Origin of the sequence: Bacillus sp. HNG, assembly GCF_003400205.1 — a bacterium.
GTDB lineage: Bacteria > Bacillota > Bacilli > Bacillales > Bacillaceae_L > Ferdinandcohnia.
Genome location: NZ_QUQV01000012.1, coordinates 57672 through 115342, shown reverse-complemented (window position 1 = coordinate 115342; position 57671 = coordinate 57672). Strand labels below are relative to the sequence as shown.

Below are 57671 nucleotides of genomic sequence, written 5' to 3'. Positions count from 1 at the left end.
AAAAAAGATGAAAGATAAGCGAAAAAGAGAAGAAAAGATTTACAAAAAAGAGTATAAAGAGCATGTCGCCGATGTGAAGGAAACGTATCAAACTCTTTCAAAGGTGCGAAGATTACTTGCCAATATTCCAACTTATATGATTTTCGATGACCATGATATTACAGACGATTGGAATATTAGCCAGCATTGGAAGAGCAGTGTACACCAATCCAACCTCGGAAGACATGTTATTGCCAACGGGCTTATGGCTTACTGGTTATTTCAAGCATGGGGTAATGACCCTGACCGATTTGATCAATCCTTTCTTCGTACGATGTGGAAATATAGCAAAAGCTATGATTCAAGTTCACGTTCCCATGAAGTGTGGGAGGAAGCACTTTGGAATTTTGATGAATGGCATTTTGTCGCACCGACAAATCCAACTTCAATCTTTCTCGATACGCGAACACAGAGAAAATACGATCCTTCCCCACTTCCTGTATCCCTTGGTCGAAACATCAAAGAAAAGGATCGTCCCCCACAACTCATCGGTGATCAAGGTTGGCATTCGATTACAGATTGTTTATACACAAGCGGATGGAAAAATGGAGAACCACTCCTAGTAGTTTCTCCAGCACCTGTCTATGGAATTGGTTTAATCGAGTCTTTTCTCAATCAATATATTTATCCATTAAAATCAATTGGGGTCCCTGTGACAACAGCTTTTGATTTCGAGTCTTGGAAATATAACGGAGAAGGTTTTAGCGAACTCCTTAACCAGATTAAAGAGTGGCATCCTAGTCATTGCTTTATTTTATCAGGCGATGTCCATTACGCATCTGCTGTTAAAACCAATGTCGAATTCAATAACGGCGAAAACCTTTGCCTCTACCAATTTACAAGTAGTCCAATGAACAATATGAGCTTTTCCGGCATACAAGGTGGATTAATGAAGGCAATTGTTACAATAAATGCAGCTAAACGAAGAAACAAGGAAATCAATCGATATTGTGATGAGACCTACGATATCGTAAAGCAAAAAAGAAAGGAAACTTGTCCAGCCAGTTTTACGTGGAAAGAAAAAATCAGATATTTATCAACAAACCAAGGTCCCATTATTGAAACCGAGAATAACCTCGGACATCTCATCCTCACTCAGGACACTGTTAAAAATGAATTACTACAAACAAACCATATCATCACCTATGACCCTATCCCACTCTCATAATCAAAAATAACCCCGTGCTCACCTTAGCACGGGGTACACATCTTTATTTAATCGGCTTTTTTAAGAATCCAACTAACAGTGCTGTAACAATTGTACCAATGATAATCGCAAGTACATATAACATCCAGCTACCTGTCACAAACGGAATGACAAAAATCCCTCCGTGTGGAGCAGGTAACCCAATTCCAAACAGCATTGTTAGCGCACCAGTTATTGCAGATCCAATTACAGCTGACGGGATAACACGTCCGGGGTCAGCTGCTGCAAATGGGATTGCACCTTCAGTAATGAACGACGCTCCCATGAAGTAAGCTGTTTTTCCAGCCTCGCGTTCTTGTTTTGTAAATTTATTTTTAAATAGTGTAGTCGCTAAAGCTAGTCCTAGGGGTGGGGTCATTCCACCAGCCATGATTGCTGCATGTGGTGCGTAATTTCCAGCGTCAATCATCGCAATACCAAAGGTAAATGCAGCCTTATTGATTGGTCCACCCATATCAATCGACATCATTCCGCCTAGTATTAAACCAAGTACAATTAAGTTTCCAGTTCCTAATCCTTCAAGCCAAGCAGTCAGCCCATCCATGATATATTTTAATGGACCTACTAGAACGTACATGACTGCACCTGTAATTAAAATTCCAAAGAATGGATAAATCAATACCGGCTTAAGTCCTTCAAATGATGAAGGTAAACCTGAAACAACTTTCTTTACTAAGAGTACAACATAACCAGCGAGGAACCCTGCAATAAGTCCGCCTAAAAATCCAGCTCCACCAGTTGTCGCCATTAAACCACCAATCATACCTGGTGCTAACCCTGGGCGGTCAGCAATACTCATTGCAATAAATCCAGCTAATACAGGAATCATTAATTGAAAAGCATTTGCACTTCCGATTGTCATCAAAGCACCAGCAATCGGGTTATAAGATGGATCATTCGGGTCAGATGCATTGATTCCAAAGATAAATGAAATGGCAATCAACAAACCTCCACCAACAACGAACGGAAGCATGTTGGAGACACCGTTCATTAAGTGTTTATAGAAACCACTTCTTTCTCCTCCTTCTGCTTTTTGCTTGGTTGTTTGTTCGGCATGGTAGGTTGGCGCATCCTGGTTTACGGCTTTTGTTAACAATTCTTCTGGAATGCGAATCCCTTGGGCAACAGGAACTTGAATGACCTTTTTACCATTAAAACGAGCCATTTCCACTTGCTTATCAGCAGCAACAATAATGGCTACTGCTTCATCGATCTCTTCCTGGGTAAGTGCATTTTTTACACCAGTTGAACCATTCGTTTCAACCTTAAAATCAATGTTCATCTCTTTTGCCTTCGCTTTTAATGCGTCTGCAGCCATATACGTATGGGCAATTCCGGTCGGGCAAGCTGTCACCGCAAGAACCTTTTTCTGTCCCTCTTTTTTCTCAATTGGGGCTTCTTCTTCTTCCGACTCACTTTCTTTTTCATTAATAACTTGGATGAGTTCATCTGGACTTTGTACCTTCATTAATTTTTCACGAAAACCAACGTCCATTAACAATGAAGACAAGCTTGATAATGTCTCAAGATGCGCATTATTCGCCCCTTCACTTGCGGCAATCATGAAAAATAAATGACTTGGCTGTCCATCTAATGATTCATAGTCAATTCCGTTAGTCGAACGTCCAAACGCAATCGCTGGTGTTTTCACCGCAGCAGTCTTCGCATGCGGAATGGCAATTCCTTCACCAATTCCAGTTGTGCTTTGGCTTTCTCTTGTTAAAATGGCTTGTTTGAATTGTTCCTTATCTTGCAATCGTCCAGCTTCATCAAGTTTTGAGACCAATTCGTCGATGACCTCGGCTTTTGATGAAGAAGAAAGTTCAATAATAATTGTATCTTTCTTCAACAGATCCGTAATTCTCATACTGCATGTTCCTTTCTATAACTTCTTCACTTGTACTTGTGAAATTAATTCGTTTATCTTCTCTTCTGTTGCTAATCCTTCTAAATAGGCTGTTGCACTACCTGCCGTTGCTCCAAAGCGAAAGGCTTCTGTTGCGTTTTGATTTTTTGAATAAGATGCAATAAAACCTGCCACGACAGAGTCTCCTGCACCAACCGAGTTAACAAGCTTTCCTTCTGGAACATTTGCAGAGTAGACTTCGTTTCCTACAAATAGCAGACTGCCCTTGTCCGCCATCGAAACAATGACGTGCTCCGCTCCCATTTCAATGAGCTTTCTCCCATAAGGTATAGCTTCTTCTGCACTCTTTATCTCAACACCAAATATTTCGCCTAGTTCGTGATGATTGGGTTTGATTAAAAAAGGCTTATAAGGAAGGACTTCGACTAATAAATCTTTTGTAGCATCCACGACAACTTTAACTTCCCTGTCCTGTAAGTTGTTTGCGACTTGCTGATACAATGTGGACGGCAACGAAGAAGGAATGCTTCCTGCTAGTACCAACACATCTCCTTTTTGTAGCTGATTAAACTTTTCAAAAAGTTGCTCAAGCTCGGCAGATGTTATTTTTGGACCAGCGCCGTTTATCTCTGTCTCGAAATTTGAATGTAGCTTCACATTGATTCTAGTGTCACCTTCAACAGCTACAAAGTCCGTCTGGATGTTCTTTTCCGTTAACGTATCAGCTAAAAATTTTCCTGTAAAACCGCCAACAAACCCTAAGGCAACACTACTTACTCCAACATTTTGCAATACGGTTGAAACATTTATCCCTTTTCCGCCAGGGCTTTTTCGATCGTTTTTAATGCGATTTAGTTCTCCTACCTTAAAGTCATCCAACTCGATAAAATAATCGATGGAGGGGTTTAATGTAACTGTGTAAATCATGTTGTCACTACCTTTATGTTGATATGTTCCTGATAGGATGTTAGTTCCTTTTTGGTTAATCCATCATCTGTTATTAAAACGGCATCCTTTAATGAAGAAATTCTTGAAAATGAAACCTCATTGAATTTTGTGTGATCAGCTAAAATAAAACTTTTCTTCGCCAAGCCCATAGCCGTTTGTTTAATCAGTGCTTCTTCAGGATCTGGGGTTGTAAAGCCATATTTCAAATCAATCCCATTCACTCCTAAGAAGCATTTATCAAACCGATATAGGTTCAAGCTCGATAACGCTCTACTCCCGATCATCGCTTTCGTTTGTGGTTTAATAATCCCACCAATGAGATAGGTTGCGATTCCTTTTTCAAGCAATGGCTCAATTAAATTTACTCCATTTGTTACGACTGTAAGTCCCTCTTGGTCAAGAAATGGGATGAGTTCCTGTGTAGTTGTCCCTGCATCTAGAAAAATAGAATCACCCTCTTGAATAAGCTGAGAAGCAAATTTAGCGATCGCTATTTTTTCTTTTATATTCTTTGCTGTTTTTTCTTTATAACTCGGCTCTGTTCGATTTCCATGTAAAAGAGCCGCTCCACCATGAACCCTTTTCAACTGATTTTCTTGTTCAAGCTGCACTAAATCACGACGAATTGTTGATTCCGAAGAGTTTGTTCTTTCGATCAACTCTTGAAGTTTCACAACACCGTGTTCCTTTAATAAGGATAAGATAAGCTGATGTCTTTCTGGAGTTAACATCATGTCACTTCCTTAATGGATTGTACTCTCATTATATTGAAGCCTTTTTTATAAATCAATCAAAAACGTTCACTTTCAACCAAAAACACTCAAGGGAAATTTTACCCATTCTCACACAAGGGGTTCCCACAGGACGTTGAGTTTGCTTCCTTGAAACTACACTGCACGAAGAAATTGCGTGCATTTCCAAGGTCGTGGAATACATCGTGTAGTCCTGAAGGGCTTGCGGATCGCCCGTAGAAAGCGAGTACCAGAAGCGGAAATCATCCTGCCTCGACTTATAAACTTTAAGTTAAGAACAACCATTTTGTTAGAAAGGAGGAAAAAGAAAAAAACTGAAAATTCCTTTACTTTGAGTGATCTTATGAGCGGACGAGTGGAGCCAAGCGAAGGCTGTATGAGGGGTTTGACAATAATCTTCAGGGAGCCTCTACTACTAGGCTCCCTACGAATCGACAAGTTCCTCCTATTTCCGAGGAAATACAACGAGGATCAGTATTGAAATTTGTCTAAAAATGAGAAATAGTCCTTTAAAAAGTCGTAAAAGAGTTGTTCCGTCGGAAGCAATTTTCGCTCTCTGGGAATAATAACTCCTACTGAACGGGTAACTTCTGGGTGTACAACCGGGAGCTTCACAGTTGAGTGTGGAATATTTTCAATCAAGGTTACTTCAGGTATAATTGTAATTCCAAGTCCTGCTGACACAAGTCCCTTGATTGCATCAATATCTTCTCCTTCAAACGAAACGGTCGGCTGAAAGCCAAGTTGGTTACATGCTTTTACGATAATATCTCGTAACACAAACCCATTTGGAAACAACACAAATTGCTCTTCCTTTAGCTGACTTAGACTCAACGACTTATTGGATGACAGTGGATGTGAGCGGTGCAAAAGTGCTACCATTCTATCTGTAAACAAAGTGGTTCCAATGAGTTTCTTTTCCTGATTTGGTACGGGTCCAAGCAATGCCATATCAATTTCACCCGTTTTGACACGCTCAACTAATGAATAGTAGTTCCCTTGTGACAATGAAAACTTCACTTTAGGATGCTTGTCTCGGAATGCCGATACAACTGTTGGTAATGTATGAGCAGCCAAGCTACTTGGAAATCCAATTCGAATCGTACCGCGTTCTGGGTCCAAATATTCTTCAATCTCACGTTTAGCATTATCTAAAACATTTAATGCTTGCTCAACATGATCTAAAAATACTCTTCCAATCGGCGTTAGTTTCACATTTCGTCCATCTCGTATAAATAAATCTACGCCTAATTCCGCTTCCAAATTGAATAACTGCCTACTTACCGCTGATTGTGCAATATGCATGGAATTCGCTGCTTCCGTAACATGTTCTCGCTTAGCTACTTCAATAAAATAGGTGAGTTGTCTGAGTTCCAATGGGCTTCCTCCTCGATTCATCTCATTTCGGCATCGTTTATATCTTTTATTAATATTGTTTAGATTAATTATTCATTATACAATGATTAATATCAAGAATTTACAGATAAAATTTTGTCCGTTGATTTTGACTGAAGTGTGTGTTCAAAAAGAAGCATGAAAAGTTCACTGTATTTTTTGAACATCCCTAAAAAATATATAGCAAAGAAAGGGTGAATGTACACGATGGCTATGATCGAACAGTCTATTCCTGTACCAGAGTTAAAACAAGCAACCGATTATATGAACAAAGTATATGAGGAGGTTAAGAAGAGAAATCCTCACGAACCTGAGTTTCACCAGGCAGTGAAAGAAATTTTCCTTTCGCTTGTACCTGTATTTGCTAAAAATCCAAAATATATGAAGCACGCCATTTTAGAAAGACTCGTAGAACCGGAAAGAATGATTACATTCCGAGTACCTTGGGTTGATGACCAAGGTCAAATTCACGTGAATCGTGGCTATCGTGTTCAGTTTAACAGCGCACTTGGCCCATACAAAGGCGGATTGCGTTTCCACCCTTCCGTAAATGCAAGCATTATTAAGTTCCTCGGCTTTGAGCAAATCTTGAAAAACTCCTTGACTGGTCTTCCAATTGGTGGTGGTAAAGGTGGATCTGATTTTGACCCGAAAGGAAAATCAGAAAACGAAATTATGCGTTTTACACAAAGCTTTATGACAGAACTAAGCAGACATATCGGGCCAGACGTCGATGTTCCAGCTGGAGATATCGGTGTTGGAGCAAGAGAAGTTGGCTACATGTTCGGTCAATACAAAAAACTTCGTGGGGGCTTCGAAGCAGGCGTGCTTACTGGAAAAGGTCTTGGGTACGGCGGAAGCTTAGTTCGTACTGAAGCAACAGGTTACGGTACTGTCTATTTTGTAGAAGAAATGCTGAAAGAACAAGGACTTTGTTTCGAAGGAAGTACAGTTGTCGTATCAGGTTCCGGTAATGTATCCATCTATGCCATTGAAAAAGCACAGCAGCTTGGTGCGACGGTTGTTGCATGTAGTGATTCAAACGGCTATATCTACGATGCGAATGGCTTAAATCTAGAAACAATCAAACGTATCAAAGAAGTAGAACGTAAACGTATTAAGGAATATGTGGTAGAGCATCCAGAAGCTGAATATGTTGAAGGCTGCTCAGGTATCTGGTCGATTCCTTGTGATATTGCATTACCATGTGCAACACAAAATGAAATTGATCGTGATTCTGCTCAAATGCTTATTTCAAATGGTGTTAAAGCCATTGGTGAAGGTGCTAACATGCCTTCTACATTAGAAGCAATTGATTTATTCATTGAAAGTGATGTTCTCTTTGGTCCTGCGAAAGCTGTTAATGCTGGTGGAGTTGCCGTTTCTGCTCTTGAAATGTCACAAAACAGTATGAGACTTTCTTGGTCATTCGAAGAAGTGGACAGCAAGCTACAAGATATCATGGCTTCCATCTATCGCAACAGCATGGACGCTGCTGAAGAATACGGTCATCCTGGAAACCTTGTTTATGGAGCTAACATCGCTGGCTTCTTAAAGGTTGCGGACGCAATGATTGCTCACGGTGTAATCTAATTCAAATATAAACATACAAACGCTGTTTCTCAATTAAGGGAAACAGCGTTTTTTGTCCCCATTAAAAAGGCACATGCCCCCCAATTGGAGCATGTGCCTTATTTTTATTGTCCAGCTCCAGCGCCTAGCCCCTCGAGGTCATAAGCCAATCCGTCAAGAAGGATAAAAGGCATCCTTCTCGCCGGCTTTTCTTATGCTTGTCGGGGCTGGACAAGGCGCTTGCGCTTTTCTTATGATCAACCTTCTAATAATAGATCTTCTGGATCTTCTAATAGTTCTTTTACTTTTACAAGGAATCCTACAGCATCCTTACCGTCGATAATTCTGTGGTCATAAGATAACGCCACATACATCATTGGACGAACTTCAACAGTGTCTTTATCGTCTACAACCACTGGGCGTCTTTGGATTTTGTGCATTCCTAAAATACCAACCTGTGGTGCATTAATAATCGGTGTTGAATTTAGAGAACCGAATGTACCACCGTTTGTAATGGTGAATGTACCACCTTGTAAGTCACTTAAACCTAATTGGTTATTTCTTGCTTTTTCTGCTAGGCGGGCAATTTCACTTTCAATACCTGCAAAGCTTAATGTGTCAGCATTACGTACAACCGGTACAACTAGCCCTTCTTCTGCAGAAACAGCAATACCAATGTCGTAGAACTTTTTAAGAAGAATTTCGTTTCCTTGAATTTCAGCATTAACAAATGGATATGCCTTTAATGCACCGATAACAGCTTTCGTAAAGAAGGACATGAAACCAAGTTTAACTCCATGCTTTTTAAAGAAAGCATCTTTACGACGAGCTCTTACATCCATCACAGCTGTCATATCTACTTCGTTAAATGTTGTTAGCATTGCAGCAGTGTGCTGTGCTTCAACAAGACGTTTTGCAATGGTTTGACGACGTCTAGACATTTTAATACGTTCTACACGTGGATCGTCATTTACCACTGGTGCTGCTGCAGGTTGTTTTGCTGCAGGTGCTGGAGCTGGTGCTGCCTGTGCTTGCTTATAAGCTTCTACTCCCTCAACACGAACGCGACCAAGTGGATCTTTGTATGGTACTTCATTTAAGTCAATGCCAAGCTCTCTTGCTCTTTTTCTAGCTGCAGGTGAAGCAATGGCTTGCTTGCCTTTTTCTTCTGTAGATTCAGGTGCAACTGGCTCTTGTTTTGCTTCTGGTGCAGCCGCTTTAGGCTCTTCAGATGGTGCTGCTTCTTGCGCTGGAGCACTTGATTCAGAACCATTTTCATCAAGCTTCGCAATCACTTGACCTACTTCCACATTATCACCTGGTTGGAATAAGAATTCCTTAATAACCCCTGTATATTCACTGTTAATTTCAACATTTACTTTGTCAGTTTCAAGTTCAGCGATTGACTCACCTTTGTTAACGAGTTCGCCTTCTTTTTTTAACCATTCAACAATTGTTCCTTCTGTAATGGACTCAGCTAATTCCGGTACTTTAATTTCGATCATTGCTGATTCCCTCCTTTGTCTGTATGCAATGCATCTTGCATGATCCAAGCTTGTTCTTGTTTATGAATATCTGGGTCGCCCGTAGCTGGACTTGAACGCTTCGGTCTACCAATATAATCTACTTTAATCTCTTCAGATAAAACGTCCATTAATACTGGTTGTAGAGCTGGCCATGCTCCCATATTCTTAGGCTCTTCTTGAACCCAAACAACCTCTTTAAGATTTGGATACTGACTAACTAATTCCTCTACCTCTTTCTTAGGGAATGGATACAGTTGTTCCACTCTCGCAATATGCAAGCTTTGTGCTTGTTCAGCAGGTAAGTTAGCCGCTTCTGTTGCTAGGTCAATTGCCACTTTTCCAGTACAAAGTATTACGCGTGTTACTTTTTCTTTCTCAGTTCCCATTCCTGGCTGCTCAAGTAATGGCTTGAAGCTTCCATTTGTTAAATCAGCTAGTGATGAAGCTGTTTGTGGATGACGAAGTAGACTCTTTGGTGTCATTACAATCAATGGCCTTGCTTCATCAGTTGAAGTAAGCAAGGATTGTCTTCTTAATAAATGGAAATATTGTGAAGCACTTGTTACGTTCGCAACTATCCAGTTATTTTCTCCAGCTGCATTTAAGAAACGCTCTACTCTACCACTTGAGTGCTCTGGACCTTGTCCTTCATATCCATGTGGTAAAAGCATTACAAGACCTGATTTTTGACCCCATTTCGCATGACCTGAAGAAATGAATTGGTCAATAATTGGCTGAGCTACGTTCACAAAGTCACCAAACTGTGCTTCCCAAAGGACAAGCGCATTCTCATCTTGAACACTATACCCATACTCAAATCCAAGAACAGCAGTTTCAGATAATGGGCTGTTATAGATGGAGAATGAAGCTTTTGCTTCTGGTATATTGTGTAATGGGATATATTTTTCATTAGTTTCATAGTCATTCAATGCCACATGACGATGAGCAAAGGTTCCTCTTTCACTATCCTGACCCGTTAAGCGAACTGTTTTTCCTTCTGCAAGAATGGATCCGAATGCTAGTGTTTCAGCCAATGCCCAGTCTACTTTGTTGTCTTCATCCAGAGCAGTTTCACGGCGCTTTAAAATACGCTCAAGCTTTGGATACACAGTTAAAGATTGTGGCCATTGCAATAATCCCTTATTCATGCTGCGTAATAGTTCGGCAGGTACTGTTGTATCGAATTCTGGAATAGCAGATAAAGCTTTTGGCTTCTTCGGCTTCACACGCTCTTCATTTTCTACAAAATCATCGTAAATTGATTGCAGACTTTGCATGAATTCCTCACGTTTTGCAGTGAGTTCCTCAGTTGTTATAACGTTCTCAGCAACAAGTTCATTACCGTATTTATCAGCTATAACAGGGTGATTTGTAATTTTCTTGTACAATAATGGCTGTGTTACACTTGGGTCATCCATTTCGTTGTGACCAAAACGTCTGTATCCAACTAAGTCAATTAAAATATCTTTTTCAAAACGCTTACGGTATTCATAAGCAAAGTGAATCGCTGAAAGACATGCTTCAGGGTCATCTGCATTGACACGTACGATCGGAATTTCATAACCCTTCGCAAGATCACTTGCAAAACGTGTTGAACGAGAATCTGTATTATTGGTTGTAAATCCAACCATATTATTGGCAATGATATGGACCGTTCCGCCAGTTTCATAGCCTTTCAATCTGCTTAAGTTTAATGTTTCGGCTACAACACCTTCTCCAGGGAATGCGGCGTCACCATGAATAAGAACACTAATTGCGCTTTGCTTATCTTGAACAGGGTATCCTGCTTTTCTAGTGTTGTCCTGTGCAGCTCGAGTAATCCCTAATACAACAGGGTTTACGAACTCCAAGTGACTTGGATTGTTCGCGAGATTAATATGTGTTACATGCTCCTTAGGACCTTTAAATCTACGATCAGCTCCTAAGTGATATTTCACGTCTCCAGACCAACCATAGTTAATTCCTCGTGAGCCTTCAGAAGGGATTAAATCTTTGTTTGGTGAATGATGGAACTCAGAGAAAATCAATTCATACGGCTTGTGAAGAACATGTGCTAACACATTTAATCGGCCGCGGTGAGCCATACCGATCATAATATTGTCGGTACCATCACTACTGCCTTCTTGAATTAAACGTTCCAGCATTGGTACCAGCATATCTAATCCTTCGATTGAGAAACGCTTTTGGCCAACGAATGTTTTGTGTAAGAACTTTTCAAAGCCATCCACATTCATTAGACGCTCTGCAAGTTGTTTCTTTTCATCGGCACTGAGTTTTAAGCCCACTCCATTGATTTCAACCTGCTGTCTTAACCAATGTCTTTCATCTTCAGCATCAACATGTCCAAATTCATAAGCAATGGTTTGCGTATAAACAGCTTTTAAATGCTCATAGGCATCCCATCCAGTCTGAACGGATGGAGGAGCTTCCTCCCATATATATGTCGCTGGAATATCCATTAAATCTTCTTTCGTGAGGTTGTAGTAGCTAGGCTCTAAAAAGCTTGTATCCGGTTTCGGTCTAGTGCGAAGCGGATAGATATCAGCTGCCAAATGCCCATACGCACGAATGTTTTTGATTAATTTACTTCCAGATGTGATCGTCTTGATTGTCTTCGGTGAGATACCCCCACTTACTAATTCTACTGTTGCTGCATTCTCATCTGCTGGTGGTGGACCAAGTTCTTCGAAAAGCGCTTTCACAGATGGGTCTACTGAACTTGGATCATTCTTGTACTTTTCATACATGTCAAAGACATAACCCATGTTTGGGCCATAGAATGACTCCCACACATTTTTCCTTTGTTGGTTATCCATTTTGTTGTTAGCCTCCATATTACATTCATACTTTGTAATACTTAATAGACAAATTTTTTGAACTATGACGTCTACCCATACTATACCCCATTTCCAATTAATTTCTAGTAAAATGCTTACATTGGAATTTTCCAGAAAAAAGCCAGAAAAATAGGCAAAATAAGAGTCATTATATAGTCATAATTCTGATTAAATATGTTATCCTTATCTTATAGTTGAAAGCAGAAAGTTTCCTTGATATAAATCAAGTTTTCGAAGGAATTTTGCAAAAGAAAAATACATGATTTGGAATAACATAAAGTGAAGTCTCTATTGTAGTACAACATTCCACTTGAAGTAAAGGAACCGTTAGAAAAGTTGTTGATCCACTTACACTTTTAGAACCAAAAGTCCGTTTAGACTTCGGCAGGGTAGGTAAACTAAAGTACAACAGGAGTCCGCATTTTATGGGCATTTTGAAAGGAGAAAAAGTGTTCTGTATGATTAGCAGTCCACATGATCCAAGCTATATTTGTCAGGTACCTATTTTTCAAGGATTAAATGAGGAGGAAATGATTCTTTTACAAAGGGTCGTTCAAATTCGAGATTATCAAAAAGGCGATGTGATTTTTAGAGAAGGTGATCCTTCTGACACTCTCTATATTATTGGAGAGGGCATTATCAAAATCACAAAGGTGGCAGAGGACGGCAAGGAACAAATTGTTCGTCTCTTATTCCCTGACGATTTTTTTGGTCAGTCTGCAATGCTTCAATCAGAAAATCATTATGCTAATGCGGTTGCGATTAATGACACCGTTATCTATACCATTCAGAAACAGGACTTTTTTAATACATTAGAGCGCAATCATAAAATGGCGCTACGCTTCATGCGGGCTTTAAACGAAAGAATTTATCAAGCTGACGAGTGGATGAGTTTACTAAGCTTAATGGAGGTCGAACAACGGTTAGCAAGTGTACTCCTCTTGTTTAATAACCGAGTTCGTTCTAAAGATGGTCGCTTTAAGCTTCCTATAACAAAAAAGGTTTTGGCTTCTCTTATCGGCACAACACCTGAAACCATCAGCCGAAAGTTTGTAAAGTTCATAGCAGAGAACCTAATTGAGGTAAATGGTCAAAGGAATATTCACATCCTTGATCTTGAGGGCTTAAAAAAGAAGGCAAAAACATTATAAAGGTATAACCCCACATTTGGAAATGTGGGGCGTTTTTGTATCAAAATCAAAAACGCCCGACCATCTATGGTCAGGCGCTTTTATCATCAAAATGACACATATTGAAGTGGATTGACTGCGTTTGAATGTCCTCCACTGTATTGGGAAGGGCTATATGGTCCGTCATAGATTTCAAAGTGAAGATGTGGACCAGTCGAGTCACCTGTATTCCCCATGTAGCCAATCAATTGACCTTGTTCGACTCGGTCATATTGAGAAACAAAACGCTGATCTAAATGGGCATACACGGTTGTCATTTGACGTCCATTGATATAATGGGTAATCATAATGACATTTCCATAACTGCTTTCTAAACGGGAACGTGTAACTGTACCACTTGCCGCTGCATAAATTGGAACATTTCCTACACGGCCACCTTTTCCGATATCAATTCCAAAATGCATTCTTCCCCAACGCATTCCAAAACCTGAAGTTAAGCGTCCTGTTGTCGGGTTCATAAATGCCCCGTTATTCACGACAGGAGGTGGTGATGGAGGCGGTGTAGTCCCTTCCGCTTCGGCTTTTTTCCGCTCTTCTTCAGCTTTTCTACGCTGCTCTTCAAGCTCTTTTTGCCTTTGGTTCCATGCGTTGATTTCCATCTGGATTGCCTTTTCCTGCGCGGCTAATAATTCTCCAACATCCTCCAGAGCATGGAGCTCCTCGTGCATCTTTTGCTCCTCAACCTCTAATTGGGCCATTACTTTGTTTTGTTCTTGAATTTGACCCTGTAGCTGAACTTCTAACCGGTCAAGTTCTTTTAGCTGGTCTTCTTGCTGTGCAAGTAAGGTTTTAACCTCTGCTTTGTTTTCTTCAAGTTGTTTAATGTCTGCTTCATGCTCATTCATAATTTCACGGTCAGCTTGTACAAATGTAGATACTGCACTAATCCGATTAATGAAATCATTAAAGCTTTTAGCGCCGAGCAACACATCCACATAGCTAACTACTCCACCACTTTGCTGAAGACTGCGCATGCGTTCTTTGATCAGCTCGTCCCGCTTTTGAATCCGTTCCTCAAGCACCTTCATTTCAGCCTCAAGACGTTCAATTTCTTCTTTTGTTTCTTGGATTTGTGCTTTTGTTCCATCAATTTTGCCGCGGGTTTCACTAACGGCAAGATCAAGTCGTTTAATTTCCTGCTCGACACCGACTTTTTGTTGTTTAATCTCACCAATTTTTTCTTCTTTTTGAGTAATTTCAGACTCTAACTCTGACTTTTTTTCCTGAACTTCCTTCTTTTCACTTTCTAGCTGTTCATTTTTTTGAATCGCTAATGCAGTATTAGGCATGGCCGTCAATAAACTTCCGAGTCCTATTGATATACCTACTCCAACCATTAGAAGTTTGCGCTTCAACGAAATAGCATCCCCCTTCTACCAACCTAGCAATCTATCATTTTAATTGGTGACAACATATTTGCCCATCACCACAAATATCATATTTTGCTATATATTCTCATGTTTTGTATTATAACATAAAAATTTGTCTCAAAACGTCAAAGTAATATTACAAATATATTTCATAATATGTTGATAACACTGGATTCAGTAAAGATTTTTCGACAAACAAAGGAGACACGTATAGCACTTCATAAATATAAAAAACTCGCCTTATTAGACGAGTTTTTCATCGAACATTTATTTAAGATGTTTGCCCGAGCGTACAATGGATCTCTCCACTAGTACGTTCATCGCATCAATACTATACTTTGCTGCTTCATCATTTAATTTTATACAGGATAGTTCCGTACATGCCAAAATGATCGTTTTACAATTCTCTTTTTCAACAAGGTGCATAATCAACTCTTCTAGCTGACTCGAATCAACATCTAGGTCACTTTTGACATTGTTATAAATAATGTCCATGACCTTTTCTTGTAAGCTATCATTCGGGGCGTGAAGATTTAGCTTATACTTCTCACAAACATCCGCGTAGATTCCACTCTGTATCGTTCCGTTTGTAGCAAGGATACCGATCCTCGCGCCCTCCCCATACATATCATGGATATCCTTTATTGTTTCTTCGACCATGTTGATAATCGGGATCTTCGTCATTTTTTGCAACTCATTGTAAAAATAATGAGAAGTGTTACAAGGAATGGCAATGTTCGCAACTCCTGCTGCTTCTAGCAGCTTGAAATCATTTTTAACGGCATTTAAAAACGTTTCACCTGTATTTGTAAGAATTGCACGGGTTCGGTCTGGAAGGGTTGCATGATTAAGAATGACCATATTGAGATGATCTTGGTCCTGATGAGCCTCTGTTCGATTAACAATTTTATCAAAGAAAACAGAGGTTGCCTTTGGACCCATGCCACCGATTACACCTAATGTTTTTTGTTCCATGTTTACACCCATTTCCTAATTACTTAACCGTCATTGCATGACTCCCTAAGTCCTCATAGCTTGCAAAAAACGCATCCGCATCATACGTAATTTGCCCCTGCAATGGATCCATGACGTGCACCTTGTTTCCTACATAGCCATTTAGGACAACAGCGTGTAAGTTCGTCGGAGCATTGAACGTTGCGTTTGTCTCGTGAATATTCCAAGAATAATTCACTTTCTTCTTACTTAGGTCTAAGGTTACCCAAACGACCACAGGGTTCCCTTCTTCAAGCTCCATCATGATTTCATCACGTGAACTCCCGCTTAAATCAATGGGTTCTAATTGAGCTCCTACCTTATCTATGTAGGTTTGTGCTGCTGTTACAATCGGAGGCGCATAGGAAAAGAAGCCACTCCATTGCCGTGGGTTTCCAGCATATGCTTTATTCGGATCTGGTCCATACAATACATTGTTGACTGTCTTAAAGGGCTGCTTCGGTAAATAATTGTCAGCCATGTCTAATTTAGAAACGTCATAACCATAAAAATTTAACACCGAAGTTAACGAGGTAATTTCACAGCCATTCGGCAACTCCGGTAACTGGAGTACTTTGTCAACTGGAATAAACACCTCAATTTTACCATTTACTACTTCACGATATGGATTAGCTTCCTGGGCATACACCGTTGTAAACCCAGAAAACACGCCATCTGTTCCAGAAATCACACTTCTAGCAATTCCCTTAACAGTTTCAACATTCAATAATAAATAAACGACACATATGAGATTCAAAAATAATAATCCCGTTACTATTTTTTTCACTTCTATCTGCCCCTTCCCCCACTCTTAACAGTAGGTTCCTTCTGCTGAATAAAGTTAGACAATCACTAGAAACCATGTATATGTGAAAAAACAGGTTTTATAACTCGATGAAAAATTTCTTATACCATACAAGGAATACATAAACCGTATAGATGTTTCTTGCATAGTTATGTCTTCCATGGTAGTGGTCATCAAGATATTTCATAAGCTCTTCTGTTTGGAAGAATTCTTTTGCAATATCGGATTCAAACATTTCTTTTACGATGTTGTAGTATTTCTCTTCACGGAGCCAGTGTCTCATTGGAACTGGAAATCCTACTTTTTCACGTTTTGCCCATTCTTCAGGTAGCACCTTTTCAGAGGCAGAACGAAGAGCATATTTGGTATCAATGTTGTTCACTCGTAAATCACTAGGGATGTGAGAAGCCATTGCCATGACTTCTTTATCTAAAAATGGTACCCGTAATTCAATGGAGTGAGCCATACTCATTTTGTCTGCTTTTAGGAGGATATCCCCCGGAAGCCAAAGTTTAAGGTCAAGATACTGCATTTTTGTAACATCATCTTTCCCTTTAACCTTATCATATACTTTTTTCGTTATACTTTGTACAGAAGGGCCTGTTTGATATTCATCTTTTAAGACTTTGCGAGCATCTTCTTCCTCAAATATTCTCGCTTGACCGATGAACTTTTCCTCAACCGGTTGACCACCCTTCACAAGGAAGTTTGTAATTTTATTTTGCGGCAGCGCAGCACTGATTCCGGAAATCATACGTCGAATTCCATAAGGAATCTTTTCGTATTTTTCTAGCTTTCCAGACTTTTGGTACCATGCATAGCCACCAAAAATTTCATCTGCTCCTTCACCAGAAAGAACAACCGTTACGTGCTCACTTGCTAATTTTGATAAAAAGTACAATGGAACAGATGATAGGTTTGATTGTGGCTCATCCATGTGATATTGGATGGTAGGTAGCATTTCAAACGCCTGATCTGCCGTCATTAGTTCTTTATAGTTCTCAATTTCAAGGATATCGGATAAATCCTTTGCTAAGTTCGTTTCGTTGAAGATTCCTTCGTGATCTTGGAACCCTACAGAAAATGTTTTATTTGGCATTAATAAAGCCGTGATATAACTCGAATCAACCCCACCTGAAAGGAAGGAACCAACCTTTACATCACTAATTTTATGGTAATTCACCGATTCCTTTAAGGTATTGTTAATTTCTTCAATATAATGGTCAAGCCCTTTATCATCGGCATCAAAATCAATATCCCAATACGGCTTGATTTCAATGTTCCCTTTTTTGTAAAGCATATAGTGACCAGGCTTTAATTTATAAACACCTTTAAAAAAGGTTTCATCAAGCACTGAATATTGGAAGGTTAAATAAGGCTTTATCGCATCTTTATTTAATTCTTTCTTAAAAGCTGGCTGTTTTAAAAATGACTTAATTTCAGAACCAAAGATAAGCGAGTTGTCTGTTGTATTTTGCGTATAATATAAAGGCTTTATCCCAAAGAAATCACGTGCTAAAAACATGGATTCATTGTTCTTATCCCAAATCGCAAATGCAAACATCCCGCGAACCTTTTGTAAAAGGTCAACCCCGTATTCCTCGTATGCATGGACGACAACTTCACTGTCAGAATCACATTTAAAAATATGTCCTTTTTCAATAAGGTCCTCGCGAAGCTCTTGATAGTTGTAGATTTCACCATTGAAAACTAAAACACAGCTACCATCTTCATTGAGCATGGGCTGGTTCCCTTCATCAGTTAAATCAATGATGCTTAAGCGGCGAAAACCTAAAGTTGCTCGATCATCTGAAAAATAGTTACCACTATCAGGACCTCTATGAATAATTGTGTCCATCATATCATTTATTACTTGTACTTTATCTATTTCAAGCTTTGAATCAGCAAAACCAACGAAGCCACACATAGTTTAATCACCTTTTTATTTTTATAAATTTCTTTGTTGACTGTAATTTGAGTCTATTTTTTCGTATATTAGCTAGTAGTTCGTTCACAATTTCTTTTTCATTAAACGGAATTTCCTTATTGCCAATTACTTGTGCAGTTTCATGACCTTTCCCTGCGAGAAGGATAACATCTCCTTCTTGACTGTTTTCAATGGCATATTTAATCGCTTCTCTACGATCAATTTCCACATGGTATTTACCATCAACCTCATTCATGGATTCTACGATTTCTTTCGCGATAATATTCGGATCCTGTTCCTTCGGATTATCAGAGGTTACAATCGATAAGTCGGCATATGTAGCTGCAACTTTTCCCATCGCTCTTCGCTTATCACTTCCATCTTTTCCAGGTGCCGCATACACGCCAAAGACAACAATTAGTCTTCCTTTCGTATATGGTCTTAAACTGGAAAGTGCTTTTTCTAAACCATCTTCCGTATGGGCAAAATCAACGACAACTTTTCTAGCTTTATCTTGGTAGATGACCTCAAGCCTTCCTCTTATTCCTTTTACAGCATCTATTCCTTCTTTAATGTCTTCCAAAGACATTTGATTCGTATAGGCAGCTGCGATAGCTGCTAAACTATTATAAACATAAATCACACCTGGTATGTTTACCTTTATGTCTACTGAACCAGTTGGAGTATTTAATTGATACGTACTGTAATCTGCATAAAAGTGAAGATCTGTTGGGTAAATATCTGCTTTCTGATTGATACCATACGTAAGAATCGATTTATTCGAGTCTTTTACCCTATCGATAAGTCTTCTTCCATATGTATCATCTATATTTATCACTAAATGTTCCTGAGCTAAATCAAAAAGCTTTGCCTTCGCGTTAAAATATTCTTCCATATTTTTATGAAGCTCTAAGTGATCAGGCGTTAAATTCGTAAAGATGGCCGTATTAAAATCACAATAAGCTACACGATTTAAGTCTAATGCGTGAGAGGAAACTTCCATGATGCAATCTTCAATACCTTCATCTACCATTTTTGAAAAAATACCCTGTAAATTTAATGATTCAGGAGTCGTATTTTTATTTTCAAAATGTCTATTGTTTATTATAGTACCCATAGTTCCTATCAGACCAATGGATTTTTTTGCCTGTTCAAAGATAGACTTAACAAAATAGGTTGTAGATGTTTTCCCGTTCGTCCCTGTAATCCCAATCAGATTTAATTTTTCAGTGGGATTATCATAAAAATTAGCAGACATTCTTGCTAACGCTAATCTTGTATCCGAAACCTTGATGATTGTCACATAGTCCTCAAGCCATATATCTCGTTCAACAATAATAACAGTTGCACCTTTTTTAATGGCATTTTCTATATAATCATGACCATCAACTGTAAAGCCAGATATGGCAACAAAAACGCCGTTCGTTGTTACTTCCCTTGAATCATAAGCGATAGAGGTCACTTCTACATCAAGACTTCCCTTTATTTCGGTATAATCCAGATTACGTAAAATTGATTGTAATTGCATTGTTATCCACTCCAATTAATGACCTTAACTTACAGCATTATTTCTTTATTTTCTTTAGTAGCTTTTTGGAAATGATACCAGCATATGAAAACGCAGGCTTCGGATCCTTCCAATCCCATATCGCATATGCTTTCGGTTTAAAGAAGGACTTTATGACCTGCGGCATCGTTAATTGACCCGTTTTTAAATAACCCTTTATTGCATAGAAGTCTTCATATGCATACCAAAAGACTAGGTTTGTGTCATGTTCAATCGCCTTAGGAGGTAACGGATTACCTGTTAGTTCTCGATATGTAATGTATGGAAAGTTAAGCCCTACCTTGTAAAGCATACTGTTCAAGTTAGTAATCCTTACATTTAATTCAATTAAGTAATACGTACCTGTTTCTGCATCCTTTTTAAATTCGATTTCTACAAAGCCTTTGAACCCAATGGCTTCTAAAAACGTAGAACCAATTTCATAAAGCTCTGGTACATATTTCTGTCCAGTGTACACAGATGCACCAAAATTTATAGGATATTGACGGTATTTCTGACAGGTCATCCAGTGCGTTACCTTAGCTTCTTGGTTTAAGTACGCATCAAATGTATACATATGGTCATCAAACCCAGGAATGATTCGTTGCACAATGACTTCTTGGTTCGCTTCTTTCGCTTTTTGTAATGCTTCATCTAATTCCTGACGGTTGTTAACCTTAAATAACTTCCTGCGGAAAATAGATACAAACGTAGGAGAATCAGTTGGTTTCACTAAACATGGAAATTTAATATTTTCTTCAATTTTCTCATAAAAGTTTTCTTCCCCAAGATGAACAGTTTCCGGTACCGCAACTCCGTGTTTCACGGCCAATTTATGTAATTCATCCTTATCCATCGTTTTTGTATAAAGTCCTTGCTCCGTTTGAGGGATGAGATAGAATTCTTTTAGTTCATCTAAATATTCGTCTATCACTTCTACATAAGAGTCATGACATGGAATTAACACCGGTTTTGCCGTTTGCTTTCTCGAATATTCCTTTAAAAAGGCTATAAATTGTTCCTTTTCTTTTCGATAATGTGGTGCAATTACGCGCTCCGAGCAATATTTCGACTCTGCTCCGTACGTATTTTCATAGGAATAATCTACGGCTACCGTATGTATCCCTTCACTACCCAAACATCTCATCGTACTTAAGCCTATATAATAATTGTTTCCTAAAACAACTGCTTTATTGTTCATACGTTACCAGACTCCTTGATTTACTTCCTAATTTGACTCTTTGTCAATAGAGGATGTTCAAAAAGTCGTCCGAAAATGACACATCGAATTTCTGCGTTAGCTTGCTTTTGGAGTTCCTCACGTATTAACTGCATACGCTCCGGTACTCAAAGCTGCGCCGCCTTGAAATTCTCGGTCCTTTTCACTCTCCCTTTTGAACTCGTACTAATAGTACAATATTGACACAGAATAAGGGGTGTTTCAAGATGAAATACACCTTTATCCCGCTTGTTATTAAGCTGTAACATTGAAAAATAAAAACAAAAAATAGAGTACAGTATAGATGTTTTCGTACTCTAATCCCCTTTTTCGACGTTTTTCCCAACTCTTTTTATAGTAGATTTATCATCTTTGTTCTATTATATACTATTCCACAGTCCCGCTCATTTAAGATTTAACCGGAAAACGGAATGTTTGATCGCTTGTTCCTGAGCTAGAAAAAGTTCGTTCCACATACTGAATTTCTGCCTCCGCCATTAATAATACGGTAGAGCTTCTCGTCCCATACCCATTTGTTTGAATAAATAAAGAAGAAAGAATTCGTTCCCATTCGAGTGACACGCCTGTTTTAGGTAGGAGATTGTCATTTGGCCGATCTGTATTTTGTAGTAATTCTAATAGGTTCTCCACTAAATTTTCTCCGTTTATAATAGTAGAAAGCCCGTCTTTTCCTCTTTTCACTTTCGGCCAGTTTGTATCAAGCAAATGGTTGCTAAGCCCATGGATACCTGGTTTTACTTTTTCAATGATCTTTCCAGCATTGGAATAATAATAGAGGTTATCCAGATCACCTACTAATAGATTGTAGCCTGGATACTGAGAGTTCGTCTTCTCTAGCTGCTTCATATATTCTGTAATGGCTCCATTATAGGTAAGCGCATCTTTTACTAGTTTTCCTCTCGATTGTTTGCCTTCTAATATCTCACTTGGGTCACGATAGTTTGTTAAAGCCGCAAAACGACCAAATGTAGTAACCCCCATCCACGTTCCCATTTTTTCAAGATCTCTTCCAGCCAATAGAGTAGGCTCATCCTCCCAGAAGTGAATCGGAGCTGTTGGTCGCTGCAGAAACTCATCCCGGTTTGCCGCAACAATTAATTTATAGACCGGATGTGCTTGGTAGGCAAACAAAATTAAACACATTCTAGCCACCGCCCTTTTTCACAAATTATATCATTTGCGCCCCACTTACGTAAAAAACCTTGGACTGGATAAAGTTCTTTTACACAAAAAAGCAAGGGTAAACACCCCTGCTTATATGACGAATCCACATCATTTAAGGTTACATTTTCCAGTTAAATATCCAGTCATACTTCTTAATGAGTTTTTTGAAGTTCACGAGCCTTTAGTTCTCTTCGTAAAATCTTCCCGCTTATCTTTGTTTTTGGAAGTTCATCTAACACTTCAATTTCCCTTGGTGCAGCATGAGCAGCAAGATGTTGTTTCACAAATACGCGAATATTCTCCAGTAAATCAGCTGTTGGATGATAGCCTTTCTTTAGTACAATAAAGGCCTTTACAATTTCCCCTCTTAATGTGTCAGGTTTTCCAATGACCCCAGCCTCAGCCACTGCTTCGTGTTCAATCAACTTGCTTTCAACTTCAAAAGGACCGATACGTTCACCTGATGAATTAATCATATCATCGCTGCGCCCTTGGAAAAACACATATCCATCCTTATCTAAAATAGCCAAATCACCAGATATATACCAGCCATTCAAAAAATAGGAATGATATTTCTCTTCATTTTTCCATACTTCTCTCATAATGGATGGCCAGGATGCCTTGATACCTAGATGACCGACCTGCCCATTAGGGAGCGAATTTCCATCATCATCTAATACCGCTACTTCAATTCCAGGTATAGGTCTACCCATCGATCCTGGTTTAATGACCTCTGAAGGCAAATTGACGATTAACTGCGCTCCTGTTTCCGTCATCCACCACGTATCATGGATTCTTTTCCCTAATGCTTCCAATCCCCAAACAATGACCTCAGGATTCAATGGTTCACCCACACTTAAAATATGACGTAGTGAACGAAGATTATATTTTTTAAGTACTTCATTTCCTTCCGCCTTCAACATTCTAAATGCTGTAGGAGCACTATACCAAACCGTGACACCAGTCTTTTCAATTGTTGAATACCAGGAATCGGCATTAAATCTCCCCCCATTGACTACAATTGTTGCACGATTTAGCCAAGGTGCAAAGATTCCATACACGGTTCCCGTCACCCAACCAGGGTGTGCTGTACACCAATAAACATCATCCTCTTTTAAATCAAGGACCCATTTTCCCGTTTGATACTGCTGAATCATGGCCCGATGTGCGTGGACAATCCCCTTAGGTTTTCCTGTAGACCCGCTTGTATAATGAATATTAAGCCTTGCCTCAAAATCCAACCATTCGATTATCTGATTATTACTGGGAGTATTTGCTAGCACCTCTACAAGTGAGATTTCATTTTCCTTACATTTTTCTGTTCCTTCCGTAATGAACACCGTTTCTAAGGATGGCAATTGTTGTTTAGGAACTCTTTTGACCAACACGGAATCCGTGATGAGAAAGCGTCCCTCGCAGTCGGAAATCCTGTCCTTAACCGCATCCTCCATGAACGCTTCAAACAGAGGTCCCGCAATAGCTCCTAGCTTAACCGCTGCAATCATCGCAATATACATGTCTGGATTTTTCGGTAAAAAGATAAACACGATATCTCCCTTTTTCACTCCGTATTTTTTCAATACGGTTGCTAGGTGGTCAGACTTCTCTTTTATCTCTTTAAATGTAAATATCTGTTCCTCTTCTTCATTAATATAGTGAAGGGCGGTTTTGTCCCCGTACCCTTCTACAACATGGCGGTCGATACATTCATAAGCCATATTCACTTGCCCTGTTTGGTACCAGCTAAATTCCTTTTTAACCTCTTCCCAGGAAAATTGCTCGCGAACCTTATCATAATTGTGAAGATTATAATCTCCGTCAAAAGGTTTTATGAAATCTAATTTTGTTGTTGTCAAATCTGCACTCCCCTTTCGCTAACTTAATAGTTCCAATATTTCCGCCTTCAGTTGTGCTAGCTTCACATCCCCACGAGACCTTGGCTTTGGTTCATCAATTTGAATCGATTGATAGACTTCGCCAGGTTGCCCTTTTAAAACGATAATCCGATCACATAAATAAAGGGCTTCATCGATATCATGGGTTACTAGAATCATCGTGGATTTGTATGTATCCCAAATAGTTAACAGTAAATCCTGGAGCTGCATTTTCGTAAGTGCATCAAGTGCGCTAAACGGCTCATCTAAGAGCAACACTTCAGGTGCTGTAATAAGCGCCCGAGCAATCGAGACTCGTTGTGCCATCCCGCCGGAAATATCCTTTGGATAGTGATTTTCAAAGCCATCTAGCCCAACTAGTTTTATATAGTCCTGTGCCTTTTCACGTTTCTGACTATCATTCTTTAAACCAAATGAAATGTTTTCGATTACTGTTAACCATGGCATTAAACGCGATTCCTGGAAAATAACGCCTACCTTTTCATGAACAGATTTCATTCTGTCTCCGCTGATTTCAACCGTTCCTGTGTAATCTGGATCTAATCCAGATAAGACTCGTAATAAGGTACTTTTCCCACAACCACTCGTACCTAAAACGCCAATAATTTCACCTTGTTTTGTTTCAAAGCTGATATTTCTAAACCCCGTCGTACCGTTCGAAAAGGTACGTGAAACATTTTGAACTGCTAGCATTCTTTTTCATCCTTTCACGCCTTTTTCACATAGCTATCTTGCCAATGAAGTGTTTTTTCCTCTGTTTTCTTCAGAATGGAGTCCGATATTTTTCCTAGGATTGCAAATAGCACAATGCTAGCAATGACCGTTTCAGGAGAATAAGAGTTTTGACCAACGACAAGCAAATACCCAATCCCCTGACTGGCTCCCATTAATTCAGCCGCAACAACAAACATCCATCCTAACCCTAGACCACTTCTGATCCCTACTAAAAAGGATGGAAGGGACGCAGGCAAGATGACCTTTCTAATTAACTCGAAGGTTGAAAAATTATAAATTTTACCTACTTCAATCAATTTTCGGTCAACACCTTGAATGCCAGACACGATGTTTAAATAAACCGGAAAAAACACTCCGACAGCAATTAGTGTGATTTTTGAAGGTTCGGCAATTCCCATCCAAAGGATAAAAAGGGGCACCCATGCAAGCGATGGAATTGAACGAAACGCTTGAAGCATTGGATCTAATAATGCTTCAGCTATTCGAAAATAGCCGACCAATGAACCAAATAGTACAGCAGCGACCACCCCGATAAGAAAACCAAAAAAGATTCGATATAAAGTAATCCCAATGTGACCCCAAAGGCTTCCATCTCCAGCAAATTCAATTATTTTTGCCAGAATGACCGTTGGTGCCGGCATAAGATGTGCTTCAAGGACACCGATATGGCTTAAATACTGCCAAACCACTAGTAAAATGGCAGGAATGATACTACCAAGTAAAATGATTTTCACATTGCCCGATAAAACAAACTGAGTTTTCGACTTCACCTTTATTTGTCTGGATACCGCTTCACCTTTAATGTTCATAGTGCCTCCTCTTATTGCTTTATTCCTTTTTGCGCAAATGTCGGATTAATCAATTCTTGAACCAATTTTTCTAATTCAACGTCTTTTTTGATAATATTCTGTGCTTGGAGAACCTTCCCCGCTTCCATTAAAGCCTCAATTTGTGCTTCACCAGGCACCGGATTTGAAAAATCATTGCGTTCATTTAATTGCTTATTCGCTACTTCAATATCAATGTTTGCTGATTTTGCTAGAATCTCTGCAGCTTCCTCTGGATTTTCTAACACCCATTTTCGAGCCTTTTCATAAACTTCTATGACCTTTTCAACATATTCAGGGTATTTTTCAGCAAATTCCGAACGGACATTTAAGGTCCCATACGTATTAAAATCAGCATTCCGATAGAAAAGAGTTGCATCTGTTTCTAATTCAACTCTTGCCATGTGAGGATCTAGTCCTGACCAAGCATCTACCTGACCAGACGATAAAGCCCCCGCTCCATCTCCATGCTGTAGATTAACTATCTCAACATCTGATGGACTTAGTCCTTCCTCATCTAGGGCACGTAATAGAAAAATATAGGGGTCAGTTCCGATTGTTGCGGCAACCTTTTTCCCTTTTAAGTCACTTACACTTTCGATCTTTGAATCTTTATTTGCCACCAATGCCGTCCATTCTGGCTTTGAATAAATATAAACAGCTTCAATCGGTGCACCATTTGCTTTAGCCATTAAGGCCGCTGCCCCTGCCGATGAACCAAAATCGACGCTACCACTGTTCAAGAATTCGAGGGCCTTATTACTTCCTTGGCTAAGTACAAACTCAACCTCAATTCCTTCTTCCTCAAATGCCTCTTCAGCCCAACCAAACTCCTTTAGCACAAGACTTGTTGGAGAATAAAAAGCATAATCCAATTTAATTTTCTCCGGTTTTTCGTTCCCTTGGCTAGCCTTACCTGAACTATTAGAACAACCTACAATTCCAACAAACAACAATAAAACAATAAACACAGCACTTATTTTCTTCATCTTTTTTCTCCTTTTCCATAAATTCCAGTAGGTAAACTGAGAATAATATTAATACAACTCCAAACCTTCATCTTCAAAGCGATAGAAAAAGCCCTCTTCAGTAAGAAGAGGGCTTTTTTCCTCCTCTTATCTTTCAGGTAATTGTACCTGATGGATTTAGCACCTTTTCAAGAATTACCTTGAAGGTTGCCGGGTTTCGTAGGGCCATGTCCCTCCACCGCTCTGGATAAGAGTTCTTTATTAAATTAATACGTCTCTGTTTTGCTTTATAAAAGGATTATAGTATGTGAAAAATCAAAAGTCAAACACTTTTGGAAATATTTTATTTTATTGAAATATTATTTAAGGTTACAATCGATCCCCATATTCCTATGTTTTAGCTATTAAAAGTAGACTAGAAATTCATTTGTGTCATATTTGTGAAGCCTATTGCTTTTATTGTAAATCCGCTGTATATTAAGAGTGTAGAAAGTTAGTGAAAAACTTCACAAACTACTACAAAAGCTGGCAGCTAACGCACTCATATTTTTTTACAACAACTTGTGAAGAGTTTCACAAATTAATTATAAGGGGAGATTAAGATGAGAGCATTCTTAAAAGGACCTAAAATGGCAGTTATTTGGACAGTATTACGTGTATGGTTAGGAATTCAATGGCTAGAAGCTGGTTTTCATAAAATAACAGCAGGCGGATTTGATGCAGGTGGTTTTATCCAAGGTGCCATCGCAAATGCAGGTGGAGATCACCCAGCAGTACAAGGCTGGTATGCAGCATTCCTTGAAGGATTTGCCGTACCAAACATTGAGTTATTCAACGTACTCATTCCTTGGGGTGAATTCCTAGTAGGACTTGGTTTAATTCTTGGTTTTGCAACTATCCCAGCATTACTTGCAGGTGCATTCATGAACCTTAACTTCTTACTTGCTGGTACAACAAGCACTAACCCAACGCTTTACACAGTAGCAATCATTCTCTTATTCGCAGGAGCTGCAACTTACTACTACGGTGTAGACAGATTCGCAGTACCTTACCTTACAAAACGCATTAACGACAAAAAAGCTACAAAAACAGCTACAAACGTAGCATAACGAAGAAAAGTGTTCCTCCTAAGCTAGGGGGAACACTTTTTTATGTTCTATTCATCATCAATTTCGCCGTCACCTATTTCATCCTCTTCTTCGATTTCCTCAATGTCTTCCCCTTTTTCTGGCATTTCATCATCATCTCCGCATCCCATTAAGAAAAACATTGGGAACGATAGTAGGAACAGCATTAGCAACCGTTTCATCACAAAACCTCCTTTTTTCTAGACTTTCCATTCACTCTCGAAATATGTAGACTAGAAAGAGGAAACAGTATTAACAGTTCTAAAATTGGAGGTAAGTCAGCTATGCGAAAAATCAAACTAGGAACTAGTTCATTAGAAGTACCTGTTGTTGGAGTAGGCTGTATGAGGATTAATACTTTGGAAAAGCCTGAAGCAGAAAAGTTTGTACAAACCGCATTAGAAATCGGTGCCAATTTCTTTGATCACGCCGATATTTACGGAAGTGGTGCTTGTGAAGAAATCTTTGCAGATGCGATACATATGAATGATGACGTGAGAGAAAAAATCATTCTTCAATCCAAATGCGGCATTCGAAAAGGTATGTTTGACTTTTCAAAAGAACATATCCTCAATTCTGTTGATGGAATCTTAAAACGACTCAAAACGGAATATCTTGATGTCTTACTTTTACATCGTCCTGATGCTCTTGTTGAGCCTGAAGAGGTAGCAGAAGCATTTGATCAACTTGAGTCTTCAGGTAAGGTTCGTCACTTTGGAGTTTCCAACCAAAAACCAATGCAAATTCAATTGTTAAAAAAATATGTGAAGCAACCAATCGTTGCCAATCAATTACAACTAAGTATCCCGAATGCCCATATGATTGCAAATGGCGTCTCTTCAAATATGCAAATTGATCAATCCATTAACCGTGATGGAGATGTACTTGATTTTTGTCGTTTGAATGATATTACGATTCAACCATGGTCACCATTCCAATATGGCTATTTCGAAGGGCCTTTTCTTGGCAATGAAAAATGCCCTGAATTAAATCAAAAAATTGATGAAATGGCCGAAAAATATGGTGTATCCAACACAACGATTGCGATTGCATGGCTATTACGTCATCCAGCCAATATGCAACCGATTGTCGGAACCATGAATATTGATCGCTTAAAGGATTCCGTAAAAGCAAGTGAAGTTCAGTTAAGCCGTGAAGATTGGTACAGCATTTTCCTAGCTGCTGGCTATCTTCTACCATAAACGCAAAAGAGGCACCTATAAAAAGGTGCCTCTTCTATTAATTTTCCGTAAAACCTGTAGCAATGACTGTTACAATTATTTCATCTTTTAAATTGTCATTAATGACTGATCCAAAGATCATGTTGAGATCCTCATGTGTTGCAGATGAAATCACATCTGCCGCTTCCTGAATTTCAAAGAGGCTTAAGTTTCGTCCGCCAGTGATATTCAAAATAACACCTCGAGCGCCACTTATCGATGTTTCAAGCAGTGGACTATTGATTGCTTTATGTGCTGCCTCAACTGCACGCCCGTCCCCTTTCGCCATTCCAATTCCCATTAGAGCTGTTCCCCTGTGAGACATAACTGTTTTTACATCGGCAAAATCAAGGTTGATTAACCCAGGTACAGCAATTAAATCGGAAATCCCTTGAACCCCACGAAGAAGAACATTATCGGCTTCTCGGAATGCTTCTATCATCGGCGTACGCTTATCAACAATTTCCAATAATTTCTCATTCGGAATAATGATTAATGTATCGACCGCTTCCTTCATTGCGTCAATTCCTGCATCTGCATTGACAGCTCGTTTACGTCCTTCAAATCGAAATGGTCTTGTTACCACACCAATTGTCAAAGAACCTAATTCCTTTGCGATTCTTGCAATTTCTGGTGCTGCTCCGGTTCCAGTGCCACCACCCATTCCAGCTGTCACAAAGACCATATCAGCCCCTCTTAAAGCATCCTCAATTTCTTTTTCACTTTCTTCAACAGCTTTCATCCCAATTTGCGGATTTGCACCCGCTCCAAGGCCGCGCGTTAGCGATGCCCCAATTTGAATGGTGACCTCTGCTTTTGATTGATTGAGGGCTTGTCCATCCGTATTCACCGCGATGAATTCAACACCTTCTACCCCCGCCTCTATCATTCGATTAACGGCATTATTCCCACCGCCGCCAACACCTACTACTTTTATTCTAGCAAATTGATCTATGTATGGTTCAAACTCGAGCATGATTTTTCCTCCTTACCGCCCATTGCCCTCTTCCTAAAAAAGATTCGAATTTATATTATATCTTTCGTAATACTACTTCGATTTTTGTCACACTTTTCCTTTAAAAAATCAAAATGCCCCCGCCATTAGTACCTATATCGCATAATATTACGTTTCTTTTACAAACTAATAAAGGTTGCTCAAAAAGTCCAGTGAGAAGGACGCGTTCTTTTTCATCCTCTTTTTTGAACTTGCATTTATATACTAACATGTTACGAAAGGAAACGAGCTATGAAAATTAGGATTGCCTTGATAATCGGAGTTTTTTTCATGTTTTCACCCATTCATACAAGTGCAAACAATCAAGAAAATACTTATGTCATTCAAGCTGGTGATACATTACCTGAAGTTGCAAAAAGATTTGATACCACAGTTGACGAATTAAAAGTCACCAACGGTCTTCAAACCGATCTATTAGTTGTCGGACAAAAGCTTTGGGTTCCTTTTTCCTATGAAGTAGCATCTGGAGATACCTTAAAGGAGATTGCAGCTAGGTTTCATTCATCCCCTGAGCAAATCAAGAGAACAAATGGGATTTCATCCGAGGAAGTTGTCCCTGGGCAAGTACTGAAAATTGTCCCGAAAAAGATGAACATGCATGGTGAACATATTTTAATGACAAAAGAAGAGTTTAAGGATTGGCTTATGAATCAGAAGATTAAACGAAAAATAACCCTCATTCAACAGCACCACACATGGGTGCCTGATTATAGTCGATTTAACGGCTCCAACCACTTTGTACTTCTAACGGGAATGGAAAATTACCATAAAAACACGATGGGATGGAAACATATCGCACAAAACATTACAACTTTTCCAGATGGGAAGGTTGCTGTCTCACGTCCACTCTATATTGCCCCAGAAGGCACCATTGGTAACAAAGCCAACTCTGTCGGAATTGCAATTGAACACCTTGGAAATTTTGATATCGGTCACGATGTCATGACGAAAGAACACAGTGACACAATCATCTATGTCAATGCTGTTTTAAGCCTTAAATTTGGATTAACTCCTTCGATTGACAGTATAACCTACCATCATTGGTGGGATTTACGAAATGGAGAAAGGGTGTTGGACAAAGGACCTGACTACAATGTAAAGACCTGTCCGGGAACAGGATTTTTTGGAGGAAATTCCACAACAAGCGCACAAAAGTATTTCTATCCTCTCATTACCCGTAAAATGGATGAACTTCGAAAGGGAATGGAATAAAAATTTTGCGGTAGCATTTTGCTACCGCTATCATTTTAGTCTCATTTTTCAAATTACCTGAGGACCAAACAGTCTCATGACTTTCAATGATTCCTCACCAGTATTCCGTAATGTTACAGAAGACACCTTTGCTGGAATAAAGAACTGATTCCCTTGAGTAAGTGATTGCTCATCTTCACCTGAAATAATACTACCAATACCTGATACAACTAATAGACCATAAAAGACATTATTTCCCTCTATTTTCATTTCATCATTTACTTCAAGTAGATTCATTTTAAAGTAAGGAATATTGTTATACCCAATCAATTCAAACTCTTTGTTTCCGTTCGTCTCTGTTATTTGTGTAGGGGTAATTTTCCACTTATTTAGTGTTTCTTCTCTTGTATAGTTTGCATATGTAAAGCACTCAAACATCTTCTCAAAACCTATTCCCTGGTGACACATAAAATCATCCAAAGTAAAACCTTGAGGTGTGGTTTTTTCGATACGAATTGTAAAATCTGTTGGCTCCTGAATTTCAACAAGAAGACATCCCGCTCCAATCGCATGCGGTGTACCTGCCTCAATTAAGAAGGTGTTACCTGGCTCTACATAATATTTATGCATACAATCCAACATACCCTGTATATCTTGTTTCTCAAATAGTTGTTTCCATTTCTCTTTTGTAACTCCTGGTTTAAAACCTAGGTACACATGTGGAGGCTCTCCCTCAATTTCCCTGCCCCCTAGTATATGCCAAGCTTCTGTTTTTCCATATTCTGAATTAAAAAGCTCACGTGCTTTAATACGATCGGGATGAACCTGCACAGTTAATCTTTCAGCAGCATCTATGATTTTTACTAGGACACCTGTTTTCACACTAAACTCTTTAACATGGGTTCCCCCTAAAAATCCTTCCGGGTCATTTTCAATTAGTGATTTCAATGTAAGTTGAACATCATGTATATCAACCTTACTTAATCCTTCATCGACAATATCTTCGCGGCCCTTATTCCTTGCCGAAACTACTGACATGATCCATTCCTCTGGAAAATGACTATCTGTGGGATTTTCTTCTCCCAATAATCCCTCTAATAATTTTCCGCCTATATATGTACGCCAAGCCCTCGTAGAAGATAATTTAATCGGTTTTGATCCATCTAACTTCTCATTCAAAATAATCACTTCCCCCACTGCTAAACGCCTGAATATGCCATGAATCCGCCATCAACTGGTATTGTTACACCCGTTACAAATCCTGAAGTTTCTTCATCAATAAGCCACAATAAAGTACCAAGCAAATCCTTTGGATCCCCAAAACGTCTCATCGGTGTATGACCAATAATTTTTTGCGACCTTGCTGTAAGAGTACTGTCATCATTTAATAAAAGATTGCGATTTTGTGTTGTGAGGAAAAATCCCGGTGCAATAGCATTTACACGCATTCCCATTTCAGCGAAGTGGACTGCCATCCACATTGTAAAGTTGTTGATGCCAGCCTTTGCTGCACTGTAGGCAGGAACTTTTGTCATAGGGGAGTACGCACTCATGGATGAAATATTGATAATAACAGGAGACTTCTGCTTAAGGAGTTCCTGACCAAATACCTGACTTGTCAAAAATGTGCCTGTAAAATTACTTGCAAAAACCTTCGAAAAACCATTTTCATCTAAGTCAAAAAATGATTTTTCTAGGGTTCCCTCTTCCTGATAAGTCTCGTCTGAAGTAATGGCGTCAGGGTGATTTCCACCTGCACCATTCACTAAAATATCAATTTGACCAAAAGCTTCTAGTACTGTTTCTTTTGCCTTTTCCAAAGACTTTCGGTCGAGTACATCTGCCGCAACAGCTATTGCCTGTCCACCATTATTGTTAATTTCAGAAGCTACGATTTCCCCTTTTTCAGCTGTACGATTGAGGATTGCCACATTGACACCCTGTCGTGAAAGTTCGCGTGCCATTTCTGAACAAAGTACACCACTTCCTCCAGTGATTACAGCCGTTCTTCCCTTTAAACTTTTATGATTAGGTAGTAACATTGTAATCCCTCCTTTTATTTCAAAGTTTGATAGGCATCCCAAAGCCCAAGTAAGTGCATGATGCCAAGCCCACGGTCATATAATCCATAGCCTGGTCGACACTTCTCGTTCCAGATATGTCTTCCATGATCAGGTCTGATGTACCCATCAAATTGTATATCCGATAACTCTCTCATAACACCCTTAATATCAATTGATCCATCAGATGTTAGATGTGACGTTTCAATAAAGTCCCCATTTGGAAATAGCTTCACATTTCGTATATGAGCAAATGGTGATTTACTAGCAAATTCACGCGCAAGAGCCACCATATCATTTTGTGGATTTACCCCTAATGAACCTGTGCAAAAAGTTATTCTATTTGATGGAGAGTCGGAAATAGATAAAAGCTTTTGTAGACTTTCCCGACCAGTCATGATTCTTGGCAACCCAAAAATAGACCACGGCGGATCATCGGGATGAATAGCCATTTTAATCCCTGACTCTTCGGCAACAGGCAGAACTTCATTTAGAAAATAAGCAAGATTCTCCCATAAATCCTCATTTGTCATTCCTTCATAAGCAATAAATAATTCCTTAATCCTCCCTATCTTCTCTGGCTCCCATCCCGGTAAAGTCATCTCTGAGTACGAGGAAAACATTTCAATCAACTCATTCGGATTATCTGTTTCTACCTTTGCTTTTTCATAAAATAAGGCAGTTGAGCCATCCGGAAGCGCTCGAAATAAATCGGAACGAGTCCAGTCAAAGATCGGCATAAAGTTATAACATATGACCTTCACACCGAATTCTCCAAGATTTCGAATGGTCTGTTTATAATTATCTATATAATAGTCTCTCTCGTTATTTCCAAGTTTAATAGATTCATGGATATTTACACTTTCCACGACTTCCGCATGAAAGCCAAACGATGCAATATAATCAATCTCTGATTTTATTTCATCCTTGTTCCAAATCTCACCTACAGGTTTTTCGTGTAGAGCCCACACGATACCTTTGACCCCAGGTATTTGTTTTATATGCTCGAGTGGCACTGTATCGTTTCCGCGTCCATACCAGCGAAAAGTCATATTCATATAGCCTGTTCCCCCTAGTTGGTGTTTAGTTTGTGTTTGTGACACTTTCCTTTTTAAAGTAATCGGGGTTTTGTATTTTAATATCATACATGTGAAAAATACCCTTAGTAATATGGTCATTTGTCACGGACACAGCTGTTTCTACTTCTTTACTCTTCAGTGCATTATAGATTGCTTTATGCTCATCCAGGACAGTCACCCATTCTGAAGGTTCTGTTGTGGTTAAACGTAGCATCCTAACCCTTTTATACTGACCATTCATTTGGTCGATCCCCTGCCAAATGCGGTCCATGTCTAACCCTTTAAAAATAAGTTCATGAAATTGATCATCAAACGCTAAAAAATCTTTACTATTTTCCTCTTTAAGTGCCAGTTCCTGCATAGTTATACACTTTTCCAACTTGTATAATGTTTCATGTGTAAGTTTCTCTGTCGCTTCACGAATAACAGCGATTTCTACAGCTTTTCTCATAAATCTTGATTCTTCGATGATTTTAGGATCAATTAGTGATACAAATGTTCCAATTTGTGGTTTTATATCGATTAAGTCTTCCTTGGAAAGCTGCATTAACGCTTCTCTGATAGGTGTTCTACTCACATTGAGCTGTGCACCAATCTCACTTTCCGAAATAGGTGTTCCTGGCTTTAAAGATAAATCGATAATCTTTTCATATAAATAGGAGTATACAAATTGTCGTCTTGTACCCCCGTTATTTCTTCCCATACTACTATATTTCATGATTACTCTCTCCTTGAAAAATCACATGTAAGCATTTCCCTGCATGTAGTTTCTAAAATATATTAATCTAGTATATTTAATTTTATACTAAAACGCTTACACAAAATAGACCCACTTTCAAAAAAGTGGGTTCTATCTCCTATTTATCAATCAGGAAGACACCACAAATTTAAACTCTGCCTCCTATATTTATTAAATCTACTACTTACCAAACACCATGTCAGGAATAAATAGGACGACGTCAGGGAAAAACACCATAATGAATACTACAGCCATAACAGCAAGATAGAAAGGAATTGCTTCTTTAACTGTATCCTCTGGAGATGCTCCCATTATTTGTGATGTTGCATATAAAGATACACCTAATGGAGGTGTCATGATACCAAATGTTGTAACCGTCATCATAATAAGCCCAAAGTGTACTGGATCAATCCCAGCATTCGTTATAATCGGTATAAAGATTGGCGTTAATAATAAGGTTACAACCGTTGTCTCAACGAACATTCCAGCAATAATTAATGTAAAAATAATGATTGCAAATAAGAAATAGTGATTTTCAGTTATACCTGAAACTAAGGAAGATAAGCTTTGCGTTACGCCATCGTAAACAATTCCATATCCAAAAATACCTGATAGGGAAACGATCAGCATGATTGCTCCGATATCCATTGCACTATCATGCACAGACTCCCAGAATTTCTTCCATGTTAAATCTTTATAAACGATTGCACCAATGAAAATTGCATACATAACAGCAAACGCACCTGATTCGGACGGTGTAAAAATTCCAAATCGAATACCCACAATAAGGATGATTGGGAATAAAAGAGCCCATAATCCATCTTTAAAAGCAATTAATACTTCTCTAATATTCGGGTAAGTTGTACGTTCTGGCAAATAATTGTTTCTTCTACTTGTATAAGAAACAGTAGCCATAAGAACAACCATCATCAGGATACCAGGAACAATACCACCGGCAAACAGCCTACCGATTGATACCTCACCTACGGAACCATAAATAATAAGTCCCATACTTGGAGGAATTGTAGCTGTAATAAGAGATGTGATTCCATTGACTGCTGCACCATAAGCAGGTTTATAGCCCCTTTTAATCATTTGTGGTCCTAATACCCTTGACTGCATCGCAGCATCGGCAACAGCAGACCCGGAAACCCCACCCATCAAGGTACTTAACACAACACTTACCTGAGCTAGATTTCCATACATATGCCCTGTTAAAACATTTGACAACGTAATAAGGCGTTTGGTAATTCCTGTACTATTCATTAAATGGCCAGCGAAAATAAACAACGGAATCGCTAGCATAGTAAATGATTGAGAAGTGGTTAACGTTCTTTGAACAGCAATTGAGATTGGTACATCAGGAGCTGTTAAGAAGAATACCAATCCTGAAATTCCAATAGCAAAGGCAACAGGCATTCCAAAGATCAATAGAAATAGAAATACAATTAATACTAATAACATTTGTTCGCCCCTCCTATCGTTTATTCTCTTTCAGAAATTGGTATGTTTTAATACAGGTCGTAATGATCATTAAAAATGATCCAACAGGCACACTTATCGTTGCCCATGAATAACTAATTGGTAGGGTTTGAAACAATCTGTCTACACTTTCGATTGCAAGCGGAACCCCATGGAATATTAAAAATACTAAAAACCCAATGATTACAACGTTCCAAAGAACTACTATAAATTTTTGTCCTTTATCAGAGAACCTTTTTAAGATGAGATCGACACTTACTAGGTCAGTATTTCTAAGTGCCATATCGGCACCTAGAAATATAACCCAAGCAAAGAGAAGTAATGATACATCTGTCGCCCAATTTAATGGGTATTTAAAAGTTCTTGTGATAGCGGATACAAAAACGAGTAATGTAATTGAAACTAATGATAGTTTTACAAGCGACTCTTCAAATTTACAAAAATACTCGTATGCTTTCTTCATCTGTACCCCTCTTTAAAGAGTTTTATTTGCCTAATTCTTGGTAGATTTGCTCTCTTAATTCTGTTAAACCAAGTACTTCATAAGCTTTTTCTGCAGCTTTTTTAAATGCTTCTACATCAGGTTCTACAACTTCCATACCTTCTGCCTTCATCTTTTCTTCAAAATCAGTCTGTAGGCTAGCAACGTATTCTGCATTCTTCTGAGCTACTGCTTTTGTTTCATCTAGTAAAAGTTGTTGTAAATCCTCTGGTAAAGTTTCAAACCACTTTTCACCAACAATGATTCCGTTTACAAGTTGGAAGTGACTCGTTTTATTTACATATTTAATCACTTCATACATTCTTGAAGGATATGTTGACGTATGTTGAGCCTCTGCTCCGTCAATAGCACCCTGCTGAACTGCTGTATAAGCTTCACCCCATGGCATTGCAACTGGAGTAGCTCCTAATGCCTTTACAGATTCCTGCCATACAGGTGAACCAGGGGTTCTGATTCGAAGACCTTTTAAATCATCCGGAGTTTTAATTGGTTCATTTGTAAGGAAATGTCTTGGACCATCATACCAATTAAAGGAAAGAACACGAATTCCATGCTCATCAGCAAGCTGTTTTTCCCACCCTTTAAAAGTTTCACCTTGTGTAATCTTGAGAACTTCTTCATAGTTGTCAGCAAAATAAGGTGCGCCAATGATTCCCATTTCTTCTACATATACACCCATACGGCTTCCGTCAGTTAGAACTGCAACGTTAACACCTTGCTCAGCTTGTTCGATAACGTCATCATCTGATCCAAGCTGCGCACTGGGATAAACTTCCATTTTAAGTCTACCATCTGATTTTTCCTCTAAATTCTTTGCTAACTCTTTGAAACCTTCAACAATTGGAGCTGTTTCAGCTTGTTGTGTAGACATTTTTAATGTGTACACTTTGTCATCTGATTTTTTACCAGATGAAGAATCGCTGCTACAACCTGCAGCAACAATCGCTGTAATGAAAACTAAAACTACTAAACTAATAATCTTTTTCATTTTGACCCTCCTATTTTTCTATTTTCACCATAAAGCGCTTCTGTTTTATATGAAAGCGCTTTATTAGCACACTAGTATACTACCACACTACTATTCTAATAAGCAATAATTTTTTGAATAAATTGTCTATTAAATAATTCTTCCTTTGAAAACTATTTCTTTGAGAAATAAAAAAACAGCGAAAAATATGGTTTTCCGCTGTTTTTTCATTTTCTATTCAGATAACCTTCTACAATTTATCTTCTAGTAACGACACATTTGAAGAATTGTTTACACTGCTGCATCTTTTAACTTTAATGCTTATCTCTATTAAAATTTTGGCTTAGCTTAGTAAGCTTACGAAGTCTCTTCCTTAAATAAAGTTATACATGTAAAAACTTCAAACATACCGGGTATGGAACTGTTATATCTGAATCAATTAAAGTTAGCTTTCCGGTTTGTTCATCCCTTGCATACAATACGAGGTTGCTTGACTCTTGATTGGAGCCGACAATGAATTTTTCGCTTGGATCAAATACAAAATCACGTGGCCAGTCTCCTTCTGATGAAGTCATTTCTACTAGTGTTAGTTCGCCTGTAGCTTCATTTACTCCGAAAACTGCAATGCTGTTATGCCCACGGTTTCCTGCATAGACAAATTTTCCATCCTTTGAAATGTGAATAGCACTACCTTGACTGTTTTCTGTAAAATCCTCAGGAATCGTCGAAATAGTTTGAAGCTCTGTAAAGCTACCATTATTACTGTCATAAGATAAAGCAACGACTTCATTACTAATCTCTGTCATGATGTACGCATATTTTCCATTTGGATGGAAGGCAATATGTCTTGGCCCACTACCTGGTCGAACCGATATACTGCTAACCTCATTTAAAGCACCATCTTTTATCTCGTAGGTAATCAGCTTATCGATTCCTAAATCAATTGCAACTACATATTTTTCATCTGGAGTAAATCCTGAAAAATGGGTATGTGGTTTTTCTTGTCTTTCATGTGGTCCCTTACCTTCATGTGCGACCACTGATTGAGAATATTCAATGCGTCCATCTTCACTATTCACTGAATAAAGCTCGATTGTTCCTTTATGATAATTGCCTGTGACAACTTGGTTGTTTGCCTTGTTCACACTGACATGACAGGGGGATGCTCCTTCTGAAACGTGGTAATTCAACTTTGTTAATTCACCTGTTTGATGATCGATAGAGTAAGCCGTGACCCCACCTGATTCTCCATCCTTTACCACTGAGTATAGAAAACGATTGTCCTGACTGACGGTTACATATGTAGGATTTCCTAATTCTGCTGCTAGTTTTACGTCTGTTATTTTTTGTTCTTTTGTATCTAATGTAAAAGAATAAATTCCTTTGCTGTCCCCTTTTGTATAGGTCCCAACATATCCAATAAATTTGCTCATTTGATAAACCCCTTCCGTCTAATTCGTGAAATAATGTCGATTTGTAACTCGATGAATATGCACAGTTAAATAAATTTCTTCATCCTTAGAAATCACCCAACCAAATTTTGTTTTTAAATAGGTAGCAATTTTTTTCGTACAAGTATAAGCATCTGTATATTTAAGCTTAATTTGTTCATGGAAAAAGTCATCAACGGAATTAGACAGCTTTTCCTTACGCATATACCGCATTCCAAAGAAACGAAGATGTGTTAAAAATCGTTCATAGTTAACAGAGGTCTCATCAAGCTCCATTTTATAATGGTGTTTCACAATATTTAAAATATCATTTACCATCTCTGCAATCTGAATAGCTGCTCCCATATTCTCCCCTGAGAGCTGCCCATTCACTAAATGCAATGCAATTGATGCCGCCTCATCCTCATCAAGCCGGATACCAGTTTCATCTTCAATAATATCCAACGCTTTTAATGCAATCTGAAATTCCTGTTTGTAATATTTTCGAATTTCCCATAACAAGGCATTCTTCAATTGAATTCCTTGCTTATGTCTACTGATTGCAAAGCTAATGTGATCTGTTAAGGCAACATATAAATAGTCATCTAATTTATTCGGCAATTGGGTTCTGGCATAATCTAAAATTTTGGAAGATATACTTAAATAAAGTTCTGATATATCTTCAAGCAAATTGGCAAGTTTTTCGGAAATCCCATGCTTTTGTAATACAAAGGTTTTCTCAATTGTTGAGGGATTAATCGTGTCTCCTGATTTCCTTTGAAAGGCTAAGCCCTTGCCCATCGCGACAATTTCTTGCCCCATCTCGTTTCTACACATCACAACATTGTTATTTAAAACCTTTTCAATTTTCATGCACCCACCCCTTCCATAGCCAAATAAAATTAAAAAAGCCTATATTTGTATACAGAATACCATTGAAGATAATCTACCACAAATATAGGTTTTTCTTACTGAACCTAATATCCATAAAACTATATTAATTGATTGTCTTGTCTATATCAAATAAATAGATTTGTCATTCGCCCCTAGTTCTTAGGAGAATTTTTAAAGATTATACTCTCTAAGCATCTCTTCTATGGCGAATGCTACCCCGTCTTCTTCGTTTGTTTTTGTTGTATATTTACATATATTTAAAATTTCCGGGTCTGCATTCCCCATTGCGACACCACGCCCTGCCATTTCGAGCATGCTTTTATCGTTTAAATTATCACCCATTGACATGACATCCTTCATATCAATCCCCATGCTTTTCGCCAATTCCTGGAGGGCTAAGCCTTTTTTAGCCTCTGGGTGGTTAAATTCCAAATTCAAATATCCGGAAGACGTGATAACTACTCCAGCCTCATCTTTTAGATTATCAAATACTTGCTTATGGCTTTTTTCATCTTCTGCAAAGCTTAATAGCTTATAGATCTTAAGATCATTTATAGCTTCTAGCTGCTCGTAATCCTCAACAAACTGAACACTCTCATCTTGGAAACGCTGTTCAATTCTTTGATTGATTTCCTCATCTGTAAAATTAGGATTCACCGCTTTCCACCATCTCGTCATTCGATCAATAAACTTGTCTCTTCCGAATGAAAATAAACCCTTGTTCGTAAAAAACTCCGTATACATCTCACCATTATGACACGCAGTGTACACTTTCTTACAAACTGCTGGTTCCATTGGAATGTCACGTAAAACGTTGCCTTTTATATCAAATGAACTTGCGCCATTTAAAGTAATAATCGGACAAGTGATTCCCACTTCTTGAATAGGCATTTTAGCAGCATCATAGGATCTTCCCGTTACAACCACAAATTTTACCCCTCTGTCCATCGCCTTTTGAATTGCTCGCACATTTGCCTCACTTACCTTACTATCTTCATTTAAAAGAGTTCCATCTAAATCAGAAGCAATCAGTTTCATATCCCAAATCCCTCTTTCATTATAAAATAAAAAAACCTAAATAAACTGTCCCCAAAAAGAAACACTCTACTTAGATTTTGCCTGCTTTACCAGTAACAATCCTATTTTCTATTATAACAAGATAAACGATTATTACAAAACTAACGATTAAAAAAAGCTACTTACGACAATATCGCAAGTAGCCTTTTATTCTATTCTTCAATTGGCTCTGCACTTAAAGAACCATGTTTGATAATACTAATTAAAAATCCGATAACTCCCCCGACGATCGCTGGCACAATCCACCCTAACCCTACAGTATAAAGAGGAAGAACCGATGTAAATAGGTCATTGATAGCAGCAATTTTCACACCTGCTGCATTCAATCCATCATTAACACTTAGGATGAATGTGAATAGAATACTAACCTGGTATACCTCCTTGCGGCCCTTGAATAAAGGATGCAAGAAAGTTAATACCATTAAACACATTGCTAATGGATAAAGCAAAACTAACACTGGAATTGAAAAGCTAATAATCGTATTTAAACCAAAGTTCGAAATAACAGCACTGAACAAAGTAAAGATAACAGCCCACTTCTTATAAGATAGGGCAGGAATTAGTTTTGCGAAATAAGTAGCACATGATGTAATAAGTCCAATACTTGTAGTTAAACATGCTGCGATTACGATTACTGCAAGAATTACTTTTCCATACCATCCGAAGAAGTGTTGAGAAGCAGCCGCTAAAACAGCACCGCCATTGTCTAAAATTCCAAGACCATCTACACTTGTTGCGCCTAAAAATGCAAGTGAAGAATAGATAGCACCTAATAATACACCTGCAATTAATGCTACTTTACCGGTTGAAATCATAATTTCTTTTTTCGTTCTTGCGCCGCGTTCCTTCATGATATTTATGACAATAATTCCAAATACAAAGGCTGCAAGTGCATCCATCGTATTATAGCCATCTTGGAATCCCTTAAAGAAGCTATTTGTCAAATAAGTTTCTGTTGGCTCTTGAATTGCTCCGATTGGGTTTACAAACGCCGCAATAATCAGAATCGCAATCACGATTAATAATATCGGTGTTAACATCTTTCCAACGATATCTACTATCTTACTAGACTTTAGTGAAAAATATAACGTTAATCCGAAGAAGATAACTGTATAAATAACCAATGGAATATGGCTTGCTTGGTTCGAAACAAATGGTGCAATCCCAATTTCATAAGAAACCGTATTTGTTCTTGGTATTGCAAATAACGGACCAATTGTCAAATAAAGTGCAACGGTAAAGAATACTGCGTAAAGTGGATTAACTCGACCCGCTAGTGACTCCAAATCGCTCTTTCCAGAAAACGCTAAAGCCAAAATACCTAGAACCGGTAAACCTACGCCCGTTATAAGAAAGCCTAGATTTGCTGAAAAAACATTCTCTCCAGCTAACTGACCTAATTGTACAGGGAAAATTAAGTTTCCTGCTCCAAAGAATAACGCGAATAGCATAAACCCTACTGCAATTAAATAACTAAATGAATCTCTTGATGACATATCTATATCCTCCTAAAACACCCTAGACATCTATCTAATTCCGTTAACATATCTAGAGCAAAAAATTATACTAGTAAACTCAATTGCTTACAAATCTCAATTTGATAGTCATTAATATATCACACAAAATATCCAAAAGCAACACTTTTCAGAAAATAGAATTATATCAAAATATTATTTATAATAAATGTAAGCATTGGAATATAGTTCCATTGTACTAGAAAGGACCAAAGGGACGGTTCCTGTGGTTCCTTGGCTCATTTTTATACTTAAATTACTTGAAGGAATCCTCCCTTCTAATACAGAAGTAGTAATAACTAAAAAGAGGAAAGGGATGATCATATGAAGATTGCTATTTTATCGGACATTCATGAGGGATTGAATCGGAAAAATACGGGAATGGATATCATGCCCCACTTATTAAAGTGGATTGAAATCAACTCGCCTGAGGTTTTTATAATAGGTGGTGACATGACGGCTGGTCCTAGAAAAAGCCTAGATCTGTTGAATCAACTACAAGAGGAATTCCCAACGATGAAACTATTATTTGCGCATGGAAATCATGATATTTACCATGAAGACTCCAAATCTGCTTATGATATGCTGCTAGAATTTCCAGGCAATCTTGGAAACGGTCCAGTCGAATTGAATGACAATTGGGTCGTAATTGGTGATGGGGGCTGGTATGACTATTCCTTTGGAATCGAGGGCTATACAGATGAACAGTTTTCAGTTGGAACATTTAATGATTTTACCTGGCCTGATAAAACAAGTGCCCATTGGCCAAGTTCAGACCAATGTGAAACGAAACGGTACCTTGAAAAACTTGAAGGCTGGCTGAAAGAAAATGAAGGTAAAAATATGATTATGGTCACACATGTCGTCCCTTTCTCACGATATATTCAGGTAAAGAACGAACCTGGTTGGGATTTCTTCAATGCCATGATGGGAAGTAAGCATTTCGGTGAGTTAGCAGATAAATATCAAGTGAAAAAATATATTTTTGGTCACATCCATACGAGATATCATGAGCATTATAAAGGAATCGAAATAATCTGCAACCCACTAGGATATTATCCGCACGAGTGGAAATCAGCTAATGCCGAGGAAGAAATATTTTCAACAATTAAATTAGTCGAAATTTAGTTATTAGCCTGCATCAGTTAAACGATGCAGGTTTTGTTTTTCCGAATAATAACCACTTCTTTAGAACAAATTAAAAAAAATTGGGTAACAAAAGGAGTGCTTATATGATAAAAAACAGCATCCGAGTCTTTATTGTTTTATGTTCAGTCGTTGCTGCCGTGTTTCTTCCTAAAAAATCGTACATTACATATTTACCTGTTACCTTATTTTCTTCTGTTATTCTCATGTTTGAAGTCTTTTATTTTACGGTACATAAACTTTGGAAGGTAAAAGGTGGCGTTAGTGCTATGGTATGTGATGCCATCATATTTATGTTAGGTCCTTATGTTTTTGCGAATTTTTGGGTGTTTCATTTATCAAAAGGAAAATTTATCCCATACACCATCATTAACCTTATTGCAGATTGGATTTTTGCATTTCCACTCATTTCATTGCTAAAAAAATTGCAGTTTTTTAAATTAAACATTAGTTCAGCCCAACTTTTCACACTATTTTCCTTAAATGCCCTGATGAATTTGATTTTCCACAAATTTTATGAAAAATGCATCGTTCCCAAGCAAACAATGAGTTACCAAGAATGTAATGACACTGACTTGATTTGACTGATAAAAAAATCAAAAGAAAAGAGACCATTTTAATTCTTCTCCGAATTAAAAGGTCTCTTTTAAAAGAATGCTTTAAAAAGTTATGCATTAATGTGTTAATCCACTACAGTATCGGCCCCACCTTCGCCAAATACCACGATGACCACACATGTCATCCACCTGTCTTTATTATAATTGATAGCGCTTTCATTTTCAATAAAAACCATTCCCTAAGATTCGACACAATGAACCATAGGGACGGTTCTAGTGGTCCATCCGTGAAATTCAACCAGTTTCCAAACTTGTATGCTTAAGTCCTCTCCGTTCTTTAAACCGCTGAAATGTCCAAATTGAAAATCCTAACCAGGTGGCACTCGCAAAATAGCCGCCAATTATATCGGTTGGGTAATGAACCCCTAGATAAATTCGACTCATCCCAATTCCAAAAATCATCACTGCACTAAATAAAACAAGAGCTGTCCTTCCCCACCATACCGGGATATGACGCCACAACAGAAATGCAAAAATCCCATAAAAGGTAAAAGCACTCATCGCATGCCCACTCGGAAAACTATAACCTGAAATTTCAACCAGTCGATGGAAGTCCGGCCTAGCCCGCTTGAATAACTCCTTCAATAAATAGTTTAAAATCGGTGACCCAACCATGACTCCAACAAACAAAATGAGCTCATAGCGATGTTTTAATACTTTATATAAAAAAAACAGAATAAACAGGGATAAAACAATAATCACCGGTGCTGAACCAATAAACGAAAGGAATTTCATCAGGAAGGTGAGCCCCACGGACTCCATCCCCTGTACCAGCGATATTACACGGCTATCAAACCGGATAATATCATGGCCATGAACAAAATACGCCAATAGGCCAAACACGATAAGCGAAAATAGACAAAGAATAAAAGCAATTGATAACTGACTTTTTAATTTCATATATGGCACTTTCTTTCCTTTTGATACCTATAGTATTTTTGAATGTATAAAGATTATACAAAATTGGCTACTCCTCAATCAGAACAAGGGTGTGATAAAATAGAAGAACCGATATCGAAAAGGTTGTGTAGTGTGTGAAGCGAATGCTTGCGATTAGTGATATTCACGGGGATTTAGATAAATTCGAACGACTACTAGAGCTTGTACAATATAATCACAAGCATGATCAGCTTTTGTTGTTAGGAGACTATGTGGATCGTGGTCCCAAGTCAAGGGCTGTTTTAGATAAAGTGATTCAATTACGAAATGAAGGCGCGATTGCGTTAATTGGCAATCATGAAAAAATGATGATGGAAGCTTTCCGCGCTGATTCAATGAGCGTTAAAAGATGGTTTTACAATGGCGGGATTAAAACCCTACAAAATTATGGGTACCATATTGAAAAAGATGATGCAAAATATTGGTACACAACCGAAGAAATGCCAAACCTTCTTCAAATAAATGAAGAAATCCGGCCCCATCTAGACATTTTAAAAGAGCTTCCTTATTACTATGAAACGGATTCACATATATTTGTTCATGCAGGTATTCATCCGGAAACGCCGCTTGAATCAACAGACCCGCATCTACTCGTCTGGATTCGAGAGGAATTTCACAATGGATATTCCGGAGAAAAGACAGTCGTATTCGGACATACCCCCACAAAATATTTACATAAAAGTAACGAAATGTATTTCGGTAAAAATAACATCATCGGCATTGATGGTGGCTGTGCATACGGCGGAAGGCTTTATTGCTATGATGCTACCCATTCAGAAATTTTCTATGTTGAATAAGCACCAGAAGGACGGTTCAAAGGGAACCAGAAGAACCGTCCCTCTGGCTCCTATTACTTCCCATGACTTTATGCCTCTTCACTAATTACAACGTTCTTGCCTCTGAATTTCAAAACGATCGGTATTACGATCCATAAAAATGCGATTGTAAGGAAAATGACAGAAATAGGGGTTTCAATAAATACCATATAATCACCATTAGAACCCGTTAAGGCACGTCTCATATTATTTTCTAGCATTGGACCTAGTACTAGACCTAACACAATCGGCGCAAGTGGAAAATCATTTCTAGCAAGAAAATAACCTGCTACCCCACACCCAATTAAAAGCATAATATCAAATACCGTCACTTGAACAGCATATACACCAAAGACTGAGATTGCGATGATTAATGGGAGTAAATATTTTTTAGGTGTATCAATGATTTTTGCAAATACTCTTACTAGTGGTAGATTTAAGATTAGTAGCATTACATTACCAATAAACATACTAGCAATAAGCCCCCAGGCAACCTGTGGATGCTCGTCAAACAATAATGGTCCTGGCTGAATATTATACATAATTAAGGCTCCTAACAAAACAGCTGTAGTTCCAGAGCCTGGAATCCCCAATGTAAGAAGAGGAATCATGGCTCCTCCTGATGCGGAGTTATTAGCTGATTCAGGTCCAGCCACTCCTTCAATAGCCCCTTGACCAAATTTCTTTGGATTCTTACTTATTTTTTTCTCCAATATATAGGAGAAGAAAGATGCAAGAGTAGCACCTGCTCCAGGTAAAATTCCAAGGAAAAATCCTAAGAGGGAACCTCTAGTTATAGCGCCTGAACTTTCTTTAAACTCACGTTTTGTAGGAAGGATCTTCTTGATTTTGATGGTTTCTGAGGTTTGACCGTCGTCCTTTTCCAACACCGTTTTAAAAACTTCACCTAGAGCAAATAGTCCAACTGCAATTGTTAAAAATTCTATACCCGAATACAACATTGGATTGTCATATGTAAAACGTGATACTCCCGATACACTGTCAATACCAATAGTACCTAGGAGTAGACCAAACACAGTCATCATTAATGCTTTTGTCATAGATTTACCAGCAAGGCCACTAACGGCAAGTAACCCTAAAATGATTAGGGAAAAATATTCTGCTGGCCCAAACGACAGTGCGAGATTTGATAGCGGCTCTGCGAGAATGACGAGACCAATCAATGATGTAATTCCCGCAACAAATGAACCGATTGCAGCAATTGATAAAGCTGCACCTGCCTTACCTTTCTTCGCCATTTGATACCCATCTAAGGTGGTTACAACAGATGAGGATTCCCCCGGTGTGTTTAATAAGATCGAAGTTGTTGATCCGCCGTACATTGCGCCATAATAGACACCAGCTAATAAAATGATAGAACTTACCGCAGCCTGCTCAGGTGGCAAACCTGATGTCATGCTTGCTGTGACTGGTATAAGTAAAGCTACCCCACTCATTGGTCCAATTCCAGGTAAAACCCCAACAGCCGTTCCAATAAGGACCCCAATAAAGGCAAATAATAGGTTATGCCATGTTAGAGCAGTAAGAAAACCGTCCATTAGAAATTGTATCGTCTCCATCTAATTTCACCCCTTTACTTATATCCATACTGGAAATCCCGGCAAAGAGCCGTTAAGTACATGAACATATAAAAAATAGACGCCGAAGGAAAATCCTGCAGAAATAAGACTTGTTTTTATCCAATTTCCTTTTTCCATTGCCTGAAAGCAAATGACTAAAAAAACAAAAGTGGTAATTACATAGCCCACTGTTTCTAATAGAAGGCCATATAATATCGAAGAAATTAGAATAATGATAAATCGTTTATATTCATATTTCCCTTTGCTAGACTCCTTTGCCTTACCTTTCGTTTCGATTAACAAACGGATACTTAACAAAATAAGGACAATACCAAGTCCCATTGGAAAAATATCAGGTCCTACATTACTCCCATAGGCACTTTCAGCAATTCTTCTACTTTCTATAACAAAGCCTAATCCAATTAGTAAAAATAAGATTCCAGCATACCTATCGAAATGGTGTGCCATTTTTCCAATCACCTCCGAGGTAGAATTTAGGGCAACTTATAAGCCAATAGGAGGCTATGAGTTGCCCTCTTGCTATATCTGTTAAAATTGTTTGTTATATACAGTCCACACAATTACTCTTTTGCCATATCCATCGCTTGCAGCAGCTCTTTGATTTGTTCATTTTGCTCATCTAGGAACTTAACGAACTCCTCTGAGTTTCTATATTCACTAGTCCAACCACTTTGATCCATAGCCGTTTTCCACTCTTCTGACTCCGTCATTTTTTGAATTGTATCATTCCAAAAATCTAATGCTGCCTTACTCATATCTTTTGGTCCAAATATTCCTCGCCAAATTGCAAATTCAGCATCCACTCCACTTTCCTTCATGGTTGGAACATCTGAAAGCTCTCCATCCAAACGTTCCGGAGCGGCTACCGCTAGTACTCGTACTTTCCCTGCCTTGAGATATTCAATTACAGACGAAGCATCCGTAGCGATAACATCAGCATTTCCACCAAGTAGAGCTGTCATTGCTTCTCCTGTACCATCATAAGAGACATATTTTATTAACTTATGGTCAACGCCTGATTTATAAGCTGGTAATATAGAAACTAAATGATACATCGAACCTGGTCCGGAACCACCAGCAAAAGTAAGCTTTTTTGGATCCTTTTTAAGATCTTCAAGCAGTGTTTCTAAGCTATCATATTTTGAATCACTTCTAACCACTATCGATCCATAATCTTTCGTTAGCTGTGCTAATGGTGTTGTATCCTTATATCCGAAAGGGCTGTTACCTTCTTTTTTCAAATTGTTTATGAGGACAGGTGGTGATCCAGCGAACAGCTTATAATCATTTTTCGAATCATTACTCACATAGTCGGCAATAAAAACAGTTCCACCGCCACCTGGTTTATTTTCAACCGTCATCGTCTGTTCAACAAGCTTTGTTTCTCCTAAAACCTTTGTAAAAGTCCTTGCTGTACGATCCCATCCACCACCTGCACCCGATGGAGCTACAACTACAATTGGCTTTTCTGGATAAACTTCTGAGCTACTTCCCTTTGCTGCCCCACAACCAGCGAGTAGCGAAGCCATTACCACACCTACTAGTATTTTTTTCCATCCTTTTACCTTCATCACTTCTATTCCCTCCTTTAAAATTGACCTAATTCACCACAATTGAAAGCGAATACATTTTTCAAAAAAATTCTCTTATAAAAAGGGAAATCTGTTCTCCTTTCTGGTTTATTTATGAAAATATTAAATTAACACTATCAATATGTTGTAAAGTAATTATAAAATGATTCTGAATATAAATAAAATAACACTTTTTTTCACACCCTTATAAAAATTTTCTATAACCTTAGACATGTAAAAATAAATTCCCTTTAAACACAAAAAACCCGACCTTTCTACTAGAGAAGAAGGTCGGGTTAAATTTAAATTAATTCATTTTTACCTAGACTCAATGACTGAATTCTTTTTATTTAGTACATAAGTTGCAGCGGAGTTCCCTGCTAATTTTCCAAAAACTGAACCCGACATTAATCCGGAACCACCTGGATAATTATCGTAAAATATTCCGCCAATCATTTCCCCAGCAGCATAAAGGCCCTTAATCGGTGCACCATTACCATCTAATACTTCTCCTGTTTTACTTACGTGTAGTCCACCGAATGCAAAGGTAATACCGCATGTGACTGGAAACGCATAGAATGGTCCTTGTTCGATTCGGAGTGCCCAGTTTGTCTTAGGAGGAGTAATTCCCTTAGTACCCTTTCCATCCTTTTCTGATGGATTGTAATCTCCATCTTGAACAGATTGATTATATTCTTCAATGGTACGAAGGAATTCCTCTTTATTTACAGGTAACTGCTCTACAAGATCTTGAATCGTATCTGCTTGATACACTGTTGCTTCTTCTAAATCATATTCCTTCCGAAGCATTGGGCGTACTTGTGAATCATAGATTTGATAAGCGACCTGGTTAGGCTGCTTCAAAATCTCACGCCCATACTTTGCATACGTGTAATTTCTAAAATCAGCACCCTCATCAACAAAACGATATCCTTCACTGTTAATCATGATGCTATATGGGTAGGAATGCTTTTTAAAGATATCACCTGGCTTTGTAAAATCTCCAACCTTTGGGGCATTGTAATCGGTTCCAATTGAGTGGCAGCCAGACCATTGTCCGTATTTTTGTGCACCAATTTCTAAGGCCATTGAGATTCCGTCTCCCGTGTTATATTCTGTTCCTCTCACAATTGCCTTTTCCCATTCTTCTCCGATATTCTCACTTCTCATTTTTTTATTTGCCTCAAAGCTACCACATGCTAGTACAATTGCCGACGTGTTTACAATATGGGCTTGACCCTTTTGTTCAACAACAACTCCAGTAACTCTATTCTGTTCCGTTACAAGTTTAACTGCACGGGATTCATACCAAATGTCTATCCCCAACTCTTGGGCACGTAGGAAAAGCTGCTTTACTAAACCAACACCCTTATCTACGGTTTTTACCGGAAGTCCTCCCCAAAAGTGCCATTTCCCTTCTTTTTGGAAGGATTGATTCTCGTAATTTAGCTCAAATTCCACGCCATGCTGACTCATCCATACAATTGTCTCATAGGATTTAGAAACAAGCTGACCAGCCAATTCTGGGTCGCTTTTTTCACCTGTTACCCTCATCAGATCGTCATAAAATTCATTTTCACCATATCTTGGCATTTCAATCAGACTTGCTTGCTCATCATCAATTTTTGGAATAACCTTCCGAATCGCATCTAATCCGTCGTATGCAAAACGAATTGCACCATCTGTAAAGAAGGAGTTTCCACCTCTTTTATTCTTAGGACCCCGTTCTAATACAAGGACTTTAGCTCCTTGCTCACGAGCAGATATGGCAGAGCATAAGGCTGCATTGCCTGCCCCTACGATAATGACATCATATTTTGTTTCAATCATTGAAATTCCTCCTAGTAATAGAATAATAATTTCGATTATTCAGAGTGCTTCTCCGTTTGAAACCATCATAATATACATGTGGAAATAAATAAAATATATATCTTTTCGTATATCCAATAAAAAATTTTTATAACATCATTTTAATGAATCATTAACTTTTAGTTCATCAATAACAAATTCAACAAACGTCTTTACTACAGATAGATTCATATAGGATTTATCATACATAAGCCAAGTAGTTCGTTCTAATGGTATTCCGCCTTTATCAAGCAATGGTATTTTATAAAAATCATCTGTTTCCTTAATTGACATTTCCGGGATAATGGCAATACCTAGATCATATTTCACCATTTCTTTGCAGGTTTCAAGCTTATCAACTTCCATGGCTATACGTGACGGAACAGTAAAATGTTCTTGCCACCAATTGTTAATTAAATTTCGTAATGATTGATCGGTACTATAATCAATAAAAGGCATGTCTGGTAATTGCTCAAACTGAAGCTTTTTTTTCGATATCAAGAAAAGCCGCTCTTTAGAGAGCAATACTTTTTCTCCTTTCCATTCATAGTCATTACGTACAATACCAACATGTACCTTTGATGAGCCCAATAAATTCATAATATCTGAGCTCCAGCCAGTTTTAACACTAAATTGAGGAGAAGGGTAAATGGTGGAAAATCTTTTTAATATCTTAGGCAGCTTATAACGAGCGAAATTACTTGATACCCCAATACGTAAGGTTCCGTTTACGCCACCCTTCATATTTACCATATTATCCTTTGTCACCTGCAAAATACGTTGCATATTTTCCGCATATTGAACCAAATATTCACCTTCAGAAGTAAAATCAATTCCTGTTTTTGTCTTAAAAAACAATTGGACCCCAAATTCCTCTTCTATATTTTTTAACCGATAACTGAGTGCTGGTTGAGAAATATACAATCTTTCGGCAGCACGGGTAAGACTCTTTTCCTCAAATAATACTTTCATAAAGTTCCAGTCTTTTTCATCCATTTTCCTACCCCCTAAAATAGGTTTCTCTTATAAACTATTATTCTTTTTTATACAAAAGAGTAACCTCCTCTCCTAAAATCATGGAAAGTTCTTGGTTACTCTTTTTGTCCGTTACATAGCTTTTAAAAATTATATCATAGAACGAGTTTTTCACTTCACCTCTTCTCAATGATCTCGACAAATTTTGTCGATGCAGGTGATAACGGAACATTTTTTACGTAACAGATGCCTATGCTTCGTTTTGGGATTTTTTCTTTGAGAACCACCTCATGTAAGATGCCCTTCTTTAAATAGTCCTGTGAAAACTCCTTTGTGACACAAGCAATTCCAAGATTTATTTTCGCAAACTCTAAAAGTAAATCATGGGAGCCCAGTTCAAATTCTGGTGAAATCCTTAAGCCCTTTGATAATAAAAACTCGTCCACATATTTACGGGAAATGGATTTTGGTTCAAGGAAAATTAAAGGATGCTTCATTAATTCTGTTACGCTCACTTGCTTTGGTAAGAGATTTTTATACTTATATCCACAAACAAAAATGTCGTGAATATCCATGCATGGAATTTGTGCTAAAGTAGGATCATCCACCGGGAAATTACAAATCGCAAGGTCAACCTCACCCAACTTTAATAATGAAATCAGCTCCTGAGTGGTCCCATTTTCAATTTTAAACTTGATATTTGGATATTCTGTGTGAAAGGATTCTAAATATGTGAGCAAAAAGTACTTCGAAATCGTATCCCCCACACCAATTTTCAATTCACCTTTAGTTAAATTCTTAAATTCTAAAATCATTTCCTCCCCTACGTTGAGGAGATTCATTGCAGAATGGACATATTCAAATAATCGTTTTCCCTCATTTGTTAAGGTGACCCCTTTTGGCGTTCGGTTAAACAACCGTATGTCCAGTTCCCTTTCTAGCTGCATTATTGCCTGACTGACTGCAGGTTGTGTCATAAAAAGGTCCTTAGCTGCCTTCGAGAAACTTCCATTCTTAGCAACTATACTAAAAACCTTATATAAATCTAATTTGCCAATCATATAAACCACCCTTATACCCATTATTAGATATATTAATTTTACTTATAACACATAATAGATGTATAGTACTAATAGATAATATTTACATTAATCTTATCAGCATTTAGGAGTGATTGTTTTTGGAAAGAGTAGTAGGAACAGTTGTAAGAGGATTACGTGGTCCCATTATCAATAAAGGAGACAGCATTGAGCAAATCGTTGTAGATACTGTATTAAAAGCTTCCGAGGTTGAAGGTTTTACGATACAAGACAAAGACATCGTAACTATAACTGAATCTATTGTTGCTCGCGCTCAAGGAAACTATGCGACCATTAATGATATTGCGCAGGATGTAGAAGCAAAATTTGGTGACGACACCATTGGCGTTATTTTCCCAATCCTTAGCCGTAACCGTTTTGCAATTTGTCTTCGAGGAATTGCGAAAGGCGCGAAAAAAATTGTCCTTATGTTAAGCTATCCGTCAGATGAAGTTGGAAACCACTTAGTGGACCTTGATCTTCTTGATGAAAAAGGGGTAAATCCTTGGACAGACGTATTGACTGAACAACAATTCCGTGACCTATTCGGACATAATAAACATCCTTTTACTGGTGTAGATTATATTGATTACTATAAATCATTAATCGAGGAATATGGGGTTGAATGTGAGGTTATCTTCTCAAACAATCCAAAAACCATTCTAGACTATACAAAGAGTGTGTTAACTTGTGACATTCATACAAGATTCCGTACGAAGAAAATTTTAAAAGCGAACGGTGGCGAAAAGGTCTACAGCCTTGACAATATTCTTTCTGAATCAAACAATGGCAGTGGCTTTAATGAACAATATGGTTTACTTGGTTCAAACAAAGCAACAGAGGAAAGCGTGAAGCTCTTCCCTCGTAATTGCCAACCAATCGTTGATAAAATACAAGAACTTCTTAAAGAGAAGACTGGTAAACATGTAGAGGTTATGGTATACGGTGACGGTGCTTTCAAAGACCCTGTCGGAAAAATTTGGGAGCTTGCTGACCCAGTTGTTTCCCCTGCTTATACTGCAGGTCTTGAAGGTACTCCAAATGAAGTGAAACTAAAGTACCTTGCTGATAACAATTTTGCTGATTTAAAAGGTGAAGAACTTAAAAAAGCGATCTCTGAGTTTATTGCGAACAAAGAAGGTGACCTTGTTGGTCAAATGGAAGCACAAGGAACAACACCTAGACGACTAACTGACCTTATTGGATCTCTCTCTGACTTAACCTCAGGAAGTGGAGACAAAGGTACTCCATTCGTATATATCCAAGGTTACTTCGATAACTATACAAAATAATGAAAGTTCCCCTGTGATAACACAGGGGTTTTTTATATAGAAAATATGTTTCATTTTAGCCGAATATGGTATTCTCTTACTATGAAAAACACGAGGAAGGATGATAATTTGTTAAAATTACTCAGTTTCAATTGGGAGACCCTGCTTATTGAAGTAGGAATCATAGCTTTTAAAATAATTGGGATCTTCATTGCCTTTCTCATTGTGAAAAAGATTGGCAATAAGGTCATTGATCGCACCTTTACACGATTACAGGATAAACAAAATATTTCGTTAGGACGGGCTCATACCCTTCAAAAGTTAATGGAAAATATTCTTTCGTACGTGTTGATCTTCATGTTAGTAGCTTCAATATTTGGCATTTTTAATATACCCGTCGCAAGTCTTATTGCCGGCGCTGGAGTAGTGGGACTAGCGATTGGATTTGGAGCACAAGGACTAGTAAGTGATGTTGTAACTGGCTTCTTTTTATTATTAGAAAAGCAAATCGATGTGAACGATTATGTAACCCTTGGAGCTCTTGATGGTGTTGTTGAATCGGTTGGATTACGTACTACACAAATTCGAGGATTTGATGGAACCTTACATTATATTCCGAATCGCGACATTAAAAGTGTGAGCAACCATTCTAGAGGAAATATGCGTGCACTTGTCGATATAAAAATTGCTTACGATGAAAACATTGATCAAGCCATTATCGTGATGCAAGAAGCTTGCGAACAGGTTGCTGCCAATAATCCAGCCATTGTTGACGGACCAAACGTCATTGGTGTTCAAGAGATAGGAACTTCGGATATTGTGTTGCGAGTAATTGCTAAAACAGTTAATGGTGAACAGTGGGAAGTGGAACGTCAATTGCGGAAAGCCATTAAGGAGGCATTTGACGCAAAAGACAATTCCGATGTCACTTCAGGTCAGCCTTCATCGTAATTGCGAAAGAATAGATAAAAAAGGGGCATCCATTTAACTGGAGCCCCTTCTTTTTTATCTATACTATTATAATTCTATTATTGTGCAGTGTAACCACCGTCAACAATTAAGCTATTTCCTGTCATGAAAGTAGAATCATCACTAGCTAGGAATAATACAGCCTTCGCCATTTCTTCTGCTTGTCCAAGTCGCTTCATTGGAGTCATAGTGCGTAATACCTCTTTGCTTTCTTCAGGAATAATTGGAGTATCAATGAAACCTGGGCACAAAGCATTTACACGAATATTTTTCTCAGCATATTCAAGTGCAAGGGAACGAGTTAAGTTAACTACGCCACCTTTTGCTGCGTTATAAGCTGCTGATCCCGGTGAACCAACCCATCCGTACATAGAAGCAGTGTTCACGATTACGCCACCATCTGCTTTTAAGAATTCACGGATTGCTTCGCGTGCAACTAAGAAAACGCCGTCTAAGTCAACATTCACCGTATTTCTCCACTCAGAGTATTCTAATTCATGTGAAGGTTGAACTCTTCCAATACCTGCGTTATTGAAAACAATATCCACTCTTCCAAATGCTTCAATTGTTTGTTTATAGATGTTCGCCACTTCTTCTTCACTTGTAATGTTTGCTTTTACAAATAAAGCTTCTGCGTTTAGCGCTTTCAATTCTGCTTCAAAAGCTTTACCTTTTTCTTCATTTAAGTCAACAAGAACAACCTTTGCTCCTTCTTCAACGAATAAACGAGCTGTTGCTGCTCCAATTCCTGAAGCTCCTCCAGTTATAACAGCCACTTTATCTTGTAATTTCCCCATTATAAATCCTCCCCTTAATATATAATATGGATATAGTGTTTTACAAATGGCACTGTCACCATTTGTTCACAATTTCATTCTACTATTTTGATTATAGTAAACAATCATCAAAGAAAAGCAAACTGTTCAATTAATAGACAGTTTCTTCATAATTGTCTTTCTTGGGGAGGTTTTTTAATGAATGATGAAGTAGATACCCTGTCGAAACGTCGTAATCGAACAAAAGAACATCTAAAGCTCGCCTTCATCGACCTTATCAAAGAAAAGGGCTATCATTCCATTTCTGTAAAGGACATTGTGAACAAAGCTTCTTATAACCGCAGCACCTTTTATGTTCACTACCAGGATAAAATCGATATAGCCGAGGACTTGCTAGATTCCATGATGACAGGATTGTGGAATTCTGTTGGAAAACCATATAGACCTGGACAAAAAGTATTTACATCAAAGATTGGTAAACCATCTTTTAATATCGTTTCCTACATTGATGAGCATCGGAACTTTTTTGAACTAATTAAATATGAGGACACGTTACCAGGTTTACATACAAGTTTCCCACAAACGATTTTAAAAATATATCAAGAAAAATTTATTTTTGAAACGATCAATAACATTCCTGTCAACATGGACTATTTCAAGCGGTATACGGCATATGGCTTTTACGGACTCATCCAAAATTGGATTACAAGTAACTTTAAGGAATCTCAGGAGGAGTTTATTGGGGAGGTCATTGAGTTAACCAAAACCCATATATACTCATTTAAATATACCGGCAACTAAAAAGGACAGGTTCTTCATGTGAAGGACTTGTCCTTTTTTTCAGATTTTCTTCCGAAGCTCCGACGCAACTAATTGCATATCTTCAAGAAGAAGTGCATACAAATTCGGCCTTCTTCTCGCCGCGAGTGGGTGGTATCCGACAGTTGTTTGATAACCATTCATC

Annotated in this window: 49 protein-coding genes, 2 pseudogenes and 1 riboswitch (2 of these 52 cut by a window edge); of the genes and pseudogenes, 12 read left to right on the top strand and 39 right to left on the bottom strand. The window is 38.2% G+C overall.

What is annotated here, in order from left to right; genetic code table 11:
* Nucleotides 1–1207, top strand: partial view of a metallophosphoesterase family protein gene (locus tag DZB84_RS19125; RefSeq protein ID WP_116353914.1) — the 3' portion only. The gene continues 884 nt to the left of window position 1, outside the view; the window shows 1207 of its 2091 coding nt (coding positions 885–2091); its start codon lies off the left edge, out of view; its stop codon occupies nucleotides 1205–1207.
* A 43-nt stretch (nucleotides 1208–1250) separates the two neighbouring features.
* Here the strand turns inward: DZB84_RS19125 and DZB84_RS19120 are convergent, their stop codons facing one another.
* The 4 genes from DZB84_RS19120 to gltC form a co-directional block, all read right to left on the bottom strand.
* A complete protein-coding gene (locus tag DZB84_RS19120) occupies nucleotides 1251–3113 on the bottom strand; it encodes a PTS fructose transporter subunit IIABC (protein ID WP_116353913.1) in 1863 nt (620 codons plus the stop codon).
* 15 nt (nucleotides 3114–3128) lie between these two features.
* A complete protein-coding gene (gene pfkB / locus DZB84_RS19115) occupies nucleotides 3129–4040 on the bottom strand; it encodes a 1-phosphofructokinase (RefSeq protein ID WP_116353912.1) in 912 nt (303 codons plus the stop codon).
* Entirely contained in the window at nucleotides 4037–4792 is a 756-nt protein-coding gene (locus DZB84_RS19110; protein ID WP_116353911.1) for a DeoR/GlpR family DNA-binding transcription regulator, read from the bottom strand. The genes pfkB and DZB84_RS19110 overlap by 4 nt, the downstream gene beginning before the upstream one ends.
* A gap of 492 nt (nucleotides 4793–5284) precedes the next feature.
* Entirely contained in the window at nucleotides 5285–6190 is a 906-nt protein-coding gene (gene gltC, locus DZB84_RS19100) for a glutamate biosynthesis transcriptional regulator GltC (RefSeq protein WP_116353909.1), read from the bottom strand.
* A 231-nt stretch (nucleotides 6191–6421) separates the two neighbouring features.
* Here gltC and gdhA point away from each other — a divergent pair, with 231 nt between their 5' ends.
* Nucleotides 6422–7801, top strand: a complete 1380-nt coding sequence (gene gdhA / locus DZB84_RS19095; RefSeq protein ID WP_116353934.1) for an NADP-specific glutamate dehydrogenase — start codon at nucleotides 6422–6424, stop codon at nucleotides 7799–7801.
* 236 nt (nucleotides 7802–8037) lie between these two features.
* Here the strand turns inward: gdhA and odhB are convergent, their stop codons facing one another.
* Entirely contained in the window at nucleotides 8038–9285 is a 1248-nt protein-coding gene (gene odhB, locus DZB84_RS19090) for a 2-oxoglutarate dehydrogenase complex dihydrolipoyllysine-residue succinyltransferase (RefSeq protein ID WP_116353908.1), read from the bottom strand.
* Nucleotides 9282–12122, bottom strand: a complete 2841-nt coding sequence (locus DZB84_RS19085; RefSeq protein WP_116353907.1) for a 2-oxoglutarate dehydrogenase E1 component — start codon at nucleotides 12120–12122, stop codon at nucleotides 9282–9284. The genes odhB and DZB84_RS19085 overlap by 4 nt, the downstream gene beginning before the upstream one ends.
* 446 nt (nucleotides 12123–12568) lie before the next feature.
* Here DZB84_RS19085 and DZB84_RS19080 point away from each other — a divergent pair, with 446 nt between their 5' ends.
* A complete protein-coding gene (locus DZB84_RS19080; RefSeq protein WP_116353906.1) occupies nucleotides 12569–13294 on the top strand; it encodes a Crp/Fnr family transcriptional regulator in 726 nt (241 codons plus the stop codon).
* Nucleotides 13295–13380: 86 nt separating this feature from the next.
* On the opposite strand, the gene DZB84_RS19075 is transcribed toward DZB84_RS19080, so the two are convergent.
* The 11 genes and pseudogenes from DZB84_RS19075 to DZB84_RS19025 all read right to left on the bottom strand — a co-directional run bounded on the left by DZB84_RS19075 (nucleotide 13381) and on the right by DZB84_RS19025 (nucleotide 26824).
* The gene (locus DZB84_RS19075; RefSeq protein ID WP_116353905.1) at nucleotides 13381–14688 is read right to left on the bottom strand and encodes a murein hydrolase activator EnvC family protein; all 1308 of its coding nucleotides are present in this window, start codon (nucleotides 14686–14688) and stop codon (nucleotides 13381–13383) included.
* Nucleotides 14689–14970: 282 nt separating this feature from the next.
* Nucleotides 14971–15678 carry a cysteate racemase gene (gene cuyB, locus DZB84_RS19070; protein WP_116353904.1) on the bottom strand — a complete coding sequence of 236 codons (708 nt, stop codon included), beginning with the start codon at nucleotides 15676–15678 and terminating at the stop codon, nucleotides 14971–14973.
* 19 nt (nucleotides 15679–15697) lie between these two features.
* Nucleotides 15698–16483: a C39 family peptidase gene (locus DZB84_RS19065; RefSeq protein ID WP_189655307.1), complete on the bottom strand. Its 786-nt coding sequence runs from the start codon at nucleotides 16481–16483 to the stop codon at nucleotides 15698–15700.
* Nucleotides 16484–16580: 97 nt separating this feature from the next.
* A complete protein-coding gene (gene asnB, locus DZB84_RS19060; RefSeq protein WP_116353902.1) occupies nucleotides 16581–18428 on the bottom strand; it encodes an asparagine synthase (glutamine-hydrolyzing) in 1848 nt (615 codons plus the stop codon).
* Nucleotides 18429–18435: 7 nt separating this feature from the next.
* On the bottom strand, nucleotides 18436–19956 hold the full coding sequence (locus DZB84_RS19055; protein WP_116353901.1) for a UDP-N-acetylmuramoyl-L-alanyl-D-glutamate--2,6-diaminopimelate ligase: 1521 nt from the start codon (nucleotides 19954–19956) through the stop codon (nucleotides 18436–18438).
* A 37-nt stretch (nucleotides 19957–19993) separates the two neighbouring features.
* Nucleotides 19994–21175: a carboxylate--amine ligase gene (locus DZB84_RS19050; protein WP_116353900.1), complete on the bottom strand. Its 1182-nt coding sequence runs from the start codon at nucleotides 21173–21175 to the stop codon at nucleotides 19994–19996.
* 426 nt (nucleotides 21176–21601) lie between these two features.
* The gene (locus DZB84_RS19045) at nucleotides 21602–22357 is read right to left on the bottom strand and encodes an NRDE family protein (RefSeq protein ID WP_116353899.1); all 756 of its coding nucleotides are present in this window, start codon (nucleotides 22355–22357) and stop codon (nucleotides 21602–21604) included.
* Nucleotides 22358–22530: 173 nt separating this feature from the next.
* A complete protein-coding gene (gene acsA / locus DZB84_RS19040; RefSeq protein WP_116353898.1) occupies nucleotides 22531–24234 on the bottom strand; it encodes an acetate--CoA ligase in 1704 nt (567 codons plus the stop codon).
* A gap of 18 nt (nucleotides 24235–24252) precedes the next feature.
* Nucleotides 24253–24903 (bottom strand): annotated as a pseudogene (locus DZB84_RS19035) (ABC transporter ATP-binding protein); the annotation flags it as partial.
* Nucleotides 24904–24980: 77 nt separating this feature from the next.
* Complete coding sequence (locus DZB84_RS19030; protein ID WP_116353896.1) at nucleotides 24981–25817, bottom strand: ABC transporter permease; 837 nt, start codon at nucleotides 25815–25817, stop codon at nucleotides 24981–24983.
* An 11-nt stretch (nucleotides 25818–25828) separates the two neighbouring features.
* Complete coding sequence (locus DZB84_RS19025) at nucleotides 25829–26824, bottom strand: aliphatic sulfonate ABC transporter substrate-binding protein (protein WP_116353895.1); 996 nt, start codon at nucleotides 26822–26824, stop codon at nucleotides 25829–25831.
* 123 nt (nucleotides 26825–26947) lie between these two features.
* A riboswitch (SAM riboswitch) is annotated at nucleotides 26948–27057 on the bottom strand.
* 348 nt (nucleotides 27058–27405) lie between these two features.
* On the opposite strand from DZB84_RS19025, the gene DZB84_RS19020 reads away from it, so the two are divergent.
* Nucleotides 27406–27912 (top strand): DoxX family membrane protein, encoded by a 507-nt coding sequence (locus DZB84_RS19020; protein ID WP_116353894.1) that lies wholly within the window; start codon nucleotides 27406–27408, stop codon nucleotides 27910–27912.
* A gap of 47 nt (nucleotides 27913–27959) precedes the next feature.
* Here DZB84_RS19020 and DZB84_RS25020 read toward each other — a convergent pair whose 3' ends face one another.
* Nucleotides 27960–28112: a hypothetical protein gene (locus DZB84_RS25020; protein ID WP_189655306.1), complete on the bottom strand. Its 153-nt coding sequence runs from the start codon at nucleotides 28110–28112 to the stop codon at nucleotides 27960–27962.
* A 102-nt stretch (nucleotides 28113–28214) separates the two neighbouring features.
* On the opposite strand from DZB84_RS25020, the gene DZB84_RS19015 reads away from it, so the two are divergent.
* Entirely contained in the window at nucleotides 28215–29132 is a 918-nt protein-coding gene (locus tag DZB84_RS19015; protein ID WP_116353893.1) for an aldo/keto reductase, read from the top strand.
* Nucleotides 29133–29175: 43 nt separating this feature from the next.
* On the opposite strand, the pseudogene ftsZ reads toward DZB84_RS19015, so the two are convergent.
* A pseudogene (ftsZ, locus tag DZB84_RS19010) lies at nucleotides 29176–30126 on the bottom strand (cell division protein FtsZ); the annotation flags it as partial.
* A gap of 270 nt (nucleotides 30127–30396) precedes the next feature.
* On the opposite strand from ftsZ, the gene DZB84_RS19005 reads away from it, so the two are divergent.
* Entirely contained in the window at nucleotides 30397–31377 is a 981-nt protein-coding gene (locus DZB84_RS19005; protein ID WP_116353891.1) for a LysM peptidoglycan-binding domain-containing protein, read from the top strand.
* Between the two features lie 48 nt (nucleotides 31378–31425).
* Here the strand turns inward: DZB84_RS19005 and DZB84_RS19000 are convergent, their stop codons facing one another.
* The 11 genes from DZB84_RS19000 to brnQ all read right to left on the bottom strand — a co-directional run bounded on the left by DZB84_RS19000 (nucleotide 31426) and on the right by brnQ (nucleotide 43082).
* Nucleotides 31426–32535: a class I mannose-6-phosphate isomerase gene (locus tag DZB84_RS19000; protein ID WP_116353933.1), complete on the bottom strand. Its 1110-nt coding sequence runs from the start codon at nucleotides 32533–32535 to the stop codon at nucleotides 31426–31428.
* 20 nt (nucleotides 32536–32555) lie between these two features.
* Nucleotides 32556–33398, bottom strand: coding sequence for an SDR family oxidoreductase (locus tag DZB84_RS18995; RefSeq protein WP_116353890.1), 843 nt, complete (start codon nucleotides 33396–33398; stop codon nucleotides 32556–32558).
* A gap of 14 nt (nucleotides 33399–33412) precedes the next feature.
* Entirely contained in the window at nucleotides 33413–34474 is a 1062-nt protein-coding gene (uxuA, locus tag DZB84_RS18990; RefSeq protein ID WP_116353889.1) for a mannonate dehydratase, read from the bottom strand.
* Nucleotides 34475–34499: 25 nt separating this feature from the next.
* Nucleotides 34500–35213, bottom strand: coding sequence for a GntR family transcriptional regulator (locus tag DZB84_RS18985; RefSeq protein ID WP_116353888.1), 714 nt, complete (start codon nucleotides 35211–35213; stop codon nucleotides 34500–34502).
* 201 nt (nucleotides 35214–35414) lie between these two features.
* Nucleotides 35415–36698, bottom strand: a complete 1284-nt coding sequence (locus DZB84_RS18980; RefSeq protein WP_116353887.1) for a TRAP transporter large permease — start codon at nucleotides 36696–36698, stop codon at nucleotides 35415–35417.
* Nucleotides 36699–36711: 13 nt separating this feature from the next.
* Nucleotides 36712–37179, bottom strand: coding sequence for a TRAP transporter small permease (locus DZB84_RS18975; RefSeq protein WP_116353886.1), 468 nt, complete (start codon nucleotides 37177–37179; stop codon nucleotides 36712–36714).
* 22 nt (nucleotides 37180–37201) lie between these two features.
* Nucleotides 37202–38206, bottom strand: a complete 1005-nt coding sequence (locus DZB84_RS18970) for a C4-dicarboxylate TRAP transporter substrate-binding protein (RefSeq protein ID WP_116353885.1) — start codon at nucleotides 38204–38206, stop codon at nucleotides 37202–37204.
* Nucleotides 38207–38568: 362 nt separating this feature from the next.
* A complete protein-coding gene (locus tag DZB84_RS18965; protein WP_116353884.1) occupies nucleotides 38569–39618 on the bottom strand; it encodes a lactonase family protein in 1050 nt (349 codons plus the stop codon).
* 18 nt (nucleotides 39619–39636) lie between these two features.
* Nucleotides 39637–40488, bottom strand: coding sequence for a BglG family transcription antiterminator LicT (gene licT, locus DZB84_RS18960; protein WP_116353883.1), 852 nt, complete (start codon nucleotides 40486–40488; stop codon nucleotides 39637–39639).
* A 192-nt stretch (nucleotides 40489–40680) separates the two neighbouring features.
* Nucleotides 40681–41547, bottom strand: coding sequence for a Cof-type HAD-IIB family hydrolase (locus tag DZB84_RS18955; RefSeq protein ID WP_116353882.1), 867 nt, complete (start codon nucleotides 41545–41547; stop codon nucleotides 40681–40683).
* Between the two features lie 191 nt (nucleotides 41548–41738).
* The gene (gene brnQ, locus DZB84_RS18950; protein WP_116353881.1) at nucleotides 41739–43082 is read right to left on the bottom strand and encodes a branched-chain amino acid transport system II carrier protein; all 1344 of its coding nucleotides are present in this window, start codon (nucleotides 43080–43082) and stop codon (nucleotides 41739–41741) included.
* A gap of 342 nt (nucleotides 43083–43424) precedes the next feature.
* On the opposite strand from brnQ, the gene DZB84_RS18945 reads away from it, so the two are divergent.
* The gene (locus DZB84_RS18945) at nucleotides 43425–44228 is read left to right on the top strand and encodes a metallophosphoesterase (RefSeq protein WP_116353880.1); all 804 of its coding nucleotides are present in this window, start codon (nucleotides 43425–43427) and stop codon (nucleotides 44226–44228) included.
* A gap of 104 nt (nucleotides 44229–44332) precedes the next feature.
* Nucleotides 44333–44830 (top strand): hypothetical protein, encoded by a 498-nt coding sequence (locus tag DZB84_RS18940; RefSeq protein ID WP_116353879.1) that lies wholly within the window; start codon nucleotides 44333–44335, stop codon nucleotides 44828–44830.
* A gap of 267 nt (nucleotides 44831–45097) precedes the next feature.
* Here DZB84_RS18940 and DZB84_RS18935 read toward each other — a convergent pair whose 3' ends face one another.
* Nucleotides 45098–45763, bottom strand: a complete 666-nt coding sequence (locus tag DZB84_RS18935) for a phosphatase PAP2 family protein (protein ID WP_189655305.1) — start codon at nucleotides 45761–45763, stop codon at nucleotides 45098–45100.
* 134 nt (nucleotides 45764–45897) lie between these two features.
* Here DZB84_RS18935 and DZB84_RS18930 point away from each other — a divergent pair, with 134 nt between their 5' ends.
* Nucleotides 45898–46599: a metallophosphoesterase family protein gene (locus DZB84_RS18930; protein ID WP_116353878.1), complete on the top strand. Its 702-nt coding sequence runs from the start codon at nucleotides 45898–45900 to the stop codon at nucleotides 46597–46599.
* 68 nt (nucleotides 46600–46667) lie between these two features.
* Here the strand turns inward: DZB84_RS18930 and DZB84_RS18925 are convergent, their stop codons facing one another.
* The 6 genes from DZB84_RS18925 to DZB84_RS18900 form a co-directional block, all read right to left on the bottom strand.
* Complete coding sequence (locus DZB84_RS18925) at nucleotides 46668–48197, bottom strand: tripartite tricarboxylate transporter permease (RefSeq protein ID WP_116353877.1); 1530 nt, start codon at nucleotides 48195–48197, stop codon at nucleotides 46668–46670.
* Nucleotides 48198–48215: 18 nt separating this feature from the next.
* Entirely contained in the window at nucleotides 48216–48665 is a 450-nt protein-coding gene (locus DZB84_RS18920) for a tripartite tricarboxylate transporter TctB family protein (protein ID WP_116353876.1), read from the bottom strand.
* Between the two features lie 113 nt (nucleotides 48666–48778).
* Nucleotides 48779–49789, bottom strand: coding sequence for a tripartite tricarboxylate transporter substrate binding protein (locus DZB84_RS18915; protein WP_116353931.1), 1011 nt, complete (start codon nucleotides 49787–49789; stop codon nucleotides 48779–48781).
* Between the two features lie 318 nt (nucleotides 49790–50107).
* Nucleotides 50108–51619 carry an FAD-dependent tricarballylate dehydrogenase TcuA gene (gene tcuA / locus DZB84_RS18910; RefSeq protein ID WP_116353875.1) on the bottom strand — a complete coding sequence of 504 codons (1512 nt, stop codon included), beginning with the start codon at nucleotides 51617–51619 and terminating at the stop codon, nucleotides 50108–50110.
* A gap of 135 nt (nucleotides 51620–51754) precedes the next feature.
* Nucleotides 51755–52633 carry a LysR family transcriptional regulator gene (locus DZB84_RS18905; protein WP_116353874.1) on the bottom strand — a complete coding sequence of 293 codons (879 nt, stop codon included), beginning with the start codon at nucleotides 52631–52633 and terminating at the stop codon, nucleotides 51755–51757.
* A gap of 155 nt (nucleotides 52634–52788) precedes the next feature.
* Nucleotides 52789–53673, bottom strand: coding sequence for a LysR family transcriptional regulator (locus tag DZB84_RS18900; protein WP_116353873.1), 885 nt, complete (start codon nucleotides 53671–53673; stop codon nucleotides 52789–52791).
* A gap of 119 nt (nucleotides 53674–53792) precedes the next feature.
* Between DZB84_RS18900 and DZB84_RS18895 the strand changes: the two genes are divergently transcribed.
* Together DZB84_RS18895 and DZB84_RS18890 are read left to right on the top strand one after the other, a co-directional pair.
* On the top strand, nucleotides 53793–54983 hold the full coding sequence (locus tag DZB84_RS18895) for a coenzyme F420-0:L-glutamate ligase (protein WP_116353872.1): 1191 nt from the start codon (nucleotides 53793–53795) through the stop codon (nucleotides 54981–54983).
* A gap of 108 nt (nucleotides 54984–55091) precedes the next feature.
* Complete coding sequence (locus tag DZB84_RS18890; RefSeq protein WP_223254512.1) at nucleotides 55092–55913, top strand: mechanosensitive ion channel family protein; 822 nt, start codon at nucleotides 55092–55094, stop codon at nucleotides 55911–55913.
* Nucleotides 55914–55990: 77 nt separating this feature from the next.
* On the opposite strand, the gene DZB84_RS18885 is transcribed toward DZB84_RS18890, so the two are convergent.
* Nucleotides 55991–56728: an SDR family NAD(P)-dependent oxidoreductase gene (locus DZB84_RS18885; RefSeq protein ID WP_116353870.1), complete on the bottom strand. Its 738-nt coding sequence runs from the start codon at nucleotides 56726–56728 to the stop codon at nucleotides 55991–55993.
* A gap of 177 nt (nucleotides 56729–56905) precedes the next feature.
* On the opposite strand from DZB84_RS18885, the gene DZB84_RS18880 reads away from it, so the two are divergent.
* Nucleotides 56906–57508: a TetR/AcrR family transcriptional regulator gene (locus DZB84_RS18880; RefSeq protein WP_116353869.1), complete on the top strand. Its 603-nt coding sequence runs from the start codon at nucleotides 56906–56908 to the stop codon at nucleotides 57506–57508.
* 39 nt (nucleotides 57509–57547) lie between these two features.
* Here the strand turns inward: DZB84_RS18880 and DZB84_RS18875 are convergent, their stop codons facing one another.
* Nucleotides 57548–57671: the 3' end of a uracil-DNA glycosylase gene (locus tag DZB84_RS18875; protein ID WP_116353868.1), read on the bottom strand. Its footprint extends 452 nt past the window's final position; only the last 124 of its 576 coding nucleotides appear in the window; its start codon lies off the right edge, out of view; the stop codon is at nucleotides 57548–57550.

Bases quoted from the DNA above. Each gene is read 5' to 3' on its own strand.
- DZB84_RS19120 (WP_116353913.1), bottom strand. From the start codon at position 3,113: ATGAGAATTACGGATCTGTTGAAGAAAGATACAATTATTATTGAACTT.
- pfkB (WP_116353912.1), bottom strand. From the start codon at position 4,040: ATGATTTACACAGTTACATTAAACCCCTCCATCGATTATTTTATCGAG.
- DZB84_RS19110 (WP_116353911.1), bottom strand. From the start codon at position 4,792: ATGTTAACTCCAGAAAGACATCAGCTTATCTTATCCTTATTAAAGGAA.
- gdhA (WP_116353934.1), top strand. From the start codon at position 6,422: ATGATCGAACAGTCTATTCCTGTACCAGAGTTAAAACAAGCAACCGAT.
- odhB (WP_116353908.1), bottom strand. From the start codon at position 9,285: ATGATCGAAATTAAAGTACCGGAATTAGCTGAGTCCATTACAGAAGGA.
- DZB84_RS19085 (WP_116353907.1), bottom strand. From the start codon at position 12,122: ATGGATAACCAACAAAGGAAAAATGTGTGGGAGTCATTCTATGGCCCA.
- DZB84_RS19080 (WP_116353906.1), top strand. From the start codon at position 12,569: ATGGGCATTTTGAAAGGAGAAAAAGTGTTCTGTATGATTAGCAGTCCA.
- cuyB (WP_116353904.1), bottom strand. From the start codon at position 15,678: ATGGAACAAAAAACATTAGGTGTAATCGGTGGCATGGGTCCAAAGGCA.
- asnB (WP_116353902.1), bottom strand. From the start codon at position 18,428: ATGTGTGGCTTCGTTGGTTTTGCTGATTCAAAGCTTGAAATAGATAAA.
- DZB84_RS19055 (WP_116353901.1), bottom strand. From the start codon at position 19,956: ATGCAATTACAATCAATTTTACGTAATCTGGATTATACCGAAATAAAG.
- DZB84_RS19050 (WP_116353900.1), bottom strand. From the start codon at position 21,175: ATGAACAATAAAGCAGTTGTTTTAGGAAACAATTATTATATAGGCTTA.
- DZB84_RS19045 (WP_116353899.1), bottom strand. From the start codon at position 22,357: ATGTGTTTAATTTTGTTTGCCTACCAAGCACATCCGGTCTATAAATTA.
- DZB84_RS19030 (WP_116353896.1), bottom strand. From the start codon at position 25,817: ATGAACATTAAAGGTGAAGCGGTATCCAGACAAATAAAGGTGAAGTCG.
- DZB84_RS19025 (WP_116353895.1), bottom strand. From the start codon at position 26,824: ATGAAGAAAATAAGTGCTGTGTTTATTGTTTTATTGTTGTTTGTTGGA.
- DZB84_RS19020 (WP_116353894.1), top strand. From the start codon at position 27,406: ATGAGAGCATTCTTAAAAGGACCTAAAATGGCAGTTATTTGGACAGTA.
- DZB84_RS25020 (WP_189655306.1), bottom strand. From the start codon at position 28,112: ATGAAACGGTTGCTAATGCTGTTCCTACTATCGTTCCCAATGTTTTTC.
- DZB84_RS19015 (WP_116353893.1), top strand. From the start codon at position 28,215: ATGCGAAAAATCAAACTAGGAACTAGTTCATTAGAAGTACCTGTTGTT.
- DZB84_RS19005 (WP_116353891.1), top strand. From the start codon at position 30,397: ATGAAAATTAGGATTGCCTTGATAATCGGAGTTTTTTTCATGTTTTCA.
- DZB84_RS18995 (WP_116353890.1), bottom strand. From the start codon at position 33,398: ATGTTACTACCTAATCATAAAAGTTTAAAGGGAAGAACGGCTGTAATC.
- uxuA (WP_116353889.1), bottom strand. From the start codon at position 34,474: ATGAATATGACTTTTCGCTGGTATGGACGCGGAAACGATACAGTGCCA.
- DZB84_RS18985 (WP_116353888.1), bottom strand. From the start codon at position 35,213: ATGAAATATAGTAGTATGGGAAGAAATAACGGGGGTACAAGACGACAA.
- DZB84_RS18980 (WP_116353887.1), bottom strand. From the start codon at position 36,698: ATGTTATTAGTATTAATTGTATTTCTATTTCTATTGATCTTTGGAATG.
- DZB84_RS18975 (WP_116353886.1), bottom strand. From the start codon at position 37,179: ATGAAGAAAGCATACGAGTATTTTTGTAAATTTGAAGAGTCGCTTGTA.
- DZB84_RS18970 (WP_116353885.1), bottom strand. From the start codon at position 38,206: ATGAAAAAGATTATTAGTTTAGTAGTTTTAGTTTTCATTACAGCGATT.
- DZB84_RS18965 (WP_116353884.1), bottom strand. From the start codon at position 39,618: ATGAGCAAATTTATTGGATATGTTGGGACCTATACAAAAGGGGACAGC.
- licT (WP_116353883.1), bottom strand. From the start codon at position 40,488: ATGAAAATTGAAAAGGTTTTAAATAACAATGTTGTGATGTGTAGAAAC.
- DZB84_RS18955 (WP_116353882.1), bottom strand. From the start codon at position 41,547: ATGAAACTGATTGCTTCTGATTTAGATGGAACTCTTTTAAATGAAGAT.
- brnQ (WP_116353881.1), bottom strand. From the start codon at position 43,082: ATGTCATCAAGAGATTCATTTAGTTATTTAATTGCAGTAGGGTTTATG.
- DZB84_RS18945 (WP_116353880.1), top strand. From the start codon at position 43,425: ATGAAGATTGCTATTTTATCGGACATTCATGAGGGATTGAATCGGAAA.
- DZB84_RS18940 (WP_116353879.1), top strand. From the start codon at position 44,333: ATGATAAAAAACAGCATCCGAGTCTTTATTGTTTTATGTTCAGTCGTT.
- DZB84_RS18935 (WP_189655305.1), bottom strand. From the start codon at position 45,763: ATGAAATTAAAAAGTCAGTTATCAATTGCTTTTATTCTTTGTCTATTT.
- DZB84_RS18925 (WP_116353877.1), bottom strand. From the start codon at position 48,197: ATGGAGACGATACAATTTCTAATGGACGGTTTTCTTACTGCTCTAACA.
- DZB84_RS18920 (WP_116353876.1), bottom strand. From the start codon at position 48,665: ATGGCACACCATTTCGATAGGTATGCTGGAATCTTATTTTTACTAATT.
- DZB84_RS18915 (WP_116353931.1), bottom strand. From the start codon at position 49,789: ATGAAGGTAAAAGGATGGAAAAAAATACTAGTAGGTGTGGTAATGGCT.
- tcuA (WP_116353875.1), bottom strand. From the start codon at position 51,619: ATGATTGAAACAAAATATGATGTCATTATCGTAGGGGCAGGCAATGCA.
- DZB84_RS18905 (WP_116353874.1), bottom strand. From the start codon at position 52,633: ATGGATGAAAAAGACTGGAACTTTATGAAAGTATTATTTGAGGAAAAG.
- DZB84_RS18900 (WP_116353873.1), bottom strand. From the start codon at position 53,673: ATGATTGGCAAATTAGATTTATATAAGGTTTTTAGTATAGTTGCTAAG.
- DZB84_RS18885 (WP_116353870.1), bottom strand. From the start codon at position 56,728: ATGGGGAAATTACAAGATAAAGTGGCTGTTATAACTGGAGGAGCTTCA.
- DZB84_RS18880 (WP_116353869.1), top strand. From the start codon at position 56,906: ATGAATGATGAAGTAGATACCCTGTCGAAACGTCGTAATCGAACAAAA.